This is a genomic window from Mycobacterium sp., assembly GCF_002863225.1.
GTDB lineage: Bacteria > Actinomycetota > Actinomycetes > Mycobacteriales > Mycobacteriaceae > Mycobacterium.
This window is the reverse complement of the sequence record NZ_PKEK01000052.1, coordinates 114,634-158,055: the sequence shown is the minus strand read 5'-3', so window position 1 is coordinate 158,055 and position 43,422 is coordinate 114,634. Positions and strand designations below refer to the sequence as shown.

The 43,422-nt window shown below is 67.6% G+C and carries 38 protein-coding genes and 1 pseudogene (1 of these 39 only partly in view); 23 read left to right on the top strand and 16 right to left on the bottom strand.

The window, feature by feature from the left end; genetic code table 11:
• From CYU59_RS18935 to CYU59_RS18925, 3 genes and pseudogenes are all read left to right on the top strand, one after another.
• Positions 1-106 (top strand): annotated as a pseudogene (locus CYU59_RS18935) (peptide ABC transporter ATP-binding protein); the annotation flags it as partial.
• A gap of 54 nt (positions 107-160) precedes the next feature.
• Positions 161-670, top strand: coding sequence for a MarR family transcriptional regulator (locus CYU59_RS18930; RefSeq protein WP_293001466.1), 510 nt, complete (start codon positions 161-163; stop codon positions 668-670).
• A gap of 56 nt (positions 671-726) precedes the next feature.
• The gene (locus tag CYU59_RS18925) at positions 727-1,392 is read left to right on the top strand and encodes an SDR family oxidoreductase (RefSeq protein ID WP_293001464.1); all 666 of its coding nucleotides are present in this window, start codon (positions 727-729) and stop codon (positions 1,390-1,392) included.
• A gap of 64 nt (positions 1,393-1,456) precedes the next feature.
• On the opposite strand, the gene leuS is transcribed toward CYU59_RS18925, so the two are convergent.
• Positions 1,457-4,318 (bottom strand): leucine--tRNA ligase, encoded by a 2,862-nt coding sequence (leuS, locus tag CYU59_RS18920; RefSeq protein ID WP_293001482.1) that lies wholly within the window; start codon positions 4,316-4,318, stop codon positions 1,457-1,459.
• Positions 4,319-4,500: 182 nt separating this feature from the next.
• Between leuS and CYU59_RS18915 the strand changes: the two genes are divergently transcribed.
• From CYU59_RS18915 to CYU59_RS18905, 3 genes are read left to right on the top strand one after another with little or no spacing between them, the layout of a single operon-like run.
• Positions 4,501-5,496, top strand: coding sequence for an LpqN/LpqT family lipoprotein (locus CYU59_RS18915; RefSeq protein WP_293001461.1), 996 nt, complete (start codon positions 4,501-4,503; stop codon positions 5,494-5,496).
• A 45-nt stretch (positions 5,497-5,541) separates the two neighbouring features.
• A complete protein-coding gene (locus tag CYU59_RS18910; RefSeq protein ID WP_293001459.1) occupies positions 5,542-5,883 on the top strand; it encodes a hypothetical protein in 342 nt (113 codons plus the stop codon).
• Positions 5,884-5,898: 15 nt separating this feature from the next.
• Positions 5,899-6,894: a bile acid:sodium symporter family protein gene (locus CYU59_RS18905; protein WP_293001479.1), complete on the top strand. Its 996-nt coding sequence runs from the start codon at positions 5,899-5,901 to the stop codon at positions 6,892-6,894.
• A gap of 1 nt (position 6,895) precedes the next feature.
• Here CYU59_RS18905 and CYU59_RS18900 read toward each other — a convergent pair whose 3' ends face one another.
• Positions 6,896-7,501, bottom strand: coding sequence for a YqgE/AlgH family protein (locus tag CYU59_RS18900; RefSeq protein ID WP_293001457.1), 606 nt, complete (start codon positions 7,499-7,501; stop codon positions 6,896-6,898).
• Between the two features lie 144 nt (positions 7,502-7,645).
• Here CYU59_RS18900 and CYU59_RS18895 point away from each other — a divergent pair, with 144 nt between their 5' ends.
• The 3 genes from CYU59_RS18895 to CYU59_RS18885 all read left to right on the top strand — a co-directional run bounded on the left by CYU59_RS18895 (position 7,646) and on the right by CYU59_RS18885 (position 10,511).
• On the top strand, positions 7,646-8,923 hold the full coding sequence (locus CYU59_RS18895; RefSeq protein ID WP_293001454.1) for an MFS transporter: 1,278 nt from the start codon (positions 7,646-7,648) through the stop codon (positions 8,921-8,923).
• A 9-nt stretch (positions 8,924-8,932) separates the two neighbouring features.
• A complete protein-coding gene (locus CYU59_RS18890; RefSeq protein ID WP_293001452.1) occupies positions 8,933-9,706 on the top strand; it encodes a TIGR03084 family metal-binding protein in 774 nt (257 codons plus the stop codon).
• A 187-nt stretch (positions 9,707-9,893) separates the two neighbouring features.
• Complete coding sequence (locus CYU59_RS18885) at positions 9,894-10,511, top strand: GNAT family N-acetyltransferase (RefSeq protein WP_293001450.1); 618 nt, start codon at positions 9,894-9,896, stop codon at positions 10,509-10,511.
• A 101-nt stretch (positions 10,512-10,612) separates the two neighbouring features.
• On the opposite strand, the gene mbtN is transcribed toward CYU59_RS18885, so the two are convergent.
• The 5 genes from mbtN to CYU59_RS18860 are packed head-to-tail and all read right to left on the bottom strand — an operon-like array spanning position 10,613 to position 15,644.
• Positions 10,613-11,764 (bottom strand): mycobactin biosynthesis acyl-ACP dehydrogenase MbtN, encoded by a 1,152-nt coding sequence (gene mbtN, locus CYU59_RS18880; RefSeq protein WP_293001448.1) that lies wholly within the window; start codon positions 11,762-11,764, stop codon positions 10,613-10,615.
• A complete protein-coding gene (gene mbtM / locus CYU59_RS18875) occupies positions 11,761-13,338 on the bottom strand; it encodes a long-chain-fatty acid--ACP ligase MbtM (protein WP_293001446.1) in 1,578 nt (525 codons plus the stop codon). The genes mbtN and mbtM overlap by 4 nt, the downstream gene beginning before the upstream one ends.
• A complete protein-coding gene (locus CYU59_RS18870) occupies positions 13,335-13,601 on the bottom strand; it encodes an acyl carrier protein (RefSeq protein WP_293001444.1) in 267 nt (88 codons plus the stop codon). Before CYU59_RS18870 ends, mbtM begins: the two co-directional genes overlap by 4 nt.
• A 39-nt stretch (positions 13,602-13,640) precedes the next feature.
• A complete protein-coding gene (locus tag CYU59_RS18865; RefSeq protein WP_293001442.1) occupies positions 13,641-14,177 on the bottom strand; it encodes a pullulanase in 537 nt (178 codons plus the stop codon).
• A gap of 24 nt (positions 14,178-14,201) precedes the next feature.
• A complete protein-coding gene (locus CYU59_RS18860; protein ID WP_293001440.1) occupies positions 14,202-15,644 on the bottom strand; it encodes a CCA tRNA nucleotidyltransferase in 1,443 nt (480 codons plus the stop codon).
• 87 nt (positions 15,645-15,731) lie between these two features.
• Between CYU59_RS18860 and CYU59_RS18855 the strand changes: the two genes are divergently transcribed.
• From CYU59_RS18855 to CYU59_RS18820, 8 genes are all read left to right on the top strand, one after another.
• A complete protein-coding gene (locus tag CYU59_RS18855; RefSeq protein WP_293001438.1) occupies positions 15,732-16,481 on the top strand; it encodes an NUDIX hydrolase in 750 nt (249 codons plus the stop codon).
• A 12-nt stretch (positions 16,482-16,493) separates the two neighbouring features.
• Positions 16,494-18,914, top strand: coding sequence for a hypothetical protein (locus CYU59_RS18850; protein ID WP_293001436.1), 2,421 nt, complete (start codon positions 16,494-16,496; stop codon positions 18,912-18,914).
• A complete protein-coding gene (murJ, locus tag CYU59_RS18845; RefSeq protein ID WP_293001434.1) occupies positions 18,911-22,663 on the top strand; it encodes a murein biosynthesis integral membrane protein MurJ in 3,753 nt (1,250 codons plus the stop codon). The genes CYU59_RS18850 and murJ overlap by 4 nt, the downstream gene beginning before the upstream one ends.
• Before the next feature lie 72 nt (positions 22,664-22,735).
• On the top strand, positions 22,736-23,305 hold the full coding sequence (sigM, locus tag CYU59_RS18840) for an RNA polymerase sigma factor SigM (protein ID WP_293001477.1): 570 nt from the start codon (positions 22,736-22,738) through the stop codon (positions 23,303-23,305).
• A 34-nt stretch (positions 23,306-23,339) separates the two neighbouring features.
• Positions 23,340-24,056 carry a hypothetical protein gene (locus CYU59_RS18835; RefSeq protein WP_293001432.1) on the top strand — a complete coding sequence of 239 codons (717 nt, stop codon included), beginning with the start codon at positions 23,340-23,342 and terminating at the stop codon, positions 24,054-24,056.
• 73 nt (positions 24,057-24,129) lie between these two features.
• Positions 24,130-25,128, top strand: a complete 999-nt coding sequence (gene trxB, locus CYU59_RS18830; protein ID WP_293001430.1) for a thioredoxin-disulfide reductase — start codon at positions 24,130-24,132, stop codon at positions 25,126-25,128.
• A gap of 14 nt (positions 25,129-25,142) precedes the next feature.
• Positions 25,143-25,490 carry a thioredoxin gene (gene trxA / locus CYU59_RS18825; RefSeq protein WP_293001428.1) on the top strand — a complete coding sequence of 116 codons (348 nt, stop codon included), beginning with the start codon at positions 25,143-25,145 and terminating at the stop codon, positions 25,488-25,490.
• A gap of 122 nt (positions 25,491-25,612) precedes the next feature.
• Positions 25,613-26,833 (top strand): N-acetylmuramoyl-L-alanine amidase, encoded by a 1,221-nt coding sequence (locus CYU59_RS18820; RefSeq protein WP_293001426.1) that lies wholly within the window; start codon positions 25,613-25,615, stop codon positions 26,831-26,833.
• Here the strand turns inward: CYU59_RS18820 and CYU59_RS18815 are convergent.
• The 9 genes from CYU59_RS18815 to rpmH form a co-directional block, all read right to left on the bottom strand.
• The gene (locus CYU59_RS18815) at positions 26,820-27,572 is read right to left on the bottom strand and encodes an acetyltransferase (RefSeq protein WP_293001424.1); all 753 of its coding nucleotides are present in this window, start codon (positions 27,570-27,572) and stop codon (positions 26,820-26,822) included. The two genes, CYU59_RS18820 and CYU59_RS18815, sit on opposite strands and share 14 nt — an antisense overlap.
• A 306-nt stretch (positions 27,573-27,878) precedes the next feature.
• Positions 27,879-28,862 (bottom strand): ParB/RepB/Spo0J family partition protein, encoded by a 984-nt coding sequence (locus CYU59_RS18810; RefSeq protein ID WP_293001422.1) that lies wholly within the window; start codon positions 28,860-28,862, stop codon positions 27,879-27,881.
• Positions 28,859-29,803, bottom strand: a complete 945-nt coding sequence (locus tag CYU59_RS18805) for a ParA family protein (protein ID WP_293001420.1) — start codon at positions 29,801-29,803, stop codon at positions 28,859-28,861. The genes CYU59_RS18810 and CYU59_RS18805 overlap by 4 nt, the downstream gene beginning before the upstream one ends.
• A complete protein-coding gene (gene rsmG / locus CYU59_RS18800) occupies positions 29,800-30,528 on the bottom strand; it encodes a 16S rRNA (guanine(527)-N(7))-methyltransferase RsmG (protein ID WP_293001417.1) in 729 nt (242 codons plus the stop codon). Before rsmG ends, CYU59_RS18805 begins: the two co-directional genes overlap by 4 nt.
• Positions 30,529-30,592: 64 nt before the next feature.
• A complete protein-coding gene (locus tag CYU59_RS18795; RefSeq protein ID WP_293001414.1) occupies positions 30,593-31,165 on the bottom strand; it encodes a R3H domain-containing nucleic acid-binding protein in 573 nt (190 codons plus the stop codon).
• A 59-nt stretch (positions 31,166-31,224) separates the two neighbouring features.
• The gene (gene yidC, locus CYU59_RS18790; RefSeq protein WP_293001474.1) at positions 31,225-32,280 is read right to left on the bottom strand and encodes a membrane protein insertase YidC; all 1,056 of its coding nucleotides are present in this window, start codon (positions 32,278-32,280) and stop codon (positions 31,225-31,227) included.
• Entirely contained in the window at positions 32,264-32,587 is a 324-nt protein-coding gene (yidD, locus tag CYU59_RS18785; protein ID WP_293001412.1) for a membrane protein insertion efficiency factor YidD, read from the bottom strand. The genes yidC and yidD overlap by 17 nt, the downstream gene beginning before the upstream one ends.
• Positions 32,584-32,928 (bottom strand): ribonuclease P protein component, encoded by a 345-nt coding sequence (rnpA, locus tag CYU59_RS18780; RefSeq protein ID WP_293001410.1) that lies wholly within the window; start codon positions 32,926-32,928, stop codon positions 32,584-32,586. Before rnpA ends, yidD begins: the two co-directional genes overlap by 4 nt.
• Positions 32,929-32,947: 19 nt before the next feature.
• Positions 32,948-33,091, bottom strand: coding sequence for a 50S ribosomal protein L34 (gene rpmH / locus CYU59_RS18775; RefSeq protein WP_293001408.1), 144 nt, complete (start codon positions 33,089-33,091; stop codon positions 32,948-32,950).
• A 570-nt stretch (positions 33,092-33,661) separates the two neighbouring features.
• Between rpmH and dnaA the strand changes: the two genes are divergently transcribed.
• The 6 genes from dnaA to gyrA form a co-directional block, all read left to right on the top strand.
• Entirely contained in the window at positions 33,662-35,164 is a 1,503-nt protein-coding gene (dnaA, locus tag CYU59_RS18770; RefSeq protein ID WP_293001406.1) for a chromosomal replication initiator protein DnaA, read from the top strand.
• Between the two features lie 587 nt (positions 35,165-35,751).
• The gene (gene dnaN / locus CYU59_RS18765; protein WP_293001404.1) at positions 35,752-36,951 is read left to right on the top strand and encodes a DNA polymerase III subunit beta; all 1,200 of its coding nucleotides are present in this window, start codon (positions 35,752-35,754) and stop codon (positions 36,949-36,951) included.
• A 7-nt stretch (positions 36,952-36,958) separates the two neighbouring features.
• Positions 36,959-38,122 (top strand): DNA replication/repair protein RecF, encoded by a 1,164-nt coding sequence (recF, locus tag CYU59_RS18760; RefSeq protein ID WP_293001402.1) that lies wholly within the window; start codon positions 36,959-36,961, stop codon positions 38,120-38,122.
• Positions 38,123-38,126: 4 nt separating this feature from the next.
• Positions 38,127-38,693: a DUF721 family protein gene (locus CYU59_RS18755; protein ID WP_293001400.1), complete on the top strand. Its 567-nt coding sequence runs from the start codon at positions 38,127-38,129 to the stop codon at positions 38,691-38,693.
• A gap of 232 nt (positions 38,694-38,925) precedes the next feature.
• Positions 38,926-40,938 carry a DNA topoisomerase (ATP-hydrolyzing) subunit B gene (gene gyrB / locus CYU59_RS18750; RefSeq protein ID WP_293001398.1) on the top strand — a complete coding sequence of 671 codons (2,013 nt, stop codon included), beginning with the start codon at positions 38,926-38,928 and terminating at the stop codon, positions 40,936-40,938.
• A gap of 29 nt (positions 40,939-40,967) precedes the next feature.
• Positions 40,968-43,422: the 5' portion of an intein-containing DNA gyrase subunit A gene (gene gyrA, locus CYU59_RS18745; protein ID WP_293001396.1), read on the top strand. It continues 1,316 nt past the right edge of the window; the window shows 2,455 of its 3,771 coding nt (coding positions 1-2,455); the start codon lies at positions 40,968-40,970; its stop codon lies off the right edge, out of view.

Genomic DNA, 43,422 nt, shown 5'->3' with positions numbered 1-43,422 from the left:
CGTGTTCATGGATCACGGTCAGGTGGTGGAGACCGGGCCGCCGGCGCAGATCTTCGAGGCCGCAGCTACCGAACGTCTGCAACGCTTCTTGTCGCAGGTGCTGTGACAGCAAAACCCAATTGTGGGCCGCTGATGTGCGGACAGGTTAGACTGTCGAACTATGGCGGAAACTGAAGCCACCGTTCCGGAGCTCACTGAGCTGGCGGAGGGGCTTCACCGTACGCTGTCCAAGCTGTTCTCGATCCTGCGTCGTGGCGACCCGAGCGCCGGCAAGGAAACAGCCCAGGACCTGACGCTGGCGCAGCTGTCGATTCTGGTGACCCTGCTCGACCGCGGTCCAATCCGGATGACCGACTTGGCCGCCCACGAGCGGGTCCGCACGCCCACCACCACGGTGGCGATCCGCCGGCTGGAGAAAGTCGGCCTGGTCAAGCGTTCACGCGACCCGTCCGACCTGCGTGCCGTGCTGGTCGACATCACACCACGCGGCCTGGCGGTTCACCGCGAGTCGCTGAGCAACCGGATCACCGCGCTGGTTTCGCTGCTGAGCCAGCTGAACGGCCCCGAGCTCGATGCGCTGACCAAGGCGCTCGCGCCGCTGGAACGCCTGGCCGCCAGCGAAGCCGTGGCCACTCCCGCGGGTTCCGCCAACGGCGACGCGACTTCGTAAACTGTTGCCACACTTGGGTTGTCCGGGTAAGCCGCGGCGCCCGTAAGCTGGCGGACATGCGGACCGCCTTGATCACCGGAGCCAGCCGTGGAATCGGCGCTGCCATCGCCGACGCCCTGGCACCCACCCACACCCTGCTACTGGCCGGCCGGCCCTCGCCCGCGCTGCAGTCCACCGCCGAGCGGCTCGGCGCCACAGCACTGCCGCTGGACGTGACGGACTCCGACAGCGTCCAGGCCGCCACCGCCGCCATCGGTGAACTCAACGTGCTGGTGCACAACGCCGGGGTGTCGCTGCCCGGGCGCATCGCGGAGTCGACCGTGGACGAATGGCGAACCACATTCGAGGTCAATGTCGTTGGCGCCGTTGCCGTTACCTTGGCCCTGCTGCCGGCGCTGCGTGCGGCGGACGGCCAGGTGCTGTTCATCAACTCCGGGTCGGGTCGCAAGGCGTCGGAGAACATGGCGTCGTATTCGGCCAGCAAGTTCGCGCTGCGTGCGTTCGCCGACTCGCTGCGACTCAGCGAGCCGGATCTTCGGGTCACCACCGTCTACCCCGGTCGCGTGGACACCGACATGCAGCACGAATTGGTGTCCTACGAGGGCGGCGAGTACGACGCCTCGAAGTTCCTGCGTGCCGAGACCGTCGCCGCCGCGGTCGCGCAGGCGGTTGCCACGCCGCCGGACGGGCACCTGCACGAGGTGATCCTGCGGCCGCGCTGACCGCGAAACAGAAGCCTCGGCTGCGGATTCGCGGCGTTCGCGACCGTGGCTTCTGGCTCGCGTCCTAGACGACCAGGTTGACCATCTTGCCGGGGACCACGATGACCTTCTTCGGTTCACCACCGGCCAGGAACGCCTGCACCTTCTCGTCCGCGAGCGCCGCGGCCTCGACCGCGCCGCGATCTGCGTTGGTGGACACCGTGATTCGGCCGCGCACCTTCCCGTTGACCTGCACCGGGTACTCCACGGTGTCGTCGACCAAATACGCGGGGTCGGCGACCGGGAACGGGCCGTGCGCAAGCGGATCGGCGTGGCCGAGACGCTGCCACAGTTCCTCGCCGAGGTGTGGCGCCACCGGCGCCAGCATCAGCACCAGCGGCTCGACCGCGGCGCGCGGCACCGAGTCGCGGTGCTGCTTGGTCAGGTGATTGGTGTATTCGATCAGCTTGGCCACCGCGGTGTTGTTGCGCAGTGCCGCATAGTCTTCCGACACCCCGGCGATCGTGCGGTGCAGCAGCCGCAGCGTGTCGGTGTCGAGGTCACCGTCACCGACGCGGACCTCACCGGTGTTCTCGTCGACCACCAGCCGCCACACCCGCTGCAGGAAGCGTTGGGCACCAACGACATCCTTGGTGGCCCAGGGCCGGGAGGCCTCGATCGGGCCCATCGACATCTCGTACACCCGCAGGGTGTCGGCACCGTAGTCGTCGCACATCTCGTCCGGCGAAATCGAGTTCTTCAGGCTCTTGCCGATCTTGCCGAACTCCTGGAAGACCTCGATCTCCCCGTCCGAGCCGGGGTAGAAGAAGGCACCGTCGCGCTCGACGACGTCGGCGGCCGTCACGTAGGCGCCGCGGGCATCGGTATAGGCGAAGGCTTGGATGTACCCCTGGTTGACCAGCCGGCGATAGGGCTCGCTGGAACTGACATGGCCCAAGTCGTAGAGCACCTTGTGCCAGAACCGGCAGTACAGCAGGTGCAGCACGGCGTGCTCGGCGCCACCGACATAGAGGTCGACGCCGCCGGGGTCACCCGCTCCGTGCTCGGCCGGCCGCGGGCCCATCCAGTAGGCCTCGTTCTCCTTGCCGCAGAACCGGTCTGGGTTGTGCGGATCGGTGTAGCGCAGCTCATACCAGGAGCTGCCGGCCCACTGCGGCATGACGTTGGTGTCGCGGGTGTAGGGCTTGAGCCCGTCGCCGAGATCCAGCTCGACGTTGACCCACTCGGTGGCCTTGCCCAGCGGCGGCGACGGCTCGCTGCCGGCGTCGTCGGGATCGAAGAGCACCGGGGCGTAGTCCCGTACATCAGGTAGCTCCACCGGCAGCGCCGCGTCGTCCAGCGCATGAGCGCGACCGTCGGAGTCGTAGACGATCGGGAAAGGCTCGCCCCAGTAACGTTGCCGCGCGAAAAGCCAATCGCGCAGCTTGTATTCGATGCGGGCCCGGCCGCGGCCCTCCGATTCCAACCGCTCGGTGATGGCTTGCTTCGCCGCCGCCACGTCGAAGCCGTTGAGGTAATCCGAATTCACCAGGACCCCGTCGCCGGAGTACGCGCCGAGCGAAACATCGCCGCCGGCAATGACTTCGACGATCGGCAGGCCGAACTCCTGAGCGAACTCCCAGTCCCGCTGGTCGTGGCCGGGCACCGCCATGATGGCCCCGGTGCCGTAGCCGGCCAGCACGTAGTCGGCGATGAACACCGGGACCTGTTCGCCGTTGGCCGGGTTGGTCGCGTACGCGCCCAGGAACACACCGGTCTTGGTCTTGTTCTCCTGGCGCTCCAGGTCGGACTTCGCGGCGATCGCCTGCCGGTAGGCGGCCACGGCCTGCAGCGGGGTGTCGGCGCCGTAGGTCCAGTGCGGGTCAACCCCGTCCGGCCACTGCGCGGTGACCAGCCGGTCGACCAGTTCGTGTTCGGGCGCCAGCACCAAATAGGTTGCGCCGAACAGGGTGTCGGGCCGGGTGGTGAACACTTCGAGATCGCCGGCCTGCGACGAGAACAGCGCGGCAGCGCCGGTGGACCGGCCGATCCAGTTGCGCTGCATGGTCTTGACCTTCTCCGGCCAGTCCAGCGCAACGAGGTCGTCGAGCAGTCGGTCAGAGTAGGCGGTGATCCGCATCATCCACTGCCGCAGCCGTTTCCGGAACACCGGGAAGTTGCCCCGCTCGCTGCGGCCGTCGGCGGTGACCTCTTCGTTGGCCAGCACGGTACCCAGGCCCGGGCACCAGTTGACCATCGAGTCGGACTGGTAGACCAATCGGTGACCATCGATCACATCCGCGCGTTCGCCCGCCGACAGCGATGCCCACACCCGGCCGTCGTCGAGTTGGCGTGCACCGGAATCGAACTCGGCGACCAGCTCGGCGATCGGGCGTGCCTTGCCGACGGCGGCGTCGAACCACGCGTTGTAGATCTGCAGGAAGATCCACTGGGTCCACTTGTAGAAGTCGACGTCGGTGGTGGAGAAGCTGCGCCGGCTGTCGTGCCCGAAGCCCAAGCGGCCCAGCTGCCGCCGGAAGTTGACGATGTTGGCTTCGGTGCGGGTGCGCGGATGGGTCCCGGTCTGCACGGCGTACTGCTCGGCGGGCAGTCCGAAAGCATCGAAGCCCAAGGCGTGCAGCACATTACGGCCCAGCATCCGGAAATAGCGGGCGTAGACGTCGGTGGCGATGTAGCCGAGCGGGTGGCCGACGTGCAGGCCCTCACCGGACGGGTAGGGGAACATGTCCTGAACGAACATCTTGGAGTTGGGTGCCTGCGAGAGGTCCGTGCCGTCCGTCGGCGCCAGCGAGCCGACCGGGTTGGGCACGTTGAAGGTCCCCAGCCGGGCCCAGGTGTCCTGCCAGGTCTGTTCGATGCGGCCCGCCAGGTCCGCGGTGTAGCGGTACCGCGGCGCGTCGGGGTCGGAGTCGGTCACGCCCAACAGGTTATAAGGACGACGTCGAGCGACCCGCCGACCACCGACGGTCTCGGTTTCGTTGCGGACCGGTCAGGGGTTTATCCCAGGTCTGTTGCAGGTCGATCCCGGTGCTGGTTGGGGCTACTTATCCCTGGTTACAGTCACTTTCTGCGACTCTCACCCGGGCAATCTCGGAAGGACCGACCCCAATGAAGCACTTCTCCCGTAGCTGGCGAGCAACGGTCGCGGGTCTGGCCGTCGGCGCCGCCGGCGTGTTGAGCCTCGCCGCACCCACCGCGTCCGCCGACCCGGTCTTCCCGCCCCGACCCGTCCCCGCGCCGATCCCGGCCCCGGCCCCGCAGCCGATCGCCGCGACCCCCGGAGCTCTCGGCAACGTGATGCCGGGCATGGCGCCGCAAGCGGCTCCGATCCCCCCGGTTGCCGCCGGAGTCCCCGTCGGAGTCCCCGGAGGAGTTCCCGTCGGAGTCCCCGGAGGAGTTCCCGGAGCACCCGCACCCGCGCCGCAGGCAGCGGTCCCGCCGGCCCTGATGCCCGCCCCGACCGGGACCTTGCGCGACTTCTTCACCAGCAAGGGCGTCACCATGGAGCCGCAGAAGGCGCCTGGATTCAGCGCGCTCGACCTCGTGCTGCCGATGCCGCAGGGCTGGACCCAGGTGCCCGACCCGAACGTGCCCGACGCATTCGTCGTGACCGCCAACCGCCGCAGCCCGAGCCTTTACACCCCGAACGCCCAGCTCGTGGTCTACCGGCTGGTCGGGGATTTCGATCCGCATGAGGCGATCTCGCACGGCTACGTCGAGAGCCAGCAGCTGCCCGTCTGGCGTCCCACCAACGCCTCGCTGGCCGACTACAACGGGTGTGCGTCGTCGATCATCGAGGGCACCTACCGGCAGAACGAGATGACGCTGAACACCTCGCGGCGCCACGTCATCGTCACCTCCGGACCCGACAAATACCTGGTCTCGCTGGCGGTCACCACCGAGGCCGGAGCGACCGTCGGCGAGGCGCAGGCCACCGACGGGATCGTCAACGGCTTCCGGGCCGGACCGCCCGGATCCAGCCACGCCGCCCCGCCGGCACCGGCTGCCGCGGCCCCGCAAGCCGCCCCGGCACCGCAACCCGCCCCCGCGCCCCCGGCCATTCCGGCCCCGGCCGCCGTGCCGCCGCAGGCCCTGGCTCACTGACAACCGGGCGCTGCACCGACTCCGGACGCCTCGTATGGTGTCCCCATGCTCATCACGGGTGTGCTGTGCGCCTGCGTCGCCGGAGTCCTGGCCGTCCTGGGACTGCGGTCGCTGACCCGTCCCGCCGTCACCGGCACCACCGGACTCATGATGCGTTCAGTGGCCCCGCCGCAGCTGGCAGCCGCGACCATGCTGGCCGCCGCCGGAGCTGTGGCCGTGGCCGCGCCGCGGGCCACCGCGTTGACCGTGGTCTGTGTCTGCATTGTCGGCGCGATCGGAACCGTCGTGGCCGGGTCGTATCAGACCGCCCGCTACGCGCTGCGCCAGGAAGCGGCGCCGGCTGGTTGCGGCGGCACCTGTGCCGGCTGCGCGCTGACCTGCCACTGACCGGCGGCCCTCGTGTTGAAGAAGCTGTCGGCGCTGCCGATCGACACTTTCCTGCTGGCCATGGCCGTCACGGTCGCGCTGGCGGCACTGTTCCCGGCCCGCGGCGAGTTCGCCGACTTTATATCGGTGGCCGCCAAAGTCGTTATCGCGCTTCTCTTTTGGCTGTACGGCGCTCGGCTCTCGCCGCAGCAGGCCTGGCAGGGCGTGAAGCGCTGGCAACTGCACCTGCTGGTGCTGGCCACCACCTTCGTCGTCTTCCCGCTGCTCGGGCTGGCGTGCCGTGGATTGGTGCCCTGGCTGCTGAACCAGGACCTGTACAACGGATTGCTGTTCTTGTGCCTGGTCCCGTCGACCGTGCAGTCCTCGATCGCGTTCACCTCGATTGCGCGGGGCAACGTTTCGGCAGCGCTGGTCAGCGCGTCATTGTCCAACATCGTCGGGATCGCGCTGACGCCATTGCTGGTCGTGCTGCTGATGAACACCAGCGGTGGGGCCCGGATGGACGCCACCGCGGTGCGGGATGTGCTGGTGCAACTGCTCCTGCCGTTCGTGGCGGGTCAGCTGATGCGGCCGTGGATCGCCGACTGGGTGGTCCGGCACGCCGCGCTGACCAAGATCGTCGACCGGGGATCGATCCTGCTGGTCGTCTACACCGCGTTCTCGATGGGGATGGTCGAGCACATCTGGGCCAGCGTGGACCCGTGGAAACTGCTGATCGTCGCCGTCATCAACGCACTCCTGCTGGCGCTGGTGCTGACTCTCACCTGGTTCGCCGGTCGAGTGGTCGGCCTGGATCGCGGCGACAGCATCGTGTTGCTGTTCTGCGGCTCGAAAAAGAGTCTGGCGTCCGGGCTTCCGATGGCGCTGGTGTTCTTCCCGGCCGCGACCGTCGGTGTGATCATGTTGCCGCTGATGATCTTTCACCAGATCCAGCTGATCGTGTGCTCGGTGATCGCGAGCAGATTCTCCCGCGACGCCCTCGACGACGAACCCGCCGCCGCGACTGCCTGAGCTAGTTGCGGCTGACGTCGATCGGGTGGGTTGCCAGCATCGACAACGGCTGCGGCTGGCGCCGAAGCACCCGGCCCCACAGGTCCACCCGCGGCTCGACCAGAACGTCAGAGGGCAACGCCGACAACACAATCCAGTCGTCGCGCTCGATCTCGCCTTCGAGCTGGCCGATGGTCCAGCCGGAGTAGCCGGCGAAAATGCGGACACCCTCCACCGCCGGCGCGATCACCTCGGGGTCGGCGTCCAGGTCGACCATCGCCATCCGGCCGGCCACGTGACGCAATCCGGGGATCTCCTCGCCGACGGCGCCGACCCGTAACACCGCAAGGCAGAGCGCGGCGTCCCGCTTGACCGGCCCACCGATGAACATCGTCTTCGGCTTGGACGCCAGCTTGGCCCACTGCGGCAGCACGTTGTAGACCGCGGTCTCGCTGGGCCGATTGAGCACCACGCCCAGGGTTCCGCCGTCGTTGTGCTCGACGATGTAGATCACGCTGCGCCGGAACGTGGGCTCGAGCAGATCCGTGTTGGCCAGAAGCAACGTCCCCGCCCGCACTCGATGTGCGGCGGGGGCGATGAAATCCTCCGGGTCTTCGGGCTGCGCCACTTGTCCATCATGGCATCCGGGTTCGACAGCTGTCGTCAACCGGAGCCGCAGCGGTCGAGAATTTGTAGGCTTGTAACCGGCGCCCGATATTCGGTCCACAGCCACCGGCCCGTAACCGCCGGGCTCCATTGGGAAGCAGGTTCCGTGACTCCTCCGCGTGCGCCGGTGGCCGTCTGGCGTTCGGTGCGCGCGCTGCCCGACTTCAAGCGGCTGCTCAAACTGCGGGTCGCGAGCCAATTCGGCGACGGACTCTTCCAGGCCGGCCTGGCAGGAGCGCTGCTGTTCAATCCCGAACGCGCCTCGAGCCCGCTGGCCATCGCGGGCGCGTTCGCGGTCCTGTTTCTGCCGTATTCGCTGCTGGGCCCGTTCGCGGGCGCGCTGATGGACCGCTGGGACCGTCGGCTGGTCTTGGTGTCGGCCAATATCGGCCGGTTGGTGTCGGTGGGCATCGTCGGCATCTGCCTGGCGCTGGGCGCTCGCGACGTGTTCGTGCTGTGCGGCGCACTGATCGTCAACGGCCTGGCCCGTTTCGTCGCGTCGGGACTCTCCGCGGCGCTGCCGCATGTGGTGCCGCGCGAGCAGGTCGTCACGATGAACTCGGTGGCGTCGGCGATCGGCGCGGTCGCGGCCTTCCTGGGGGCCAACTTCATGCTGGTGCCACGCGCGTTGTTCGGCTCCGGGGACAGCGGCGCCGCATCGGTCATCTTCCTGGTCGCCATCCCGCTGGCGATCGCGCTGCTGTATTCGCTGCGGTTCGCCGACCACGTGCTGGGTCCCGACGACACCCGTCGCGCGATCCACGGCTCGGTCGCCTACGCCGTCGTCACCGGCTGGCTGCACGGTGTGCGGACGGTACTGGATCGTCCGACTGTGACGGCCACGCTGGCCGCCCTGGCCGCGCACCGGATGGTGTTCGGCATCAACTCGCTGCTGGTGCTGCTGCTGGTACGCGGCCACAATGCGGCCGCGGTGACAGCGCTCGGCGACGCGATGCTGTTCGTCGCCGCGGCCGGGTTCGGATCCTTCCTGGCGAACGTGGTCACGCCGCCGGCCGTGCGGCGGTGGGGCCGCTACGCCACCGTCAACGGCGCGCTGGCGATCGCCGCCGTCGTCGAGCTCGTCGGGGTCGGCCTGCACCTGTGGGTACTGGTGCCGGGCGGCTTCCTGCTCGGCGGTCTCGGCCAGGTGATCAAGCTGTGCGCCGACACCGCGATCCAGATCGACGTCGACGACGCGCTGCGCGGACATGTGTTCGCCGTCCAGGATTCGCTGTTCTGGGTGGCGTTCCTGACGGCGATCACCGCGGCGGCCTGCTTCACTCCCGCCGACGGCCATGCCCCCGCGCTGGTGGTGGCGGGCGGTGTCGTCTACCTGGGTGGTCTGGTGGCGCACAGTGTCGTCGGGCGGGCGGCGAATCGTTAAGGTACGCAGATGGCCGACCTTTCGCAGCTAGTCGACGACCTGCGCGCCGAGAGCGACGAGCTGGACGCGCTGGTCGCGGGTCTGGCCGACGACCGTTGGGCGGCGCCGACGCCGGCCGCGGGATGGACGATCGCCCACCAGATCGGGCATCTGCTGTGGACCGATCGTGGGGCGCTGGTCTCGGTGACCGACTCGGACGGTTTCGCCGACGTGATCAAGCAGGCGCTGGACGACCCGATCGGCTTCGTCAACACCGCCGCCGACGAATTGGCCGCGGTCCCGCCCGCCGAGTTGCTCGTCGAGTGGCGGGCGACAAGGTCGCAGTTGCACGATGCGCTGCTGACCGTGGCCGACGGACGCAAACTGCCGTGGTTCGGCCCGCCGATGAGTGGGCCGTCGATGGCGACCGCCCGGTTGATGGAGACCTGGGCCCATGGCCTCGACGTCGCCGACGCGCTGGGTGTCGCCCGTCCCCCGACCGCGCGCCTGAAGTCGATCGCCCACATCGGGGTGCGCACCCGCGATTTCGCCTTCGCGATCAACGAGCTGACGCCGCCCGGGGAAGCGTTCCGGGTGGAGCTGCGTGCACCCGACGGCGACACCTGGACCTGGGGTCCGGCCGATGCCGCGCAGCGAGTCACCGGTTCCGCCGAGGATTTCTGCTTTCTGGTCACCCAGCGCCGCCCGCTGCGCGAACTGGACATCACCGCGGCCGGTGAGGATGCGGCGCGGTGGCTGCCGATCGCGCAGGCCTTCGCGGGTCCTCCCGGCGGAGGTCGATGAGCGCGCAGCGCGAAGAGAGGCTCCGCCGCATACACCGAGCGGAGGTCGATGAGCGCGTAGCGCGAAGAGAGGCTCCGCCGCATACACCGAGCGGAGGTCGATGAGCGCTAGCGCGAACGTCGGTGAGCGCGTAGCCCCAACGGGCCAGGTAACCCTAACCTTATTTCCGGTAGGCTCTGCTCTCGAAATGAGCGCCCTATTCGTCCTGCCGCGGGAGCTGACCGACATCAGCGACGAGGTCCGCGCCGCTCCCCCACCGCCGACACCGGTGCTGGCCGATCCCTACGCGTTACGGCCCGCGGACCCCGATGCCGACGCGGAGATGATCGCGCGGTGGATGAACATGCCGCACCTGGTCGAGGCGTGGGAATCCGACTGGCCGGTGCCGCGCTGGCGTGACTATCTGCACGCCCAGGTCGCCGGTGCCTACTCGCGGCCGTTCGTCGGCAGCATGAACGGCGAGGACAGCGGCTACGTCGAGGTGTACCGGGCCGCAAAGGATTCCATCGCCACCCGCTACGACGCCGACCCCTACGACGTCGGACTGCACGCCGCGATCGCCGAGCTGTCGATCGTCAACAAGGGCCTCGGCCCGTTCCTGTTGCCTCGCGTCGTCGCGAGCGTCTTCGAGGTCGAATCCCGTTGTCGCCGAATCATGTTCGACCCGGACCACCGCAACACGTCCGCGCGCCGACTCTGCGAGTATGCCGGCTGCACGTTCCTCGGCGAACACGACATGAGCAACCGCCGGATGGCGTTGTACGCGCTGCCACGCACCCCCGACGACATTCCAAAGGCCCGCTAGTCGCCTGGGTCGGCACGCGAGATCGACGCGAGCGTGGTCGCTACTCGCACTTCTCCGCGCTGCCGTCGATCTCGACGCTAAAAGCTCGACGCAAAAGCAAGCTAGTCGCCGCGCAGCTCGTGGTAGCCGTCGAAGTCGGGTTTCATTGCCGCAGCGACCAATTCCCACAGCACCTCGTCGGTGCCGCCGCCGACCCGGGCCAGCTTCATGTCCCGCCACCAACGTCCCAGCGGCGTCTCCTCGACCAGGTAGCCGGAACCGCCGAAGATGTGCATGCATTCCGACAGCACCTCTTCGCCGAGACGCGCGGCGGTGACCTTGACAGCCGCGGCCGAACGCAGGTCGAGTTTGCCCTCGGCGGCAATTCCGGTGAGCCCGTGGCGCAGTAGGTCGACGCGGGCCTGCAGGTCGGCCAGCCGCAACCGCAACGCCTGATGTTCGAACAGCGTCGAGCCGAACTGTCGGCGCTCGACCATCCGGGCGTGGGTGATGCCGAGCACCCGCTGGCAGCCGCCGGCGACCTGGCCGGCGATCGACATCCGCTCGTGGGCCAGTCCCCAGGAGATCGCCGCCAAACCCGTTCCGGGGCGGGCGATCAGCGCGTCGGCGGGCACCCAGGTGTCGATGTGCACCGCGGCGGTGTCCAGCGGACCGGCGCCGACCTTGCGGTACGGCGCCTGGATCTCGGTCTGCTCGGTCGGCACCGCGATCAGCAGCACGTTGCCGTGCCGGGAGGTCGAGTTGTCGTCCACCCCGCGGCCGACCACCATGATGTAGTCGGCCACCGGCGACAGCGAGACGTACTTCTTTATCCCTTTGACTTCGAATCCGTCTCGGACAGAACGGACTTCGGTCTCGACGATCTGCAGGTCCGAGCCGCCGGATTCTTCGGATGCGCCGATGCACAGCACCGCTTCGCCGCGGATCGCCTGCTCGCAGATGTCCTTGAGATGATCCGACCGGGCGAAGCGGCGCAGGATGGCGATGGCCGAGTCGTGCAAGCTGACGCCGACGCCGATACCCGCCGAGCCGAGCTTTCCGAGCGCGATCGCCAGCGCGACGAGCTTGGCCACGTCGGGGTGCTGGCCACCCAGCCACTTCTGCTCGAACACGCCACGCTGCCCCAGGTGTTCGATCAGCTTGCGCGGAAACCGTTCGCTCTCTTCGGCTTCCGCAGTCCACTTGAGGACGTCGTCGTTGAACACGTCGTCGAGCAAGGCCCGGTATTCGTCGAGACTCAGCGCGTCGGTCATGTGGTGGCCGCCGCCAGGTTGCGCTTGACCTCGAGGCGCCGCAGCTTTCCCGACGAGGTGCGCGGCAGCGTTCCCGGGCGGACGAACACCACGTTGGCCGGCACGATGCCGCACTCGGAGGCCACCTTGGCGACCAGCTCGCTGCGGGCACCGGCCTCGTCGGGTCCGCGGAATTCGGCGGTGATCACCAGACCGGGCCGGGTGGCGTCGTCGTCGGTGCCGACTGCGACCACCGCTCCCTCACGCACGCCGCGGATCTCGGCGGCGACCCGTTCGATCTCGGCGGGAAAGACGTTGCGCCCGGCGACGGTGATGATCTCCTTGGCCCGCCCGCACACGACCAGCCCGTCGTCGGTGAGGTAACCGAGGTCTCCCGTCGGGAACCAGGCGCCGGGTTGTACCGGGGTGTCGCCGAGATACCCGGAGAACATCGACGTGCCACGGATTTCGATCTCGCCGACGTCGCGGCCCGGCACTTCCGCGGAATGCCCGGACTCCGGGTTGACCCGGATCTCCATGCCGTCGATCGGCTCGCCCAGGCAGGCATGCCGCTGCGGTTCAGTTGTGCCGGAATCGATTTCGTCATACCGCAGACCTCGCCCCGGCGGCGGGGTCGTCACCGCGCAGGTGGACTCGGCCAGCCCGTAGGACGGGGCCAACGCGCCGGCGTTGAAACCGAAGGGCTGCAACGCTTCCGCGAACCGCTCCATACCCGCGCAGTCGACCGGCTCTCCCCCGTTGATGGTGAAGCGCACCCGTCCGAGATCCACATCGGACACCAGCCGGGCGTACTTGCCGATCATGCTGTAGGCCATGTTGGGCGCGGCGGACAGCGACATCCCGCTTTCGCTGAGCCAGCGCAGCCACCGGAACGGCGACGCGGTGAACGCCGACGTCGGGGCCAGCCAGACCGGCGTCCCGCCTACCGCGCCACTGAGCAGAAACGTCAGGCCCATGTCGTGGTAGAGCGGCAGCCAGGTGCAGCCGCCGTCTACCGCCGGGTCGACACCGATGCGGGTCAGCAGGCCGTTGACGTTGTTCAGGACCGCCTCGGGAGACAACTGCGCGGTCTTCGGGCTACCGGTCGAGCCGGCGGTGCCCTGCAGGATCGCCGGTACTCCGGGCGCGGCCTCGACGGGCGTGAAGCTAATCGACGGTTCATGCGCGACGGTGGTGAGGTCGACGACCGTCGGCCCGCCCTCGTGGCCTTGCAGCAGCGCGAGTTCGTCGCCGTGAGTGATCACCGTGCGCACCCCGATGGCGGCGAAGCGCGTCAGGGTGGCCTGGGCCCACCGTTGTGGGTCGGCGCCGCGCACCGGGCCGGGCAGGATCGACAGGCTCTGACCGGTGAGCCAAGTGGCGTGGATGGCCGCGACGAAGTCTGCGGTCGGTTCGCCGACCAGGCCGACCGCGCCGGCCGGCTGATCGAGGATCCGGGCCGCGATGCCCTCCGCGCGGGCGTGGACCTGCGACCAGGGCCGCCGAGTCCAGTCGTCGGCCTCTTTGTCGAAGACCACCAGGTCGTGAGCTGAGGTGCGCATCGCCCTGGACAGGGCGGTGGCCAGCACGCTCACCGGTCGACCGGGACCTTTGCCCGGATGACGTTCTCGAGGTCGCCGACCGTGTCGCAACCCAACAGTTCCTGCTCGTTGACCACCACGCCGAGCTTGTCCTCGATCGCGACCATGCCCACCGCGAACGCCACCGAGTCCAGGCCGACATCATCCACCAGCCGCGACTCCGGGGTCACCCGGCTGACGTCGATGTTGAGGTCATCGCGGAGGATCTCGGTCAGAGCTGCGCCTACCGAATCCGGGCGCGACAAATCGGCGGTCATGGGCCGTCACAGTACCGGGCGGCCCCAGCGCACAGGGACCTACGTTTTGGGCGTCAGCGGGCTGGCCGCGTCGGCGGAGCCGTCCCCGTCGGTGTCGGTGAGCTTGACGTCCCAGCGGCCGTCGCCGTCGGTGTCGACGTAACCGGTCACCCCGTCGGCACCGGCAACCAGCGCGCGGTCGGCCAGGCCGTTGCCGTCGCTGTCCACCAGCCTCACCCCGCCGGGCACGTCGTCACCGAACTCGCTCAGCGGCTTGCCGGTGTGCTCGACACCGTCGAGTCCGAACCAGCGCAGGCCGGACGCCGGGCGCGTAGGCCGTTCGGCGGCGACACCCCAGATGCCGGTGCCGTCGTCGGTGAACCAGCGTTCGCCGGTGCCGCTGACATCTCCGAGGTCGAGCACGGCGTGATCGGCGATCCCGTCGCCGTCCAGGTCGGCCAGCGCATCGTCGGCCAGCCCGTCGTGGTCAAGATCCAAGCCGACCGCGTCGAGCCGACCGTCGCCGTCGAGGTCGAGATCCGGCCCGTGGTTCCACATATTGGCTGCGCCGTCACCAGCGCTCAGGCAGTACTCCATGACTGATCCGACGACGTGGCGGGGTCACGGGTTCCCGCGTGCCTGCCACCACGCCGTCAGTTCGGCGATCGCCTCCTCGCGGGAGAGCGGCCCGCGGTCCAGCCGCAACTCCTTGAGGTACCGCCACGCCTCCCCCACCTGCGGGCCGGCCGGGATGCCGAGCAATTGCATGATCTCGTTGCCGTCGAGGTCCGGGCGCACCCGCTGCAGGTCTTCCTTGGCGGCCAGCTCGGCGATCCGGGCTTCCAGATCGTCATAGTTGGCCTGCAGCCGGGCCGCGCGGCGCTTGTTGCGCGTGGTGCAGTCGGCCCGAACCAGCTTGTGCAGCCGCGGCAACAGGGGGCCCGCATCGGTGACGTAGCGGCGCACCGCCGAGTCCGACCACTTGCCCCCGCCGTAGCCGTGAAACCGCAGATGCAGATACACCAGCTGCGACACGTCGTCGATCAACTGCTTCGAATACTTCAACGCGCGCAACCGTTTTCGGGTCATCTTGGCCCCGACCACCTCGTGGTGGTGAAAACTGACCCCGCCGTCGGACTCGTGCTTACGCGTCGCGGGCTTGCCGATGTCGTGCAGCAACGCCGCCCAGCGCAAAACGAGATCGGGCCCGTCGTCCTCGAGCGCGACCGCCTGCCGCAGCACGGTGAGCGAATGCTCGTAGACGTCCTTGTGCTGGTGATGTTCGTCGATGGCCATCCGCATGCCACCCACGTCGGGCAACACCACGTCGCCCATCCCGGTCTGCACCATCAGGTCGATGCCGGCCACCGGGTCGGCGCCGAGGAGGAGTTTGTCCAACTCAGCCGCGACCCGTTCGACGGTGATCCGCTCGAGCTGCGGGGCCATGTCGAGGATGGCCTCGAGCACCCGCGGGGCCACGCTGAAACCGAGTTGCGAGACGAACCGTGCGGCACGCAGCATCCGCAGCGGGTCGTCGCCGAAGGACACCGACGGAGCTGCCGGGGTGTCCAGCACCCGGGCCCGCAATGCGGCCAAACCACCCAGCGGATCGACGAATTCGGCTGCGCCAGAGGCTGTTACGCGTACCGCCATCGCGTTGACGGTGAAGTCGCGGCGCACCAGGTCGTCGTCGAGGGAGTCGCCGAAGCGGACCTGCGGGTTGCGTGAAACGCCGTCGTAGCGGTCGGCCCGGAACGTGGTGATCTCCAGGCGCTGACCGTGCTTCTCGGCGCCGACGGTGCCGAATTCGATCCCGGTGTCCCACAGCGCGTCGGCCCACGGCCGCAGCAACTTCTGCAGCTGCTCGGGGCGCGCGTCGGTGGCGAAGTCCAGGTCGTTGCTCAGCCGTTGCAGCACGGCGTCGCGCACCGAACCGCCGACCAGGTGGAGCTCGTGACCGGCGTCGGCGAACAGCGCGCCGAGCTGGCGCAGGATTTTGGCGTGGCCGTTCAACGCCACCTGGGCGGCGGCCAACAGCTCGGCGTCCTGGGGCTCTTCGGGCACGGAGCGAGGATAGTCCGGCCTGATCCCGCAGCTCACTACCGGCGAGTGTGCCCAGAGCGTCTCAGCACGCCAGCTACCATCGCTTAGGTGTCCGACGGCGAAAATCCGCAACCGCGTCGGCGCCGGGGAAGGCGCCGCGGTCGGCGCTCGGCAGGATCCGGCGAAGCCACATCCAGCAACGAGGCGGCGGCAGCGTCCGCGCCCGCCACACCCGCGAAATCCGGACCGCGCCGTCCCGCGCGTCGCTCTGCCGAGCGGCTGCGCACGGTGCACGAGACTTCGGCGGGCGGGCTGGTGATCGACAACATCGATCGCCCCCGGGAGGAACAGCTGGCGGCACTGATCGGACGGGTCGACCGGCGGGGCCGGATGTTGTGGTCGCTGCCCAAGGGTCACATCGAACAGGGCGAGACCGCAGAACAGACCGCGATCCGGGAAGTGGCCGAGGAGACCGGGATTCAGGGCAGCGTCCTGGCAGCGCTGGGCCGCATCGACTACTGGTTCGTCACCGACGGACGGCGGGTGCACAAGACCGTTCATCATTACCTGATGCGTTTCTCCGGCGGTGAGCTGTCCGACGAGGACGTCGAGGTCGCCGAGGTGGCGTGGGTGCCGATCCCCGAGCTGCCGTCCCGACTGGCCTACGCCGACGAGCGCAAACTGGCCGAGGTGGCCGACGAGCTGATCGACAAACTGCAGAGCGACGGTCCGGCCGCGCTTCCGCCGTTGCCGCCCAGCACACCGCGGCGACGACCGCAGACCCACTCACGTACCCGCGTCCGCCGGGCCGACGAGCCCGTCCGGGGCCGAAACAACGGTCGCGGTCCCGCGCCGTAACCGCCGACAACGATGCAGAGTAATTCGAGGTGGGAAAGCCACCCGGGGATCAACAGCGGTCCGACGGCACCGCGACTCCGGCGGTTCGTCGTGTCGCGCCTGCTGGCGGTCGCCGCGATCCTGGCCGGCCTGAGCATCGGCGTGGTTCCGACCGCCGCGGCCGGTGAACCGGGGGCCACGCCGTTCGTTCAGATCCGGATCGACCAGGTCACCCCGCAGGAGGTCACCACCACCAGCGACCCGACGGTGACCGTCGCCGGCACCGTCACCAATATCGGCGACCGGCCGGTCCACGACGTGATGATCCGACTGGAACATGCGCCCTCGGTGCCCAATTCGTCGGGTCTGCGCACCAACCTCGACGGCGACACCGACCAGTACGAGGCCGCCATGGACTTCGCGACGGTGTCCCCCGAATTGCAACGCGGCCAGAAGGCCAAGTTCTCGCTGTCGGTGCCGATGCGGTCGGCGGACAAACATTCGCTGGACATCACCGCGCCCGGCGTCTACCCGCTGCTGGTCAACGTCAACGGCACACCCGACTACGGCGAGCCGGCGCGGCTGGACAACGCCCGCTTTCTGCTGCCGGTGCTGGGCGTGCCTGCCGACCCGCTGAACACCGCCGGGGATGCGTTGACGGCCGTCGTCGCGCCGGACACCTCCAAGCCCGTGCCGGTCACCATGCTGTGGCCGTTGGCGGACCGGCCGCGGTTGGCACCCGGGGTCCCCGGCGGGTCGATTCCAGTGCGACTGATGGACGACGAGTTGGCCGGGTCGTTGGCCACCGGTGGTCGACTCGACGTGCTGCTGTCCGCTGCCGAGTTCGCCACCAGCCACGACGTGGATCCCGACGGCGCCGTGAGCCGCACGGTGTGTCTGGCCGTCGACCCGGACCTGCTGGTGACCGTCAACGCGATGACAGCGGGCTACGTCGTCTCCGACACCGCAGCCGGCCCCGCACAGGAACCCGGGTCACCGACGCATCCGGGAACCGGTCAGGCCGCGGCGACCGCCTGGCTGAACCGGCTGCGCGAATTGGCGCACCGGATCTGCGTATCGCCGCTGACCTACGCCCAGGCCGACCTGGACGCTGTGCAGCGCGTCGGCGACCCCGGCCTCAGCGCCGCCGCGACCAGCGGAGCCGGCGACATCGTCGACCAGATCCTGGGCGTCGTCGCGGTCCGGGGCGCCACCCTGATCCCGGACGGCTCGCTGACCCGGCGCGGCGTCGACCTGCTGAGCGCCAACGGCAACACGGTGGTGATCGCCCCGGCCGCCTCCGTCGCCGGCGATTCGAACACCCCGCTGCCGTCGACCCCGGACACGGCGGCGCGACGACTGTCGCCGCAGGTGGTGCTGGCGCCGTTCGACCCGGCCGTGGGTGCTGCGTTCGCCGCGGCCGGCACCGACCCGGTCGCGCCCGGCTATCTCAGCCCCGACCTGCTCATCCGGCTGCGGCACGACTCCGACACCGCCCGCCGACAGGATGCGCTGGCCTCGATGCTGTGGCGTGCCCTGCAGCCAAAGGTCAACCCGCGCGCCCAGGTCCTGCTGCCGCCCACCAACTGGAACCTGCGGCCCGACGACGCGGGCGCCATCATGAACACCCTCGCGACGGCCGTCCACTCCGGCCTCGCCGTGCCCCGCCCGCTGCCGGCGCTGCTCGCCGAGGCTTCGGCGGTCCCCCCGGTGAACGGAACGCCGCAGCCGGATGCCGAGGGCGGCGGGCGCGGCCGGTTCAGCGATGCCGTCATCGGCAAGATCACCGGCGAGATGGGCCGGCTGGCCGGCCTGACCGCCGCCCTGACCACCGACCTGCGCTCCGGCCTGACCGGCGTCAGCTACACCGCGCCGCTACGCGAAGACCTGCTACGGGCCATCAGCCAGGCCGATCGGCCCGACACCCGCAACGGGCTGGCCCAGCAGCGGCTCGACGTGCTCGGACATGCGCTCGACGATCTGTTCGGCGCGGTCACGATCGTCACCCCCACCGGGACGTACACGCTGGCCACCGAACACAGCCCGCTGCCGTTGGCGCTGCACAACGGCTTGGCGGTGCCGATCCGGGTGCGGCTGCACCTGGACGTGCCGCCCGGGATGACGGTGACCGATCCCGGCGAGATCGAGCTGCCGCCGGGATACCTCCCGATGCGCGTTCCGATCGAGGTCAACTTCACCCAGCGGGTCGCGATCGACGCCGTGCTGCGCACCCCCGGCGGCGTGCCGCTCGGCGAGCCGGTCCGGCTGTCCGTGCACTCCAACGCCTACGGCAAGGTGCTGTTCGCCATCACGATGAGCGCGGCCGCGGTCCTGGTCGCGCTGGCCGGACGCCGCCTGTGGCACCGCTTCCGCGGCCAACCCGACCCCGCCGACCTCGATCGTCCGGACGCCGCCGACGCCGGCTACGCGAGCGAGGAAGAGCACAGCGGATGAGCCGGGCCGTTCCGCCCTCGCGGCCGTTGCCGGCCCGGGTCACGAGGAGTCCGGGACCGCCGACCGGGCCGCTGCCGCCGACCGGCCACCTGACGGCGCAGGGCGCCGCGCCGCAGCCCCGCCCCGAGCTGTCCGATGCCGCGCTGGTGTCCCGGTCCTGGGGCATGGCGCTGGCCACCCTGGTCAGCCGCGTCACCGGCTTCGCCCGGATCGTCTTGCTGGCCGCGCTGCTGGGAGCCGCGCTGTCCAGCTCGTTCACCGTGGCCAATCAGCTGCCGAACCTGGTCGCTGCGCTGGTGCTCGAAGCGACGTTCACGGCGATCTTCGTGCCGGTGCTGGCCCGCGCCGAGCAGGACGACGCCGACGGCGGCGCGGCGTTCGTGCGGCGCCTGGTGACGTTGGCGACCACCCTGCTGCTGGCCACCACGCTGCTCTCGGTGGCGGCCGCGCCGCTGCTGGTACAGCTGATGCTGGGCCGCAACCCTCAGGTCAACGAACCACTGACCGTCGCGTTCGCCTACCTGCTGCTACCGCAGGTGATCTTCTACGGCCTGTCCTCGGTGTTCATGGCAATACTGAACACCCGCAACGTGTTCGGGCCGCCGGCCTGGGCGCCGGTGCTCAACAACGTCGTCGCGATCGCCACGCTGGGGGCCTACCTCGCCGCGCCGGGGCAGCTGTCCGTCGACCCGGTCGAGATGGGCAACGCGAAGCTGCTGGTGCTCGGCATCGGCACCACGCTGGGGGTGTTCGCGCAGACCGCGGTGCTGGTGGTGGCCATCCGCCGGCACCGGATCAGCCTTCGCCCGCTGTGGGGCGTCGACGACCGGCTCAAGCGCTTCGGCGCGATGGCCGCGGCGATGGTGCTGTACGTCCTGATCAGCCAGATCGGCCTGATCGTCACCAACCAGATCGCCAGCTCCGCGGCCGCCGCCGGCCCGGCCATCTACAACTACACCTGGCTGGTGCTGATGCTGCCCTACGGGATGATCGGCGTGACGGTGCTGACGGTGGTGATGCCCCGGTTGAGCCGCAACGCCGCCGCCGACGACACCGGCGCCGTGCTCGCCGACCTGTCGCTGGCGATTCGGCTGACCATGATCACGCTGATCCCGACGGTGGCGTTCATGACCGTCGGCGGTTCGGCGATGGGCAGCGCGCTGTTCGCCTACGGCCACTTCGGCGACCTCGACGCCGGTCACCTGGGCGCGGCGATCGCGATGTCGGCGTTCACCCTGATCCCCTACGCCGTGGTCCTGTTGCAGTTGCGAGTCTTCTACGCCCGCGAGCAGCCGTGGATACCGATCGTGATCATCGTGGTGATCACGATCGTCAAGATCGCCGCCTCACTGCTCGCTCCGCACCTGACCGCCAACCCCGACCTGGTCGCGGGCTACCTCGGCCTGGCCAACGGTTTGGGCTTCGTGGCCGGCGCGGTCGTCGGCTACGTCCTGCTCCGCAATGCGTTGCGGCCCAACGGCGGCCACCTGCTCGGTCTGGCGGAGGTGCGCACCATCCTGGTGACAGCCACCGCGGCGCTGCTGGCCGGCCTGATTGCCTACGTGATCGACGTCCTGCTGGGCATGCAGCGGTTGACCGCTTACGGCGGCGGCGCCGGCTCGCTGCTGCGGCTGGTGGTGCTCGCGTCGATCATGCTGCCGGTCATCGCCGTCGTCATGGTGCGCGGCCAGGTGCCCGAGGCGGTCGCGGCGCTGGCCGTGCTGCGCCGCTGGACCGGCCTGACCCCCGCCCGCCGGCCACCGGTGCCGACCCACCCTGCTCCCGGGCCGACGCCGCCGTCTTCTGCCAGGTCAGCCAGCGTCGGCGCCGGCCGGTCCAGCGGCGGAGAGCAATTGTTGCGCCCCGGTGTCGTCACGTACCCTGAGCGCAGGATTTCAACAGCGCCGGCGGGGCATCCGAAACCAGGATTCCGGCGTCCTGAGCAATCAACCGGGGAGGGAACGGGGAGAGGAGCGCGGATGACCGACGGTTCATCGGACAGCACCTCGGCCAAAGCTGTCACCGAGTCCCCCGCGCCGACCTCCGGATCCGACTTCGCGGGTCCGACCCGTGCCGCCGCGCCGCCGCTGGCCGACGACTTCCACCCCGACGTGCCCACCGAGCTCCAGGTCGCCGATGCGGTGCCGGCGCAACCCGCGAACGGTGACGCCTCGGACGCCGACCTCGAAACCACCGCCTTCACCGCCGGCGACCCGATCGGTTTCGACGCATCGAGCCCCGCGGAATCGGGGGCCTCAGCGCCGGCGGACGAACAGCAGCTGGTGCCCGGCGCCAGCATCGCCCGGGGTCGCTACCGCCTGCTGGTGTTTCACGGCGGCGCGCCGCACCTGCAGTTCTGGCAGGCGCTGGACACCGCGCTGAATCGGCAGGTAGCGCTGACGTTCGTGGACCCCGACGGAGCCCTCCCAGACGAGCAGATCCGCGAAATCTTGGCTCGCACAATGAAATTGAGCCGTATCGACAAGATCGGCATCGCGCGCATTCTCGACGTGGTGCACACCGGCACCGGCGGTCTGGTCGTCACCGAGTGGGTCCGCGGCGGCTCCCTGCAGGAGGTGGCGGACACCTCGCCGTCCGCCGCGGGTGCGTCGAGGGCGATGCAGACGCTGGCCGCGGCGGCCGAGGCCGCCCACCACTCGGGCGTTGCCTTGTCGATCGATCATCCGGGCCGGGTGCGGGTCAGCATCGAAGGCGACGTCGTGCTGGCGTTCCCGGCGACGATGCCCGACATCAGCCCCGAAGACGACATTCGCGGGATCGGCGCGGCCCTGTACGCGCTGCTGGTCAACAAGTGGCCGCTGCCGGAGTCCGGCGCGCCCAGCGGACTTTCGCCCGCCCCGCGCGACTCCGCCGGGCAGGTCCTGGATCCGAGTTCGATCGACGAAGCCATCCCGTTCCAGATCTCGGCGGCAGCCACCCACTCGATCCAGCTGGACGGTGGGATACGCAGCGCCGCAACCCTTTTGAATCTGCTGCAACAAGCCACGGTGGTGGCCGACCGGACCGAGCTGCTCGCCCCGATCGACGAGGCCGTGCCGCCGCCGGCTCCCGCGCGAGCCGGCCGTGAACGTGCCGCCGACAGCGACGAGACGCAGTCGCGCCTTCGCCGGCGCCGGGCCGTCACGATCGGGATCGGGGCCGGGGCTCTGATCATCGTGGTGGCGCTGCTGATTCTTGCCTCCGTACTGAGCAAGATGTTCAGCGACGTCGGCGGACTCGACAAAGACCAACTGGGTCTCAACGGGCCCTCGTCGTCGAGCACCAGCGGCGCGGCGGGCAACGTCGTCAAGCCGGTGGCGGCCACGGTGTTCTCGCCCGGTGGTGAACCCGACAATCCCGCTTCGGCCGCGCTCGCGATCGACGGCAGCCCGGGGACCGCCTGGGAGACCGACGTCTACCACGACCCGGTTCCCTTCCCGGGCTTCAAGAGCGGTGTCGGCCTGCTGGTGCAGCTTCCGCAGCCCACCGTGGTCGGGGCCGTCAACGTCGACGTGCCCAGCAACGGGACCAAGATCCAGATCCGCTCGTCGTCGACGGCGACCCCGGGCAAGCTCGAGGACACCGCAGTGCTGAGCCAGCCGACCGCAATGCACCCGGGGCACAACACCATCCAGGTCAACGCGTCCTCGCCCACCCAGTACGTGCTGGTCTGGATTCCCACGCTCGGAACGACCAACGGGCAGAGCCGCAGCAGCCTGTCCGAAGTCACCGTGCAAGCCAAGTCCTGACAGGGCCGGCCGAGTGAAGTGCCCGGCAACGGGTGATTGGCTAATGTCCGCAGAGTGGGCTTCGCGCAACGGATTCGGCGGCCATCGCCTGAGCAACGCAGTGATGCCGAACTGCTGGCGGCGCACGTCGCCGGGGATCGTTTCGCCTTCGCCGAGCTCTTCCGCCGTCACCACCGGCAACTGCACCGGGTGGCGCGGCTGACCAGTCGGTCCGTCGAGGACGCCGAAGACGCGCTGCAAGAGGCCATGGCGTCCGCGCATCGCGGCGCCGGCACCTTCCGGCACGACGCCGCGGTCAGCAGCTGGCTGCACCGCATCGTCGTCAACGCCTGCCTGGATCGGTTGCGCCGCAGCAAGACTCACCTGACCACCGTGCTCGACGACGTGTACCCGGTTCCGGATCGGACCGCGCAGGTGGACACCGCGATCACCGTGCAGCAGGCGTTGATGCGGCTGCCTGCCGAGCAGCGGGCCGCCGTGGTGGCCGTCGACATGCACGGCTATTCGGTCGCTGACACCGCCCAGCTGCTGGGGGTGGCCGAAGGCACCGTGAAGAGCCGCTGCGCGCGGGCCCGGGCGCGTCTGGCCGTGACCCTCGGTTATCTGCAGACCGATTCGGCTCCGCACCGTCCGGCCGGCTAGCCGCGCCCGCGCCGGATGACGGACACTGGGGCGGATGGACGTCGTCGACCCTGATGGTCTGCCGCTGAATACGGAGACTCTCGCCGACCTGCAGGCAGGACTGTTCGACGACGAGACGGCAGCCCGGTTGCGTCAGCGCGTGCGCGACGATCCCGAGGCCCGCCAGACGATGGCGGCGCTGAACCGCGTTCGCCGCGACCTCGGCGATCTCGGGGCCGGGTCCGCGCCGCCCGTCAACCCCGCCGTCGTCGATACGATCACCGCGGGCCTGCGCGCCGACGGCGCTGCCCACGCCGTGCCCCGGGGACGGCTCCCCGGCCGGGCGCGGACCGCGGTCGCGGCGGCTGGTCTCACGGCGGCCGCAGTCGCCGCCTGGCTCGGCGTTTCGGCGCTGCTCACCGCCCCGGAACCACTGCCGAGCCGGCCCACCACCATCGAACACATCACGGTGTCCCGCCCGCCCAACACCATCCCGTTGTCGGACCAGGACATCGTCGCGCTGCTCGACCGCGCACCGGACCTCGGGCCGCTGGCCGAGACGCGCCGTCTGGCCTCCTGCCTGGCCGGCCTCGGCTACCCGGCGAACACCCGCGTGCTCGGCGCCCGCCCGATCGAGGTGGCCGGCCGCCCGGCCGTCCTGCTGGTACTGCCAAGCGACGCGCCAGACGCCTTGGCCGCGCTCGCGGTCGCGCCGACCTGCAGTTCGGTGAACACCGGCCTGTCGGCTGACAGGATCGTCCACCGGCCGTAATGTCGCGGGAACAGCACCGCTTACCCTGGCGTTCTAGTGCACTACAGCGGTTTCACGTATCGGAAAGGTTGGTATGAGTTCCTCAACCAGCACCGTTCACGACCTGATCATCGTCGGCTCCGGGCCCGCCGGTTACACCGCGGCGCTCTACGCCGCGCGCGCGCAACTGGCGCCGGTGATGTTCGAGGGCACTGCCTTCGGTGGTGCGCTGATGACCACGACTGAGGTCGAGAACTTCCCCGGATTCCGCGACGGTATCCAGGGCCCCGAATTGATGGACCAGATGCGCGAGCAGGCGCTTCGTTTCGGCGCCGACCTGCGGATGGAAGACGTCGAGTCGGTGTCGCTCGACGGCCCGGTGAAGTCGGTGACCACGTCCGAGGGCGAGACACTGCAAGCCCGGGCCGTGGTCCTGGCGATGGGCGCGGCCGCGCGTTACCTGCACGTACCGGGTGAGCAGGAATTGCTCGGCCGGGGCGTGAGCTCGTGTGCCACCTGCGACGGCTTCTTCTTCAAGGACCAGGACATCGCCGTGATCGGCGGTGGAGACTCGGCCATGGAGGAGGCGACGTTCCTGACGAAATTCGCCCGCAGCGTCACCCTGGTGCACCGCCGCGACGAGTTCCGGGCCTCGAAGATCATGCTCGACCGGGCCCGCGCGAACGACAAGATCGCATTCGCCACCAACAAAGCGGTGGTCTCGGTCGAGGGCGAGAACACCGTCACCGGCCTCAAGCTGCGCGACACGGAGACGGGCGAGGAATCCACCCTGCCGGTGACCGGGGTGTTCGTCGCGATCGGCCACGACCCCCGCTCGGAGCTGGTCCGCGGCCAGGTCGACCTCGACGACGACGGCTACGTGCTGGTCCGCGGCCACACCACCTACACCTCACTCGACGGCGTGTTCGCCGCCGGCGACCTGGTCGACCACACCTACCGGCAGGCGATCACCGCCGCGGGCACCGGCTGCTCGGCCGCGATCGACGCCGAGCGCTGGCTCGCCGAGCATGCGGAGCCGGGTGAGCGCACCCAGACCCAATCCGTCGGAGAACCGGCGGCCGCGACCCTCTGATTGGAGTACATGCGATGACCGATTCTTCAGGTACGCCCGTAGATGTCTCTGACGCATCCTTCGCAGGCGATGTATTGGCGAGCAGTACGCCTGTGCTGGTTGACTTTTGGGCAACCTGGTGTGGCCCGTGCAAGATGGTGGCGCCGGTGCTCGCCGAGATCGCCAAAGACGCCGCCGGGCAGCTGACCGTCGCCAAGCTCGACGTCGACGCCAACCCGGAGACCGCCCGCAATTTCGACGTGGTGTCGATCCCGACGCTGATCTTGTTCAAGGACGGCGAGCCGGTGAAACGCATCGTCGGCGCCAAGGGCAAGGCGGCCCTGCTGCGGGAGCTCTCCGAAGCCGTGCCCGGGGTCGGCTAGCTGGTCAAACCTCGGCGCGGGTGGCCTGGCGTTTTACCGAAATCCTCGAGCGTCTGAGAGAATATCGCCAAGCCTGTCAGGAAGCGGCAGGGCTGCTCACACGGCTCACCGGAGGCTCTGCAATGTCAAGACCGCATGGCGGTGACGGCGATCAGTTGCGCCGTGGTGACCGCAGTGCGGCCGTCACCGAGATCCGAGAGTCGTTGGCGGCGCTCGGGCATCTCGTCAGTGCGGATGACGATCTCAGCACCGGGCGACACGTCGCCGTCGACGTGTTCGACGACGAGCTCGACCATGCGGTACGGGCGTTTCAGCAGAATCGCGGCCTGCTGGTCGACGGCATCGTCGGCGAGGCCACCAACCGCGCGTTGCGCGAGGCGTCCTACCGATTGGGTGCCCGCACACTGCATCACCAGTTCGGCGCCCCGATGTACGGCGATGACGTCGCAACCCTGCAGAACCGGCTGCAGGACCTCGGCTTCTACACCGGCTTGGTCGACGGCTACTTCGGCTTGCAGACCCACACCGGGCTGATGTCCTACCAACGTGAATACGGGCTGTACGCCGACGGCATCTGCGGCCCAGAGACGTTGCGCTCCTTGTACTTTCTCAGTTCACGGGTCACCGGCGGTTCGATACACGCGATCCGCGAGGAAGAGCTGGTACGCCGGTCGGGCCCCAAATTGTCCGGTAAGCGGATCATCATCGACCCGGGCCGCGGTGGCAACGACCACGGCCTGATCGCACACGGCCCGGCGGGCCCGATCAGCGAATCAGACATCCTGTGGGACTTGGGAAGTCGGCTCGAAGGCCGGATGACGGCAATCGGCATGGAGACCTTCCTGTCGCGGCCGACCAACCGCAGCCCGTCCGATCACGAGCGCGCGGCCACCGCCAATGCCGTCGGCGCCGACCTGATGATCAGCCTGCGCTGCGAGACGCAGCCCAGCCCGTCGGCCGGCGGCGTCGCCTCGTTCTACTTCGGCAACTCACACGGCTCGGTGTCGACGATCGGCCGCAATCTGGCCGACTTCATTCAGCGAGAAGTGGTGGCGCGCACTGGTTTACGGGATTGCCGGACGCACGGCCGGACCTGGGACCTGCTGCGGCTGACCCGGATGCCGACGGTGCAGGTCGACATCGGCTACATCACCAACCCACGCGATCGCGGCATGCTGGTCACCACGCAGACCCGGGACGCAATCGCCGAGGGCATCCTGGCCGCAGTCAAGCGGCTGTATCTGCTCGGCAAGAACGACAGGCCCACTGGCACATTCACATTCGCCGAATTGCTGGCCCACGAGCTGGCCGTGGAGCAAGCCGGTCGGGCTAGCGGCTCTTAGTCTTCGCCGACGCCGACGACGCAGCGGGCGCTCCCGCGCCGACCGGCTGTCGCAGCGCGGCAGTTTCCAGCAGTCGCTCCAAGGCGGCCTCGACTTCGGCCTTCCACCCGAGGCCCTTGTCCAGCTCGAGCCTCAGCCGGGGGAAATAGGTGTGCGGCGCAACCACGACAAACCCCACATCCTGCAAAAACTGAGCGTCGATCACACACTGCTCGACCGAGCAGTCCCCCAGCACTTCGAGCACCGGCAACAGCTCCGGGTCGGTGTTGGGTGAGCCGGCCAAGTCCGCCACTGCTTCGGTTCGGCCAAACGCCTCCAGCGCCCGAACGCCGCGGCGGACCAACTCGTCGACCACCCGCGCGATCAGACTGTGGGGCAACTCGTCGGCGGCCGGCCCGGGTTCGACGCGCAGGGAGGTCAGCAACACCGCGTCGGCGGACACCGGCGCGGTCGGAAATCGGTGAGCCCGCGGAACGGTCCGCGGTGGAGCGTAAAACGCGTAACCCAAGCAGGCCGACTCCGCCTCGTCGTCGGCCGGCGCCGAAGTGGCCAGCTGCCCGCAGGAGCCCCACTCCAGCATGACCATCGACAGCCAGGCTTCTTTTTCGAATTCGGGGTCGGCGAGCTGGCTCTGCTCACCGAGCGTCGCGGGGTCCACCTCCCAGAAGACGCAACGGCGCGCGTGCTTCGGAAGCTGATCGAAGGCTTCGAGTCGCAGCGGCGTGATTCGAGCGGACACTAGACTCCTGAGCCTCCGTGGGGTGCGGCCGTGGACGGCCCCGCTTCCCCGCGAACCGGTGGCTGCTCCACCTCGCAGCCGAGCGTACCCCGCTGGAGACGACCGCGATACCCGCGCCGGCCCGCCTCGGGGTGCCCGCACCCCGGCTGGGTGGCGATTTTCGGGCCGTGCCAACCGCCCGGGTGGCCGGCCGAGTGGCTGCCGCTCAAATCGATTGCTGCGCAGATGATTTCGGGTTTTCTTGGCATGTCAGCGCGGCTCGATTTCGCAGAATGTCACAGTGACGTAACGGGTCGGTATGGTCGGTCATCGTTTCGACGAGTTCATCAGCTCGACAATGCGCTGCAAATCGTCCACCGAACCGAACTCCACCACGATCTTGCCCTTTCGCTTGCCCAGACTCACCGTCACGCGGGTGTCGAAGGCACTGGACAGTTGCTCGGCGACATCTTGGAGGCCGGGCATGTGGATCGGCTTGCGCCGGGGTGACGGGGGGTCGCTCGGGCCGGCCCGATTGGCCAGCGTCACCGCCTCCTCGGTCGCGCGAACCGACAGCCCCTCCGCCACAATCCGCGCGGCAAGCGTCTCCTGAGCTTCGGCCCCGGCGTCGAGCGACAGCAGCGCTCGGGCGTGACCAGCCGATAGCACTCCGGCGGCCACGCGGCGCTGAACGGCAATCGGCAGCCGCAACAAGCGGATCATGTTGGAGATCAGCGGGCGCGACCGGCCGATCCGTGCGGCCAGTTCGTCGTGAGTGACGTCGAATTCGTCGAGCAGTTGCTGGTAAGCCGCCGCCTCTTCCAACGGGTTCAATTGCGCCCGGTGGATGTTCTCCAGCAACGCGTCGCGGAGCAGATTGTCGTCGGCGGTTTCGCGCACGATCGCCGGTATGGCGGTCAGGCCGGCCGTCTGGGCCGCCCGCCAGCGCCGCTCCCCCATGACGAGTTGGTAGCGAGGTCCGCTCGTCGCGTTGAGCGCGCGCACCACGATCGGCTGCATCAGTCCGAACTCGCGGATGGAGTGGACGAGCTCGGCGAGCGCTTCGTCGTCGAACACCTGTCGCGGCTGGCGCGGGTTCGGCTCGATGTCGGTCGGCGCGATCTCCCGGTAAACCGCACCGATGTCGGACGCCGCAGCCGGCGGACCGCCCATCAAGACATCCGCGGCCGCGGAGCCGATCTTCGGTCCGCCGAGTCCCGCCGAAGTCGTGTCCCCCTCGGCGGGTCCGGTGGGAATGAGTGAGGCGAGGCCCCGCCCGAGGCCGCCTTTTCTACGCGTCGGTTGGCTCATCGTGCTTCCCCTCCGTCGGGTGTCGTACCGCGCTCCGCGAGTTCGCGACTGGCATCGAGATAGCTCAGCGCACCGCGAGAACCCGGGTCGTACTCGATGATTGTCATGCTGTAGCCCGGCGCCTCGGAGACCTTGACGCTGCGCGGAATCACGGTCCGCAGGACCTTCGGACCGAAGTAGCGCCGAACCTCGTCGGCCACCTGGTCGGCCAACTTGGTCCGCCCGTCGTACATGGTGAGAATGACCGTGCTGACGTCGAGGCCGGGGTTCAGGTGAGCCTTGACCATTTCGATGTTGTTCATCAACTGCGAGACACCTTCCAGGGCGTAGTACTCGCACTGGATCGGGATCAAGACCTCCGGCGCGGCGACCAATGCGTTGATCGTCAGGAGCCCCAGCGATGGTGGGCAGTCGATGAAGACGTAGTCGAAGTCGATGCTGTCGAGCTCGGCCAGCGCGTTGCGCAAGCGGTTCTCGCGAGCCACCATGCTCACCAACTCGATCTCGGCTCCGGCCAGATCGATCGTCGAGGGCACGCAGAACAGCCGTTCGCTGTGCGGACTCTGACGCATCGCTTCCTTGAGCGGGATCTCGCCGAGGAGGACTTCGTACGACGACGGTGTCCCGGAGTGTCGATCGGCGATGCCCAGCGCCGTGCTCGCGTTGCCCTGCGGATCCAGATCGATCACCAGAGTCCGGAGTCCTTGGACCGCGAGGGCGGCGGCCAGGTTGACCGCGGTCGTCGTCTTTCCGACGCCCCCCTTCTGGTTGGCAATCGTGAACAACCGTCGACGGGCCGGCCGACGCAGCGGCTTGTACGCCTTCGACAGCACCTGCATCGCGCGCTCGGCGGCAGCCCCGATCGGGGTCTCGAATTCTGATGTTTCACGTGAAACATGGACCCCGGTGTCCGGACCGAACGAGTCATGCGACGCGCTCATAGGCTCTCCCTGCTCGATCGTTTGCGCGACGGTTTCCGGACCATTTCCGGCCCCTCCCGCCGGGCCACCACCACGGTTGTCGGTGGGGATAAAAGACCCACGCCACATTCCACCACCCTTGCATCCGCCGCACCTAACTTGGCCATCATTCGGCGGTGTTCGACCACTTCTTCGTGAGCCCGCTCCCCCTTGATGGCAAGCAACCGTCCGCCCGGCCTCAGCAACGGCAGGCTCCAGCGGGTGAGCTTGTCCAGTGCGGCGACCGCCCGCGACGTGACCGCGTCAGCCCCACCCGCCACCTCACGCACTGCGCGATCCTCGGCGCGGCCGCGGACCACCTCGACGTCGAGTGCCAACTCATCGATCACCAGCCGGAGGAAGTCTGTACGACGCAACATCGACTCGACCAAGACCACCCGCACCCCGGGTTTGGCGATCGCAACGGGCAGGCCGGGCAGACCGGCGCCACTGCCGATGTCGACGATCCGCTCGCCGGCTTCAACGACTTCGGCGAGCACCGCGCAATTCAATATGTGGCGGTCCCAGATGCGCTCGACTTCTCGTGGACCGAGCAGGCCCCACTCCACGCCGACCGAAGCCAGGAGCTCCGCGTAGCGCTGCGCCAATTCGAGTCGGTCGCCGAAGATGGTCTCCGCGGCGTCAGCAGGCGGTGGCGCGGGCGGTGCGTCGCAATCATCGGGGCCGAGATGTTTCACGTGAAACATTCCTTCCCACCCGCGCGCGATGCCGACGGAGCCGCGGAACTACATCGATGTAACTCGGCGTGCTCTAGTCGATCAGGACGACGACCCGGCGGCCCGGCTCGACGCCTTCGCTCTCGCTGTGCACTCCGTCGATCGCCGCCACGGCGTCGTGCACAATCTTGCGCTCAAACGGCGTCATCGGCGAGAGTTCTTCGCGTTCGCCGGTCTCCAATACGCGCTTGGCGACCTTGTCCCCCAGCGCGGCCAACTCGTCGCGGCGGCGCCGACGCCAGCTCGCGACGTCGAGCATGAGCCGGCTGCGGACGCCGGTCTTCTGGTGCACGGCCAACCGTGTCAGCTCCTGCAGCGCGTCAAGCACTTCGCCCTTGCGGCCGACCAACTTGTTCAGGTCGTCGCTGCCGTCGATGCTGACGATCGCCCGGCTGCCCTCGACGTCGAGGTCGATGTCGCCGTCGAAGTCGAGCAAGTCGAGCAGCTCTTCCAAATAATCGCCGGCGATCTCTCCCTCGGCGACCAAGCGCTCTTCCTGGTCGCCCTCGCCATCACCCTCGGCCGGAGCGCTGCCGTTGGTGGCACCCTCCAACTCCTCCTGTGCCGGCGCTTCGTGGCCCTTGGTTACGTCTTCGGTTTCTGTCATGTCTTCCCTTCCCGTGCCCGGGCGTCGCCCGGTGAAGTCTGGTGTCCGCTCGGCGAAAGTCAGCGGCCGCGTTGCTTCTTCGGCTTGGCTCCCGGCCGCGGCGTGCGGTCGGCAATGCCGGCGTCTGGTGTCGGTGGTTCGGCGGCCGTGCCGTTGCCGTCTGCCGACGCCGTCTTGCCCGACGAACGTTTGGGCTTGGCTCCCGGCGCCGGCGCATTGGCCGCCCGCCGCTCGATCGCCTCGCGCTTCTTTTCCTCTTCTTCGCGCTCGATCATTCCGAACACGTAATGCTGCTGGCCGAACGTCCAGATGTTGTTGGCGAACCAGTAGAAGATGATCGCCAGTGGCAGGAACGGTCCGCCGACCACCACGCCGAGCGGGAAGACGTAGAGCGCCAGCTTGTTCATCATCGCGGTCTGCGGGTTGGCCGCGGCCTCCACACTCTGGCGCGCCACCGATGCCCGGCTGTTGAAGTAGGTGGCGACGCCGGCCAGGATCATCACCGGCACACCCACCGCCGCGACGGCAGGCCGACTGAATTCGAAGCCCTGGAACGCCGCGAGGCTCGCACCGCGCTGAGTCATGCTCGCGCCCAGCGGCGCACCGAAGAGGTTGGCGTCCAGGAAGTGACCGACGTCCTGCGCACTGAAGAAGTAGTTACCCAACGAGCGGTTGCGCTCGGGCGACAGGCCTAGCTGTCCGATCCCACTGGAGGTTCGGTTGAAGCATCGCAACACGTGATACAGACCGAGGAAAACCGGGACCTGAACCAACATCGGCAGACAGCCGAGGATCGGGTTGAACCCGTGTTCCTTCTGGAGCTTCTGCATCTCCAGCGCCATCCGCTGGCGGTCCTTGCTGTACTTCTTCTGCAGCGCCTTTATTTGCGGCTGCAGTTCCTGCATCTGGCGGGTAGTCCGGATCTGGCGGACGAAGGGGTTGTACAAGATCGCCCGCAGGGTGAAGACAAGGAACATCACCGCCAGCGTCCAGGTGACGAAGTTCTTCGGGCCCAGCCCAGGGACGGCCGAGAACGCCTTGTACCAGAGCCACATGATCGCCGAGACCGGATAGTAGAAGTAGTCGAGGCTGAAATAATCAAACGACAACAGAATCACTCTTCCTTAGCGGCGCTTTGGTGTCCCACTCGTGAGCCCCGGCACCCTTGCGCTCAGGTATCGGATCCCATCCTCCTCGATGCCACGGCCCGCATTTCGCGAGCCGAACCGCCGCCAGCCAACTCCCCCGCAGCAACCCGAACTCAGCCAGGGCGTCTACCGCGTATTGACTGCAGGTCGGGGTGAAGCGACATGTCGGCAGCCGCAGCGGCGACACCATGTGCCGGTACAACTGGATGACGAAGATCAGGCCTCGTGCGATCGCGAATTCAGCGCGGCGCACCCGGGATGCGATCGCACTCACCGCTTGCCGCCTGTCGACTCGATGCGGCGCAATCCCGCCCGGAGTTGTTCACTCAATCGGGCCGAGCCGACGTCACGACTACTGGGCAGGGCACGGATCACGATGTGCTCGGACCGGTTCAGATCCGCCAGGACGTCGCGCCCGACGTGACGCAGCCGCCGCGAGAGCCCGTGTCGTTGCACGGCCGATCCGACCGACCGCGAAACGATCAGCCCGAGCTTGGGGTCCCCGGTGGCATGCCGCATATAGATGACCATGTCCGGCTGTGCGGCGCGCCTTCCATGCTTGACCGTCGCGCCGAAATCGGTCGACCTGGTCATGCGGTTTCGTGCGGAAAGCACCGCCGTCACACCGAGGCGGTCAGGCAGTCAGGGAGCGACGGCCCTTGCCACGCCGATTCGACACGATCGCCCGGCCGGCCCTGGTCCGCATCCGCAGGCGGAAACCGTGCACGCGGGCACGGCGCCGGTTATTCGGCTGGAAGGTCCGCTTGCCCTTTGCCACGACTCTCTCCTTGCTGCATCTGACATCGTGCCCGGCACGGTTTCCCCTGCCGGTGGGTCACGCTCTACCCCACGACGCCTCGATAGGCTTTGTGTCTCGCTGGTGACCGGCGCGGCCTCCGGGCCAAGTGCTCGGATCGCAGCCGTATCGCCGACTTTCGGGCGACTGTATGAGGGTACTGACCCCTGTTCGCCCGGTCAAACCACACCTGCGGACCGCTGTGCCCGACGTCGATCCTTCACTGTCGCCACACCTGCCACCGAGGTCAGACCAATCGTCCCAAAGCGGCTCCGAATGTTGCCGAACGGTTGGCGCGGACGAGGAAAACTGTTAGCTTCGGGCGGTGCTGTTTCACACCGAAACGGCGCTGGACAACGAAGCAAGGATGGCGGATCGGCCTCCTAGCCAGCCGATTGTGAACGGCAGTCTCGAGCGCCGATCCCGCGAGCCGTCAGGGGTACGCTGCGATGCGCTGGCCGCTATCCTCTCCACACCTGTGGATAACTGTGTGGACAGTTCGTCGTCGGCACTACTGGTAGAACTTTCACGTCGTAGCAGGGGGACCCGTCGTTGACCGAGGACCCCGGATCCAGCTTCGCGACGGTCTGGAGTGCAGTCGTTTCGGAACTCAACGGCGAACTCTCCACAGAAGGCGCCGTTCTCAACGGCGGACCGTACGTCCCGCCCCTGACACCGCAGCAGCGGGCGTGGCTGAATCTGGTGCAGCCGCTCACGATCGTCGAAGGCTTCGCTCTGCTGTCAGTCCCGAGCAGCTTTGTCCAGAACGAGATCGAACGGCACCTTCGGACCCAGATCACCGACGCGCTGAGTCGCCGGCTCGGCCAGCAGGTCGAGCTCGGTGTGCGTATCTCACCTTTGACATCCGATGAGTCCGACGACCGCGCCAACGCCGCTTTCGATGAGGCGGTCGACGACCTCGACGAGATCGACGAGGACGGCGAAGCTCTAGCCAGCGCACAGCAGAGCTGGCCGTCGTATTTCTCCGAGCGACCGCACAGCCAGGCCGCCGACGCGGCAGCCGGGGTCAGCTTGAACCGCCGCTACACCTTCGACACCTTCGTCATCGGCGCCTCGAACCGCTTTGCCCACGCCGCGGCGCTGGCGATCGCCGAAGCGCCGGCCCGGGCCTACAACCCGCTGTTCATTTGGGGAGAGTCCGGTCTGGGTAAGACTCACCTGCTGCACGCCGCCGGGAACTACGCCCAACGCCTGTTCCCCGGAATGCGGGTGAAGTACGTCTCCACCGAAGAGTTCACCAACGACTTCATCAACTCCCTGCGTGACGACCGCAAGGTCGCCTTCAAACGCAGCTATCGCGACGTCGATGTGCTGCTCGTCGACGACATCCAGTTCATCGAGGGCAAGGAAGGTATCCAGGAAGAGTTCTTCCATACCTTCAACACGCTGCACAATGCCAACAAGCAGATCGTGATTTCGTCCGATCGCCCGCCGAAACAGCTTGCGACACTTGAAGATCGGCTGCGAACGCGGTTTGAGTGGGGTCTGATCACCGACGTTCAACCGCCGGAGCTGGAGACCCGCATCGCGATCCTGCGCAAGAAGGCACAGATGGAACGGCTCAATGTTCCCGACGATGTGCTGGAGCTGATTGCCAGCAGCGTCGAGCGCAACATCCGTGAACTCGAGGGGGCGTTGATCCGCGTCACGGCGTTCGCGTCGCTGAACAAGGCACCGATCGACAAGTCGCTGGCCGAGATCGTGTTGCGCGATCTGATTGCCGACGCCAGCACCATGCAGATCAGCGCCGCCACGATCATGGCTGCCACCGCGGAGTACTTCGACACCACGGTCGAGGAATTACGTGGTCCCGGCAAGACCCGGGCGCTGGCCCAGTCCCGGCAGATCGCCATGTATCTGTGCCGCGAGCTCACCGACTTGTCACTGCCCAAGATCGGGCAGGCATTCGGCCGCGATCACACCACCGTGATGTACGCGCAAAAGAAGATCCTTTCCGAGATGGCCGAGCGGCGTGAGGTCTTCGATCACGTCAAAGAGCTCACCACCCGGATCCGCCAGCGCTCCAAGCGCTGATCCTTCGCCCGCAACTCGAGCCTCGAGTGGCATCGCCCTGCCCGAAAACCGGGCTTCCTGCCCTGTTTTGTGCTGCTCGAACCCCGGAAATTTCAAAAAACTTTGGACTCGGCGTCACCACCAGTCACAGCACAGGCTGTGGATGACGTTGTGCGCAAACTGCTGACATGTGCGCTACGAACGCCCGATCCGTCCACAGTCGCAACCCATCCCCAACCGCTGCACACAAACCACACAGTCCGTCCCCGTGTCATGCACAACCCAGCCGGCGTCGCCAGCAGCGCAGACACCATGCTGTCCCCAACATGCACAGGCCTTATTACTGTTATTGAAATCCCTACAAAGTTTGTTCTTCAGAAAAGGCCGTTGGGGACGAGCCGTTCCACACCTCGTGATCCAGGCTCGAAATCCCCGAGTGTCACTGCATTCGATTAGCTTTCAAGAACGCCTCCGACGCTCTACGGTTGTGGTTCGACGGCCGGGTTCGGTGGTCGGAGTGATTACGGGCACGGGCGTCCGTCGGCGGGGATTCCACGGGGTTGAGCCGCTGAAGTAAGCCTTGCTGTTCGGGGTGATGAAGGGACGCAATGGACGTGGCGACGACCGCCGTCGGCCTGACCGACTTGAAGTTCCGCCTGGTGCGGGACGACTTCGCTGATGCAGTGGCGTGGGTGGCGCGGACGCTGCCGTCTCGGCCGACGGTGCCGGTGCTGGCCGGCGTGTTGCTGACCGGATCCGATGATGGCCTGACGATTTCCGGATTCGACTACGAAGTCTCCGCCGAAGTCCGCTTGGCAGCCGAAATTGCTTCTCCGGGAACAGCTTTGGTTTCCGGTCGGCTACTTTCTGACATCACCCGGGCGCTGCCGAACAAGCCGGTCGACGTGCAGGTCGAGGGCACCAGGGTCTCGCTGGCCTGCGGAAGTGCGAAGTTCTCCCTGCCGACGATGGCGGTCGAGGATTACCCGACGTTGCCGACGCTGCCCGACGAGACCGGTGCATTGCCGGGCGATGTGTTCGCCGAGGCGATCAGCCAGGTCGCGGTCGCGGCCGGTCGTGACGACACGCTGCCGATGCTGACCGGGATCAGAGTCGAAATCTCGGGGCAGTCAGTGGTTTTGGCCGCCACCGATCGATTCCGGTTGGCGGTTCGCGAGTTGACCTGGTCGGCCGCTGCACCGGATGTCGAAGCCGCGGTGCTGGTACCGGCCAAGACCCTGTCGGAAGCCGCCAAGAGCGGAACCGACGGCGCCGAGGTGCACTTGTCGCTGGGCGCCGGGCCGTCGGTGGGCAAGGACGGGCTCCTTGGCATCAGTGGGAATGGAAAGCGCAGCACGACCCGGCTGCTGGATGCCGAGTTCCCGAAGTTCCGGCAGCTGCTGCCCAGCGAGCACACGGCGGTAGCCACTCTCGGTGTCGCGGAGCTCACCGAGGCCATCAAGCGCGTCGCGCTGGTCGCTGATCGCGGAGCCCAGGTCCGGATGGAATTCTCCGGCGACACGTTGCGGTTGTCGGCCGGCGCCGACGACGTCGGCCGCGCCGAGGAAGACGTCCAGGTGGAATTCGCTGGTGAACCACTCACCATCGCGTTCAATCCGACGTATCTCACCGACGGTCTGGGTTCTCTCCACTCGGACCGGGTGTCGTTCGGGTTCACCACGCCGAGCCGGCCCGCGGTGTTACGTCCGGCCGGTGACGGTGACACCCAACCGACCGACAGCGGACCCTTCCCGGCGATCCAGACGGACTACGTGTATTTGCTGATGCCGGTTCGTCTGCCCGGTTAGTAGCGAGGTGTACGTCCGTCATCTGGGCTTGCGGGACTTCCGGTCTTGGTCGACTGTCGATCTCGAGCTGACTCCGGGCCGGACGGTGTTCGTCGGTTCCAATGGCTTCGGCAAGACGAATCTGGTTGAGGCGCTGTGGTATTCGTCGACATTGGGATCACACCGGGTGGCCACCGACGCACCGCTGATCCGGTTCGGGGCGCAGCGTGCGGTGGTGTCGACCATCGTGGTGAACGACGGCCGCGAGTGCGCCGTCGATCTGGAGATCACCGCCGGCCGAGCCAACAAGGCCAGACTCAACCGGTCGCCGGTGCGAAGCCCGCGCGAAATTCTAGGGGTGCTGCGTGCGGTGTTGTTCGCCCCGGAGGATCTGGCGCTGGTGCGCGGCGATCCCGGTGATCGTCGGCGGTATCTCGACGACCTGGCCGCGGTGCGCCGGCCCCGGGTGGCCGGTATCCGCGCGGATTACGACAAAGTGCTGCGGCAGCGCACGGCGTTGCTGAAGTCGGCATCCGGCGGGCGTTTTCGTGGTGATCACGGAGCGCTGGACACCCTCGACGTGTGGGACGGCCACCTGGCGACGCACGGCGCCGAGTTGATGGCGGCCCGCATCGCGCTGGTCAACGAACTGGCGCCGGAGGTCCAGAAGAGTTACCAATTGCTCGCCCCGGCCTCGCGGCCCGCATCGATCGTCTATCACGCCAGCGTCGACATCGATCCCGACCAGCCCGATGTCGATGTCCTGCGGACCGCCCTGCTGGAGAAAATGGCGGCCCGCCGCGACGCCGAACTCGACCGCGGGGTGTGTCTGGTCGGTCCGCACCGTGACGACCTCGAGCTCCGGCTCGGCGAACAACCCGCGAAAGGCTTTGCCAGCCATGGGGAATCGTGGTCGATGGCACTCGCTTTGCGCCTGGCGTCGTACGAGCTGCTGCGCGCCGGCGGCAGCGATCCGGTGCTGCTGCTCGACGACGTGTTCGCCGAACTAGACGCCGCCCGCCGCGAGGCGCTGGCGGCGGCGGCCTCGTCCGCGGAACAGGTGCTGGTGACTGCGGCGGTGGTCGACGACATTCCCAGCGACTGGTTGGCCGACCGTATCGACATCACGCTGAACGACGACGACAGCGGCCCGGCCTCGGCGATACTGAATCACGAGCCTGAAGAGGAGTGACGCGGTGAGCGACGAAGAACCCGAAGACAGCGCGGCGCCCCCGGAGCACCTCAGCGGATTGAAAGGCATGGACCTGGTCCGGCGCGCGTTGGAAGAGGCCCGCGGCTCCGCGCGCACCCAGGGTAAAGACGTCGGCCGGGGCCGCCGGCTCCCGCCGACCCGCCGGGCGGCCGGGGCCGGTAGCCGCCGGCGCTGGTCGGGTCCCGGACCCGACGCCCGCGATCCGCAGCCCCTCGCCGGCGCGACCCGCGACCTGGCCAAAAAGCAGGGGTGGTCGTCAAAGGTGGCCGAGGGCGCGGTATTCGGTCAATGGTCGACGGTGGTGGGCGCGCAGATCGCCGAGCATGCGACCCCGACTGGACTGCGGGACGGGGTGCTGACTGTGACGGCCGAGTCGACGGCCTGGGCCACGCAATTACGGCTGATCCAGAATCAGGTGCTGGCCAAGATCGCGGCGGAGGTCGGCAACGGTGTGGTGACCAGTCTGCGGATCACCGGGCCGACCGCGCCATCGTGGCGCAAGGGTCCGCTGCACATCTCCGGCCGCGGTCCCCGCGACACCTACGGATGACGCACCGGGTCCATTCCCCTGAGGGCCGTCACAACGCAGAAAACTCCGGCGTCAAGCGTCAGGACGCAAGACAGATCGAAAAATTCCCCACACGGCGCAAATAGCTGTGCAGAAACGCCCTCGCAGAGTCAGTCCGGAACGGGCTTGACGGTAGAGTGGAATTGATCCGCGCGGGGCCGACGGTCCCAGGCCCTGGAGGCCGGAGAGAAATACCAAGGAGAGCGTTCCGCTAGTGGCTGCCAAAGAACAGTACGGTGCCGAGTCGATCAAGGTCCTCGAAGGCCTGGAGGCGGTCCGTAAGCGCCCGGGTATGTACATCGGCTCGACCGGGGAAAGAGGGCTCCACCACCTGGTCTGGGAAGTCGTCGACAATGCGGTGGACGAGGCCATGGCGGGATTCGCCACCCAGGTCGACGTGCGCATCCTCGAAGACGGGGGTGTCGAGGTCACCGACAACGGCCGCGGCATCCCGGTGGCGATGCACTCCACCGGCATTCCGACGGTCGACGTCGTGATGACCGTTCTGCACGCCGGCGGCAAGTTCGAAGAAGGCGCCTACCAGGTCTCCGGTGGCCTGCACGGTGTCGGGGTGTCGGTGGTGAACGCCCTGTCCAGCCGACTCGAGGCAGACATCCGCACCGACGGATCCGAGTGGTTCCAGACCTACGACCACTCCGTTCCCGGCACGCTCAAGCAGGGCGACAAGACCACGAAGACCGGGACCACCATCCGCTTCTGGGCCGATCCCAACATCTTCGAGACCACCAACTACGACTTCGAGACCGTGGCCCGCCGGCTGCAGGAGATGGCGTTCCTGAACAAAGGCCTGACCATCAACCTCAGCGACGAGCGGGTGACCAAAGACGAGGTCGTCGACGAGGTGGTCAGCGACACCGCCGAAGCCCCGAAGTCGGCTGAGGAAAAAGTCGCCGAATCCGTTGCGCCGCAAAAGGTCAAGCACCGCACCTTCCACTACCCGGGCGGGCTGGTCGACTTCGTCAAGCACATCAACCGGACCAAGAGCCCGATCCACTCCACGATCGTCGACTTCTCGGGGAAGGGCCCCGGCCACGAGGTCGAGATCGCGATGCAGTGGAACGGCGGTTACTCCGAATCGGTGCACACCTTCGCCAACACCATCAACACCCACGAGGGCGGCACCCACGAAGAGGGGTTCCGCAGCGCGCTGACCACGGTGGTGAACCGGTACGCCAAAGACAAGAAGCTGCTGAAAGAGAAGGACTCCAACCTCACCGGCGACGATATCCGCGAGGGCCTGGCGGCGGTCATCTCGGTGAAGGTCGGCGAGCCGCAGTTCGAGGGCCAGACCAAGACCAAGCTGGGTAACACCGAGGTCAAGTCCTTCGTGCAGAAGATCTGTAACGAGGAGTTGCAGCACTGGTTCGACGCGAATCCCTCCGACGCCAAGACGGTTGTCAACAAGGCGGTGTCGTCGGCCCAGGCCCGCATCGCTGCCCGCAAGGCGCGAGAGTTGGTGCGGCGCAAGAGCGCCACCGACATCGGCGGGTTGCCGGGTAAGCTGGCCGACTGCCGCTCCACCGACCCGAGCAAGTCGGAAGTGTATGTGGTGGAAGGCGATTCGGCCGGCGGTTCGGCGAAGAGTGGCCGCGACTCGATGTTCCAGGCCATCCTCCCGTTGCGGGGCAAGATCATCAACGTCGAGAAGGCCCGCATCGATCGGGTGCTGAAAAACACTGAAGTCCAAGCGATCATCACCGCGCTGGGCACCGGAATCCACGACGAGTTCGACATCACCAAGTTGCGGTATCACAAGATCGTGCTGATGGCCGACGCAGACGTCGACGGCCAGCACATCTCGACACTGCTGCTGACGTTGTTGTTCCGGTTCATGCGGCCGCTGATCGAGAACGGGCACGTGTTCCTGGCCCAGCCGCCGCTGTACAAGTTGAAGTGGCAGCGCAGTGAACCCGAATTCGCCTACTCCGACCGCGAGCGCGACGGATTGCTGGAGGCCGGGCGGGCGGCAGGCCGAAAGATCAACGCCGAAGACGGTATTCAACGCTACAAGGGTCTCGGCGAGATGGACGCCAAGGAGCTGTGGGAGACCACGATGGATCCGTCAGTGCGGGTGCTGCGACGGATCACCCTCGACGACGCGGCTGCGGCCGACGAGCTGTTCTCCATCCTGATGGGCGAGGACGTCGAAGCCCGGCGCAGTTTCATCACCCGTAACGCCAAAGATGTTCGCTTCCTTGATGTTTAAGAAGTCGAGACGGCTGACCGAAGGAACACATGACTGACACCACGCTGCCGCCGGGTGACGAGGCCGGCGACCGCATCGAACCGGTCGACATCCAGCACGAGATGCAGCGCAGCTACATCGACTACGCGATGAGCGTCATCGTCGGGCGCGCGCTACCCGAAGTACGCGACGGCCTCAAGCCGGTGCACCGCCGGGTGCTCTACGCGATGTTCGACTCGGGCTTCCGGCCTGACCGCGGCCACGCGAAATCCGCACGCTCCGTTGCCGAGACGATGGGAAACTACCACCCGCACGGTGACTCGTCGATCTACGACACCCTGGTCCGGATGGCGCAGCCCTGGTCGCTGCGCTACCCCCTGGTGGACGGGCAGGGCAACTTCGGCTCCCCGGGGAACGACCCGCCGGCCGCGATGCGTTACTGCGTTACTGGTGACGCGTTGGTTCGTCTGCCGTTAGGCCAGTCGGTGAGGATTGCGGACGTTGTCGCGAACGCAAAACCGAATTCTGACAACGCGATTGAGATGAAGGTTCTTGACAGGCACAGCAACCCGGTGTCTGTCGACCGCCTGTTTCACTCGGGTGAGCACCAGACTTACACGGTGACTACGGCCGAAGGCTACGAGGTCACGGGTACGGCCAACCATCCCCTGCTGTGTCTGGTGGATGTGGCCGGTGTGCCAACACTGCTGTGGAAGCTCATCGAAGAGATCCGGCCGGACGATCACGTCGTGCTGCAACGCACTCCGCCGGTAGAGCTCGGCCCTGCAGACTGGGAGCCGACAATGGAAGCGCTACTGCTCGGCGCGTTTGTGAGCGAGGGGTTTGTCTCGGACAAGCGCGCGGGGTTCAACAACCTCGACCGCAACTACTTCGACACGGTATTAGCAGCGTACGACGCCGTAATCGGCGGGAAGCGATACGTTTCCAGCCGCCGAATCGCGTCGGGTTCGGTACTGCATGAACTTGACGTCCAGAACCTCAGCGCATTGAAGCAGAGCCGACTCAGTGAGTTGACCGGTCTAAGGTCCGCAGACAAAGTTATTCCTGAGTGGTTATGGAACTCGACTGCCGCGGTAAAGCGGGCTTTCCTCCAAGCACTTTTCGAAGGAGACGGCTCGTGTTCGCGGTTACCGCGCAATACGATCCAGATTTCGTATTCGACCCGGAGCCAACGGCTCGCTAAAGACGTTCAGCAGATGCTGATGGAGTTCGGGGCCGTGTCGAAGCGCTACCACCACGCCGTCGGTGAGCACAAAGTAGTCATCACGAACCGCGCGCACGCCGAGCTGTTCGCCGCCCAGATCGGTTTCGGTGGCGCGAAGCAAGAGAAGCTTCTCGGTATTTTGTCGGCAATGCCGCCATGCGCCGGCATGGACTCCGACCACGTGCCGGGGCTGGGACGGTTCATACGTAGGCACTGCGGCAGCCGCTGGGTCGATAAGGATTGGTTGAACCGACACAACATCGATCGCTTGTCGCGATGGAGGCGCGATGGCGAAGGAATTCTCTCCCGTATCGCTGATCCCGATGTCCGCGCCATTGCGACTGAGCTGACCGACGGCCGTTTCTACTACGCGCGAGTGGCCGCGGTGACCGATGCCGGGATGCAGCAGGTGTATAGCCTCCGGGTCGACACCGACGATCACTCGTTCGTGACCAATGGCTTCGTCAGCCACAACACCGAAGCGCGGCTGACTCCGCTGGCGATGGAGATGCTACGCGAAATCGACGAGGAGACAGTCGATTTCATTCCGAACTACGACGGCCGGGTGCAAGAGCCGACCGTGCTGCCAAGCCGGTTCCCGAACCTGCTGGCCAACGGCTCCGGCGGTATCGCGGTCGGTATGGCGACCAACATTCCACCGCACAACCTGCGCGAGTTGGCCGAGGCCGTGTACTGGTGTCTGGACAATCACGAGGCCGACGAAGAAGCCACCCTTGCCGCGGTGTGCGAACGGGTCAAAGGCCCGGACTTCCCCACCCACGGTCTGATCGTCGGATCGCAGGGTATCCACGACGCCTACACCACCGGGCGCGGTTCCATTAGGATGCGCGGAGTCGTCGAGGTAGAAGAGGATGCGCGCGGGCGCACCGGCCTGGTGATTACCGAGTTGCCGTATCAGGTCAACCACGACAACTTCATCACCTCGATCGCCGACCAGGTCCGCGACGGCAAGCTGGGCGGCATCTCCAATATCGAAGACCAGTCCAGCGACCGGGTCGGTCTGCGGATCGTCGTGGAGATCAAGCGCGACGCGGTGGCCAAGGTGGTGCTGAACAACCTCTACAAGCACACCCAGCTGCAGACCAGCTTCGGTGCCAACATGCTCTCGATCGTCGACGGGGTGCCGCGCACCCTGCGGATCGACCAGATGATCCGTTACTACGTCGCCCACCAACTCGACGTGATCATCCGGCGGACCACCTACCGGCTGCGCAAGGCCAACGAACGCGCACACATCTTGCGCGGTTTGGTGAAAGCCC

What these genes read in the sequence shown, in the direction of transcription:
- CYU59_RS18930 (WP_293001466.1), top strand. Translation starts at nt 161, where the DNA reads ATGGCGGAAACTGAAGCCACCGTTCCGGAGCTCACTGAGCTGGCGGAG.
- CYU59_RS18925 (WP_293001464.1), top strand. Translation starts at nt 727, where the DNA reads ATGCGGACCGCCTTGATCACCGGAGCCAGCCGTGGAATCGGCGCTGCC.
- CYU59_RS18915 (WP_293001461.1), top strand. Translation starts at nt 4,501, where the DNA reads ATGAAGCACTTCTCCCGTAGCTGGCGAGCAACGGTCGCGGGTCTGGCC.
- CYU59_RS18910 (WP_293001459.1), top strand. Translation starts at nt 5,542, where the DNA reads ATGCTCATCACGGGTGTGCTGTGCGCCTGCGTCGCCGGAGTCCTGGCC.
- CYU59_RS18890 (WP_293001452.1), top strand. Translation starts at nt 8,933, where the DNA reads ATGGCCGACCTTTCGCAGCTAGTCGACGACCTGCGCGCCGAGAGCGAC.
- CYU59_RS18885 (WP_293001450.1), top strand. Translation starts at nt 9,894, where the DNA reads ATGAGCGCCCTATTCGTCCTGCCGCGGGAGCTGACCGACATCAGCGAC.
- mbtN (WP_293001448.1), bottom strand. Translation starts at nt 11,764, where the DNA reads ATGACCGACGCGCTGAGTCTCGACGAATACCGGGCCTTGCTCGACGAC.
- CYU59_RS18870 (WP_293001444.1), bottom strand. Translation starts at nt 13,601, where the DNA reads ATGACCGCCGATTTGTCGCGCCCGGATTCGGTAGGCGCAGCTCTGACC.
- CYU59_RS18865 (WP_293001442.1), bottom strand. Translation starts at nt 14,177, where the DNA reads ATGGAGTACTGCCTGAGCGCTGGTGACGGCGCAGCCAATATGTGGAAC.
- CYU59_RS18850 (WP_293001436.1), top strand. Translation starts at nt 16,494, where the DNA reads ATGCAGAGTAATTCGAGGTGGGAAAGCCACCCGGGGATCAACAGCGGT.
- murJ (WP_293001434.1), top strand. Translation starts at nt 18,911, where the DNA reads ATGAGCCGGGCCGTTCCGCCCTCGCGGCCGTTGCCGGCCCGGGTCACG.
- CYU59_RS18835 (WP_293001432.1), top strand. Translation starts at nt 23,340, where the DNA reads ATGGACGTCGTCGACCCTGATGGTCTGCCGCTGAATACGGAGACTCTC.
- trxB (WP_293001430.1), top strand. Translation starts at nt 24,130, where the DNA reads ATGAGTTCCTCAACCAGCACCGTTCACGACCTGATCATCGTCGGCTCC.
- trxA (WP_293001428.1), top strand. Translation starts at nt 25,143, where the DNA reads ATGACCGATTCTTCAGGTACGCCCGTAGATGTCTCTGACGCATCCTTC.
- CYU59_RS18820 (WP_293001426.1), top strand. Translation starts at nt 25,613, where the DNA reads ATGTCAAGACCGCATGGCGGTGACGGCGATCAGTTGCGCCGTGGTGAC.
- CYU59_RS18810 (WP_293001422.1), bottom strand. Translation starts at nt 28,862, where the DNA reads ATGAGCCAACCGACGCGTAGAAAAGGCGGCCTCGGGCGGGGCCTCGCC.
- CYU59_RS18805 (WP_293001420.1), bottom strand. Translation starts at nt 29,803, where the DNA reads ATGAGCGCGTCGCATGACTCGTTCGGTCCGGACACCGGGGTCCATGTT.
- rsmG (WP_293001417.1), bottom strand. Translation starts at nt 30,528, where the DNA reads ATGTTTCACGTGAAACATCTCGGCCCCGATGATTGCGACGCACCGCCC.
- CYU59_RS18795 (WP_293001414.1), bottom strand. Translation starts at nt 31,165, where the DNA reads ATGACAGAAACCGAAGACGTAACCAAGGGCCACGAAGCGCCGGCACAG.
- dnaN (WP_293001404.1), top strand. Translation starts at nt 35,752, where the DNA reads ATGGACGTGGCGACGACCGCCGTCGGCCTGACCGACTTGAAGTTCCGC.